Raw genomic sequence first — 57,671 nt, 5'->3', positions numbered from 1 at the left:
TTTAAGGCCTCTGCCCATAACAGGTACATATCTCCCTGGCGGGTAAGATGGAAATCACCCTCGCTCCGGTACGGCAACCTTACTGGTGGCGGAACATCAATACTGGCCGGGGCCACCTTAGCTGTACCTAACCATTTCCATATAACGGGATTGGCGCTTCCCACGCGGTTATATGATGGGGCACCACCTGCATAAGTAGCTCCGAATCCACGGTAAGCATCATCGGTGGCGGTATTGGTTATACTGACGCTGTTAGGCCAGTTTGGATTGTAAGTTTTGATCGCGATATCAGACGGAGCCACCATATACTTGCCTCCGGCGGCCGGATCATTGGAGGTAAGCATCATCAGCGTACTTGTTTCTCTTGTCGAGTAGGTAAATACACAGGTAAACATGCCCTCGTTAAACAAGGAATTTCCGAGCGTAAAGATATCGAACCAGTGGTCGCCGCCTGTAGGGCTGCTGCCATTACCCAAAAAAGTGTATTGCCCTGTATTTTGCCAGGCCTGGCAGGCTGTATTAGCTAATGCGTACTTGTTCCTCCATAAATACAACTCGGCTTGAAGCGCACACACGGTACCTTTTGTTACACGGTGCCTGGTTTGCTCATTGCTGACCCTTAACGTACCGTCGTCATTAAAAACGTTGGCAACAAAATCTGTTTTGGCAAAAGCTTCAGTCAGGTCTTTTTCACAAGAGTCTAATATCGTTTCTCGGGATGTTACCGAAAGGTAACTTACTTTGCTGATGTCATCCACTACCGTATTGGTATATGGCACGTCTCCCCAGTTCCTAACGAGGTGAAAGTAGGCAAAAGCCCGTAAATACTTCGCTTCACCAATGTATTGATTTTTGATGAAATCAGAAAAATTGTTTTGATCAGGCGGTACACGGGGTACATTTTTGATCACAAAATTCGCCCTGTTAATCAGGTCGTAATAAGGAGACCAGTTGGTGTACCTGTTGGTTGGTTTGGCACGATGCTCGGCAAGCTGCACGATATCACTATCAGCCCCGCTGCCCGGTTTTGCCCAATCGCCCTGAACCTCACCTAACACAAAGATGTAATCTACTAACGGCTGCAGGGCCTGATAAGCTCCTCTAAGCATATATTGTGCATCCCAGTAATCGGTCAAAAAGTCCTGGTCGCGGGTTACATCAGTCGGTGCTACATCCAGGAATTTTTTGCAGGATGATATGCCGGTAATCGTCAGTATCGCTGTGCAGAACAACGCGATAAATACTGACGTTTTTTTATAAAATATTTTCATGATCTTTTGATAATATATTTAAACACTATAAACCAAGTTTAACCCCCAGATAAATGATTCGGGACTGTGGCAAACTTGCATAGTCCGCGCTATATTGCACCTGGTTTATTGCACTGCCTACCTCCGGCCCATAGCCCTTATATTTAGTGAACGTATAAAGGTTTTGCCCGGTAACCTGTATCCTCACGCTTTTAAAGATGCTGCTTAGCCTTGCACTTTTAAGAGGCATATTGTACCCTAAAGTAACCGCCTTGAAGCGCAGATAAGAGCCATCTTCGATCCAGCGGCTTGAGAAACGGTTATTTCCTTCCGGGTCTCCATATTGCAAACGTGGCATGGATGACACGTCACCTTCCTGGCGCCAGCGGTTAAGTATTGAGGTTGACTGGTTATCATAATTAGACATTGATTCTAAAGCGGCACGCTGGGCGTTATATACCTGGTTGCCATAAGCGAAATCCATAAAGATGGCCAGATCAAACATTTTATAAGAAAATGTATTGTGAAATCCTCCAAAAAATTTCGGATTCGCGTTACCAATTACTTTGCGGTCGTTGGTATCAATCACACCATTATGGTCAACATCTTCAAACATTACGTCGCCTCCTTTAAAGGGTGCACTATTAGACGCGCCATTCTTTACATGAACATCTGATGTTTTAGAATAAACACCTACAGCATTATAGCCGTAATAAGCACCAACAGAATTGCCAACGGCCAGAATAGAAGCATAACCGCCGGAATAATTAACGATAGGGTTAATCTTATCAGGTAAAGACAAGATGGTGTTGCTGTTAAACGCGATATTAAATCCGGAGGTCCAGCCAAACGCACCTTTTTTAACCCGGGTAGCCAGGCTAAGCTCCAGTCCGCGGTTTCTCATGGAACCTTCACTTACTGTATAGGTTTTAAAACCGCTGATGCCCGGCAGATTAATTGCGTTTAAAAGATCGTTGGTGGTACGGTTGTAATAATTGGCTGTAAGCTCAACACCATTTTTAAAAAAGCCGATATCGATACCGCCGTCAAATTGTTGCGTTTTTTCCCAGGTAAAATTCGGGTTGCCCAAAATGCCCAGCTTTACAGCCGAATAGCCCTGATAAGGCGAAGCGACCAGGGAATTATAACCCGCATAATAACCTACATCATCATTACCTGTTATACCATAACTGGTCCTTAGTGTTAAATCAGATATCAGCTTGTTCTGAGCCAAAAATCCCTCTTTTGACAAATGCCATGAACCCGCAACTGATGGAAAATATCCCCACTGATGACCCTGCGCAAAGCGGCTGGACCCATCGGCGCGGATGTTTGCGCCAATACTGTATTTTGATTTGTAGCTGTATTGCGCACCAGCAAAAAAAGACAATAACCGCCAGGTTGGCTGCGAACTGGCCAATGAATCTAAGAAATTGGGATCGCCGGTGTTGAGTACAAACTGATCTGCAGTTGAATTGATCGCCTTCAGATACTTCGAATCCAAAGAAGTGGTTTGAAACGAGTTGCCCACATAAGCCGATATAACGCTAATGCCGGAAGCAGAGGTTTTCTCGTAATTAAGCGTATTTTCGTTAATGGCCATCAGTTCTGTACTATTGCCCTGTGCAGAATAGCGCGTTACATAGGTCACCGGGGCAAAGCCTGCCGAAGGCACGAAACGAATCTCGTTTAACCTATCGAAATCTCCGGCCAAACCAATATGCAAAAACAAGTTTGGTGAAAAGGTATATTGCGCTGTAATTTTCCCTAAAATGCGATTGGTGCTATTTTCTGTACGCATTCTGTTAATTACAGCATACGGGTTGTTACGCCCTGCATAATCGGCACTGTCGGGGTCACGCAAAGTGTTTCCGAAATTGTCATGCTGCAATGAAGTTAACGTTGGGCTTTTTAATGTAGCAAGTAACAGCGGGTTGGTATTACTGCTACTACCTTCATCTTTTAGTGTTTTATCGCTTCTTACATAGGATAAGGTATTTAGGAACGTTAATTTACGCCCCACCTTATAATCAAAATTGAACCTGGCACTAAAGCGGCTGTAATTTGTATTTGATATCACACCACCTTGATTAACATATCCGGCTAATAAAGAATATTTAGCCACGGCATCACCCCCGCGTAGTAACAGATTGAAGTCGTTCAAACTACCGCTTCGCAGCATTTGTTTTTGCCAATCCGTATTGTTGTTATAGCGCCACAGTTGGTTGGTGGGCGTTGAAAGCAACAGGTAACGCCCCATACCGCTCTGGATCTGCGCGGCAGTCTGTCCCCTGGAAGTTTCCTGTTCGATGATCATGTTGCGATATTGATCAGCATTAAGTACGGAAAGCTCTTTAGGTGCAAAAGAAACGCCCGAATTTACTGTCACGTCCAACAAGGTCTTACCACTTGTTCCGCCGTATGTATTGATAATCACTACACCATTGCTGCCCCTTATGCCATAAGGCGCGGTTGCGTAAGCATCCTTTAGCACGGTTATAGAAGCGATATCATGTGGATTGATATCAGCCAAAGGATCATTATCGGCATTAAGTGCCAGTGGAGACTGGTTGCGGATTGACCTGATAGGGATACCATCCACGATATAAAGCGGTGTTGTACCGGCGTTCAATGTAGCTACTCCCCTGATATTGACCAGGGCACCAGAACCAGGAGCACCGGAGGTGTTTACGACGTGTACTCCAGCCGACTGCGCCTGTAGCAACGCACTTATGGATTGCGCGGTCAGTTCCTTATAGCGATTATCCAGTAAAGTACTCACAACACCAATAGAGGGCTGTCTTTTAACTCCCAAATATCCAACATCAGGATTTTGTTGGTCTTGTACATCCTTTTGTAATGTTAAGGCACGTATCAGGGAATCTGTTTTTGAAAGTTTGGGAATGGGTTGCTTACTTTGTCCTAATGCAGGGCTCCATAATCCAAAGCAAGTTGCCGCTGCACAGAAAAAACAAATTGCATGGAGTCGAAATTTTATCATTTTATTTTATTTTAAAAAGGTCAAACATTGCAACAGAAATGGGACGTCTGTCCATAATGGGAGCATAACTGCCCATTTCCGTTGTTAATCACATTAAAGGCACTATTTGCCCCTGATTTCGACATCCTTACTTATATATCGGTGTAAGCACGAACGAATCCAGATTCAACTGCCCTACTATGGTAGGTATGAACTTCAGGCGGATGTCTCCACTTTGCTTGAAGGTGTAGTTTCCTACAAAAACCTTTTGTTCAAATAAATAAGGTCCGTAGGCTGTACCATAATTAAGCGGTTTGCCAATCAAGTCGTTACCACACATCAGCTGAAAAGTACCCCTACCGCCAGACTTGTAATTAGCTTCGATACGGTAAGTTCCTCTCCTTACACTCTTTACTACAGTAACCAGCGAATCCGTCAGTGCGGAGGGTACATAAAACAGATCGTTGATTGTTCCCCGTGCAGTTCCAGTACCGCTTTCCGCGTATATGCGCCAGCTACCTGATGCTGTGGTAGGTGGCAGCGATCCCGGCGGAAAATTTGCTACGCCCCACTCATAGCTGGTGGCCAGGCTGAAATAGTGCCATATCTGCGTTCTTTTAGAAGTCTTACTATCGAGGGTTGTGTCAAACACCATGTGTTTATCCAGATTATGGACAATACCGTTTCGCATCAAGATATCACTTGCCGACAATCCGATAGTCGAATTGTTGATCAGCTTAAGATCAGCGAGGTTAAAATAGATCCAGCTACTGTTATCCAGCGTCAAAATCGTATTGTCATAACGCTCTATCAGGTTCAAACCCGGGTAAGCCAGTGTGTGCGGGGTATAGGTTGCGCTAAAGGCAGAACCGCGAATGATATGGTACTGCATCAAACTCTTGAGATCGGCAATCGGCATATTATCGAAAGTAGTAATCCCTGCGGCCTTGAGCACATCGTTCGTTTCGGCAAAGAGTGTCAAAGCAACGCGGGTATTATTTTTATCATTGAGCAGCGTTAAGGTATCAAGCAGCCCGGCACGTTGTAAACCCGCCGTCAACACGCTATAAGTTGCAGGGTTTTGACTTAGGAACTGACCAACGGTTAAAGTCGGCGGGTCAAGCACGGCATCCATCTTATGTACCAAGCCATTAGAGAAAGCAATATCGGTTTGATATACTTTGGCGATCCCATTGGCGATGGAATTGTATTTATAACCTTTAGATATATCGAGCGTCAGGAAATCTCCCGCACCTGATGGCACTGCCTGCGGGCCCTGAACAAAATTCGCCGCATATAAACGTGTCGGCAGTATCAGGTAGGTTAGCACAAGCTTCATTTGGTCGGTTGAAAAGTCCGTAATAGCGGCTTTCCCTTTTCCTTTAATGTACTGTTTCCATGCGTTGTTATTCGGCGCAAAAAATGTAAACTGCCCATAGGTATCTAGCGTGGCATCCATTTTCGCTATCTGAAGGGCCTGGATAGTCAGCGTTAGTGACGTATCCTGCTTGATCTGATCCAGCATCAGTGATTGGCGTTCCTTAACCATATAGGAAAGCTCAGTGTCCCGGCATCCGAAGCAGGCAGTCACAATACAAACTATGATAACCCTGATTAGCAAGATTCCGGGGGCGGCTTTTTTATGTGATAATATTTTCATCATTTCATTCATTTAAAAAACGATTAACTTATTTATTCTATAAATAATATGGATTCTGAACAAGCAATGGATTCCGGTTAAGCTCAGTACTGAGGATAGGGAGATACCAACTTCTCGGATCGATAATTCTTGAACGGATTAACGCTCTTTCGCCCACTGTACGCCCTAAACTCACGGCAGTAATAAGCAAATCTGGGTTGTTGTCATTGGTAGCTTCCCGTACAAGGTCAAACCATCTTTTTCCTTCCATAGCCAGTTCCATAGCACGCTCCTTCAAAATATAGCTCTCTATCAGCGTACCGTCTACAGTACCGTCAATGCCAACATAGGTGGCTATACCAGCCCTTGAACGTATCTGGTTCAGCAAATTAATCGCTTCCTGTTTCTGGGGCACATCCAAATGCGAGAGTGCTTCAGCGCGTAAGAGCATGATATCAGCAAGCCGATAAATTATAAAATCTGGATCATCGGTTGGCCTTGAGATATTTGTTGTGCCGTTCACACTTAGCCCGCTATATTTCCAGAAAACGAATGAGCCGGCATTAACGTAGGTGTTGTTAAGCCCTCTCACCACATCTTGTTCTATGTTATAGTAATTTGTAAGAACAGGGTTAACGGTAAAGTTTCCGGACACGCCTCTTAAACTATTGTTTTCTGAAATTTTATAGTCAAATTGAACTTCAAAAATACTTTCTGATGTGTTTTTTTGAGCGAAAAGGCTGAACCAACTAGCGCCAGACACCAGGGAATACAAGCTATTATCCAACACTTTTTGCGAAGCATCCACAGCTTGTTGATATTTCGCTCTCCACAGGTAAACATCCGTCAGCGTGGCGTAAACCGCCCCTTTACTTGCAAAGCCCCTTGTTTGTTGAACAGAAGAATATTGCACCGGTACGACGTTAGCTGCAAACGACAGATCGGCCTCTATCTGATCTAAGACTACGGAAGAAGAAGATTTGGGCACCCTAAAAGTCACGTCATCGCTGCTTGAAGCGCTCAAAATCAAAGGGACGTCCTTGAACGCACGCACCAGATAGAAATAGCCCAGGGCCCGGAGAAAACGTGCCTGCCCAACAATGGCATCACTCTTTTGTTGTGTAAAGTTACGGTCAAGATTAACAATACCGGGCACTGATTCAATTACGATATTGGCGCGGCCAATCATCTTGTAAACCGCTGTCCAGTCTGATGCGATACTGATATTCGTTGTAGCATCGGGCGAAAACGACTCGTAGTAGGGATAATTTGTGGTACTTTGAATTGTAGCTGTCACCAAATCTCCCCGGAATTCTCCCCAGTTCAAAAATTGGGTAACACAGCCCTGAAGGGCATCGTAAACCCCAACCATGGCTGCGTTGGCATCCGTTTCATTCTGAAAAAACTGGTCTCTGGTCAAAGAGTCAGCTGGCTTTTGATCCAGAAATTTGTTACAGCCATAATTAGTTACGGATAAGGTTAGGATAACCAATGCCATAACCCGCCGGCCAATTTTTTTTATAGAATTAATTTTCATCATTATTCTTTTAAATTTTAAAACTTCACGTTAAGGCCAAACAGATAATTTTTAGTTTGAGGGGTATATCCCTGGTCTACACCCACGAAGGCGGGATTATTGCCTACATAGATCTCGGGATCTGCACCAAGGTAATTGGTTAGTGTGTACAGGTTATTGCCTGTTACGAACATATCCAGGTTAGAAAGGTGAAGTTTTCTCACAAATGCCGGCGAGAACCTGTAACTTAACGTGAGCGACTTTAACCTTGCATAAGAGCCATCCTCTACCCACCTTGTTGAGGGCAATACATTTCTTGTATCTGTACTTAAAGCCCGGGGCATATCGGTAACATCGCCCTGAGTGCGCCAGCGCCTCAGTACCGATGCCGCCTGATTATTGGTATTAGTCATGCTTTCCAGTTGTAGTCGCATACCGTCTATGATATTATTACCATACTGGTATTGGATAAAGCATCTCAAACTCCAGTTTTTATAGGTGAAAGTGTTGTTCATCCCCCCAAAAAATTTAGGGTTGGCATCACCTATCCGCACCTTATCCTGGTCGTTGATAACCCCGTCGTGGTTAAAATCTTCGTATATGGCATCTCCCCCTTTATAAACATTTCCTGTCTCGCTGCCAATATGCATCAAACGCGGGGTAGTTCCATTTAATTCGTATACAATGTTTCCGTTCTTGTCGTGTACAACGGCATCGGCGTCACGGGCATACACTCCTTTAAATACCAAACCATAATAGGTACCCAGGGCATCCCCTTCTTTGATCTGTGAGGTAAAACCGCCAAAACTATCGGATGTTGTTACGGTTCCGCCAGGCAGAGAAAGTACTTTATTAATATTGGTGGCAATATTGAAAGATGCGTTCCAGGTAAAATTTTTGGCCGCAATTGGCGTACCTGTCAGGTTGACCTCGATACCCCGGTTACGGATATTACCTAAATTTGTCAATATAGTAGCACTTTGAGCACCGGAAGGAATTGGTATACCACTGCTTGCCGGCACAGGAAGATTATACAATAAATCTTTAGTAACACGATTATACACATCAACTGTTAACCCTAACCGATCGTTAAAAAAGCCGGCGTCTAGCCCAATGTTAGTTGACTCACTTGTTTCCCATTTCAAGTGGTTGAGCTGGGGATTGGTTTGGCTCACACCGCTTAATCCGAGGTAATTTGCACCCTGGCCAAACTGGCTGATATAAGCATAGTTAGGTATGCCGCTGTTTCCGAGTTGCCCCCATGAAGCCCGCAGCTTTAGGTTGGTTATAACCTTGCTGTACTTTAAAGCTTTCAAATTAGATATCCGCCAGTAAGCACCAGTTGATGGAAAATACCCGTATTTATTGTCACCGCCAAATTTGGAAGAACCGTCCCGGCGTATGGTGAAATTCAATCCGTAGGAATCATCGTATACCATATCCAACTTTGCGAATTGTGACAAGATTGCCTCAGTAGCATTAGCTGAGTAAACGCTGTTATAGCCCCCCGAATTCCCCAATGTCTGCATCGCGAAATCGGCAGTGGCATACGCTTGCGCGCTTAGCTGATTTGATTTGAACGTATTAAAAGTATTACCCAGTAAATAGTTGGTAACCAGTTTACGCCCAAAGGTTTTGGTATAGGTTAAATAACTGTCTGAGATCATTTGCAGACGCTCAAAATCGCGGGTATCTAACCGGTTAAACTGGTTACTGTTCCAAATTACCCCAGTTGCCGCTGCGGGCTGGAAATAGGTAGCGTTTTCCCCTACAAAGTCGAGAGATGCGGTACTTACAAATTTAAGATTTTTGGCGACCTCCAGTTCTGCGCGAATATTGGGTTTAAGATTGGTACTATATGAAGCATTAATGGATGTTGCTGCAAATGCAACCGGATTGTCTTGAAAACCGTAGAAACCACCGTATGACATATAATTGGGCAATGAGCTGCCATCAACATAGCTCACATCATAAATAGGCAAGGCTGGCGAACGCACCAAAGAGTTGAAGTATAGTGTACCACCACCATTATTTGCTAAGGCATTTACCTTACTTCTGGTGAAAGCGATATTTGCAGTAAAGCGCAGTTTGTTAGACACTTTATAATCCAAATTAAAGCGACCTGTAAAACGCTTGAATCCGGTATTAATCATTGAGCCTTTTGCATCACTATAAGATGTTCCGAAAGAATAACGCGCACTTTCGCCGCCACCCTGCAGTGTCATGTTATAGTTTTGGGTTAAGCCCAGTTGCCTTAATGCGGCTGGCCAGTCTGTATTGGCCTGATAGAGCCAGTAAAACTGGTAGGTTGGGTCGTCAACTAACGGTAATAAGGTGTTTGATGAAGGGTTAATGTTACCATTGTTCTGTTCTGCTTCCAGGCGCATCACCTTATATTCGCTGGCATTGAGTACAGGTATCGGCCGCGGGCTTTGCAATAATACAAATTGTGTATTCAAAACAATACTCGTTGCACCAGGTTTTCCGCGTTTGGTGGTAATTACTATTACACCATTTGCAGCCCTGGCACCATAAATGGCGGCCGCATTGGCATCTTTCAGTATATCGATCTTCTCAATATCATTGGGGTTGATATCGGCAATCGGACTAACACGCGCATAATTGTTCCCGCCGTTGGTGTTATCAAACGGGGTAGAAATGATTGGTACACCGTCTATAATGTAAAGCGGATCGTTTCCTGCTGAGATAGAACCCTGTCCGCGAATGGTAACCGTTGCGCCACCTCCCGGATCACCCGAGTTAGATGTGATCTGTACCCCGGCAGCCTGGCCTTGCATCATCTGATCAATCGAAGTCGCAGGGAGTCCTTGCAACATCTCCGAAGTCACCGTTGATACAGCGCCAATCTTATCCCGTTCAGATACATCACCATAACCGGTTGATATCTTTTTTGCGCTTTTCGCGGTCACCTCAACTGCCATCAGTTCATTTGATTCAGCCTCTTTCAGTGCCGCGTTAATCACCGTTTTATCCCCTATGGGTAGCGTTAATGATTGAAAGCCAATGTAAGCGAACCTGATTTTGTGGCTTTTGGAGGATACCTTGATCGTATATTTGCCATCAATATTTGTAACTGCCGCAGCCACCTGACGGTCGTTTTCATTTACTTCAACAACGGTAACGCCAGGTATGGTAGCTTTGGTCTTAGCTTCCGTTACCGTTCCTGTGATTACGGCCGCAGTACTTACCTGCGCACCGGCATCCATGGAAATACTCCATAGCAGCAGTATAAGCGCTACACAGGAATATATTGTTATAGATTTATTTCTTAACATCATCAATAAGTTTTGTGATTATTGTTTAATTAGACTTATGAGCGCTATCTGTTACTGAGGTATTAATAGCTGGTTTATCTTATACACATAGCCAACATTGCTTGGCCCAACGCTGAGTACAGGAAAAATAACAGTAGCCGTATTACCTGTTGGGCTGGTTATGATGGTACCCGTACTGTCAAAAGTAAGCTGCTCTGTGCCGCTAAGGTCCGTACTGAACACAGCATTGGGAAACGTTGTTGCTGCCTGATTTGAGTTAACCACATGAACTTTGAGCAAATTGGCCAGGGTAGTAGTTGTGAGCGGCGCGCCATTTAACGTCATAGCCGTAAGGTTAAACCCTGCTGCAGCAAATGCCGCATTTGTGGGGGCAAAGTAAGTACCAGCTCTGGAGCTAACGCCGTAAGTACCTAAAAGCCCGGCTTTCTGAATTGCCAGCCAATACGTGGTGAGGTCTGGGTCACTTGTTGCCTGCCCAAAGGCACTTTTTTGAAAATCAGATATCGGGAAAGTGGTGTTGATAATATGGATCACGCCATTACTGGTCTGGATATCAGGACGAACAAACGATGCAGCAGTTAAAGCGGGTACAGTAGAACCATTAACCGATGCCAATACAGTTGGTCGCTTGATCAAAACCGCCGAAGAAACACTTTGATTGCCGATAAAATAAGATTCAAGAACTCCTTTTGCATAAACAGGCGAGAGGGCGGCTATCTTATCGGTTACTGTATTACTTATTTTAGCTAATGCCGGGGCAATCAGCGGATCGAGTACGGCATTTGACGGCATTAGTACAGTGGTAAAAACAGGATCACCACCCTGGTCGGTCGCCAGGCTATTAACCTTATATTCAAGCGCGGTATATACCGTGTTTAAAAATGGATAAGACGTGTAAAATGCGGAATCGATCAGCCCATCATGATTCTTATCAAAACTATTGAACTGATCGTATGTTCTTGCTGAACACACTTTCATCAGCCGGTAAAATGTACTGGTATTTAGTTGCGGATCTGTAAGAAACTTTTGTTCAAGGTTAGGGCTGGGTATCAGCACCTGCCCTATCCCGTGGATAACGCCGTTCTCTGCACCGATGTCTCTGAGGCTCTTGATGATCGGTACACCGTTTACCTTCAGCGTGTCATTGGCACTAATGTCCACATTTACGAATTTTTTACTCCTGGTGAGAAACAACGACTGCTGCGATGTTGTATATCTTACTTTAAAATCGTAATAATACCACATGTTATTTACAATGTGATAACTGAGGATAGAAAACAAAGTATCTATCGGCACATCGTTAACGGAAGTGTAGCCCTTTGCCTTAAAATAAACATTGAATGCACTGTCGGTAGGCGCAAACACTGTATACAAGCCGCCTTTTGATATAAAAGGGTCGATACTGGCCCTTTGCAGACCAGCCGTAAAAATTGAAAATTTGGGATTACTCTGTAATTTAGTAAAAAGATATCCTCCCTTTGTATTCGAACTGTCTTGATAATACTCGTCGAAACGGCTTTTACAACTGCTGATGGCAAAAACAACAGCAATAGCCAGCAAAACGGCTGTAATGTATCGGTTGAACATAAGTTTGTTTTGTATAGGTTTAATCATGTCTTATTTAATTAAGCGTATATGGGATTTATTGGAGCAGGAAGCCAATAAAAGTGTATTCGCGGATTTCTATGCGTGTTATTCGTCCTGCTAAATGTCAATATGACACTAAACGAAAATAACGCGCCGAAGCAAGTGTATTCATGTGCTGTCCATTTTTTTGTTGCGGATTAAAGAAGGTTAATAATTTGGTTTAACAGGTAAATGATACCTGCAGTATTGGTTCAATTCAAAAGTCGATTTTACCTAACTCTCCTTATGTCTCAATTGTCAAATAAAGTAGTCGGAATGTTTAATTAAATTAAGTGCCTTATTATCAGGCAATTGAATTATTAAAACATGTATTAATTGCATATTTGGCGTATTATTTTTAATAATGCCTTAGATATTATAGAAGTGAACCCGGGTAGCGCACCACAAACTCACTTACAGAACAAAAATGAGATGTATATTTAAACAGGTAATCTCTGGGAGATTTAATTTATTGGGAGGTGGGAAATTTGGACGGTGATAATTCCTAAAGGTTATTTATAAAATAAACTGTTAATTGTGTCCGTTGTAGATAATCTGGCACAGCTTAGCTCACCCGGGAACAGCCCCGTTTGCCTCCGGTTTTCCCGGGTGTACTTGCTGCCCTTTATATTATTAATTGCGAAGATGAGGTGGTAAAATACAGGAAATATTACTCAGCGGAAATTACAACCGGTTTTGCGTGATTGCGTTTTGAATTAAGGTATTCTGAGGGCACCATACCATATTTATTTTTAAACATCCTCGAAAAATAACTCGGTGTGCCAAACCCTGTCATGTAAGCAATCTGGGCAATATTCAATTCGCTGTTTTCCAACAGGGCGGCTGCTTTCTCCAGTTTAATACACCTGATATACTCGATCGGAGATAAGCCCGTCAGTTCGATAAGTTTATAATAAAGAGAACCTCTGCTCATTCCTACATGTTTACTGAGTTCTTCAACCGACAGATCAGAATCACTTAACTTGGACTCGATGTATTTCATAATCGAATTTAAAAGTTTCAGGTTACCCGATTCAGTAACTACTTCCTGCCCTACCAATTGGATCTGTTTAGAATAAGTGTCCTTCAGGCTTTTGTTCAGATCAAGAAGATTACCGATTTTGGTGTTCAATATCTGAAAGTTGAAGGGCTTGGTTAGGTAGTCGCTCGCGCCGGATTGCAATCCGGTAAGTTGTTCTTCTTCGCCTGTCATCGCCGTAAGCAATATCACCGGTATATGGCAGGTCCTTTTATCTTCCTTTATTTTTTTACTAAGTTCGATGCCCGACATCAGTGGCATATTGATATCACTAACCACAAGCTGAGGATGGTTGCCGAGGGTTTTCTGCCAACCTTCCTTACCGTCACCTGCCTGAATGATGTTGTAATATTGTTTGAGGTGATCTGCCAGGTATGTGCGGAACTCTTCATTGTCTTCAACAAGCAATATCGTGATTTTTTTTTCAATCAGTCTTATGCCTTCGCTTCTCTTCGGGTTACAAGGTACTGATTCCGAGGTGTTTGAAATACAAGAATCGGAAGCAGTTGATTCCTTACCATCCGTTTCAGAAATGCCGCTTTCGTCAAGCTCAGGGAAAACGGGCAGGTCAATTACAATACACGCTCCGCCCGACAGATTATTCTCAGCATGAATATGCCCACCGTGAAGATTCACAAACTCTTTCGTTATCGCCAGCCCAATCCCCGTTCCCTGGTTGAGTACAGCCTGCGTTTGATGCTGATAAAACCGGTCGAATATACGGGTGAGATCTTCCGATGGAATACCGATGCCCCTATCCATGATCCTCATAATCAGATGCGGTTCGCCTTCAATAACCTCGCTAATCTCCAAAAACATGGTAATCTGCCCTCCCTTAGGTGTAAATTTAAAGGCATTAGACAATGTATTGAAAATAATGCGCTCAAGCTTATTATGATCAAATTTGGTAGCCCATGCCTTACATTTGCTTTCTACCGAAAAATCAATTTCCTTTCTGGCCGCAACATCCTTAAAGGCGTCGGCGGTATCTTTAATAAAATATATAACATCTCCCGTTTGCAGGTGTAGATGGAGTTCTTCTTCCTCCATCTTTCGGAAGTCGAGCAACTGATTAACCATATTCAGCAACCTTCGGGCATTCCGGTTAATCATTTTAACATCCTCCTGGGCTTCGTTCGCTAGTTTTCTCTCCAGGAGCTTTTCTACCGGCGCCAAAATTAATGATATCGGCGTACGGAATTCATGGCTAAGATCTGTCAGAAATTTGATCTTTAGAAGGTCAAGTTCATGAAGCTGGTCGGCCTCACGGCGCTCCTGTTCCATTAGCTGTTTAACCTGTATTTTTTCCTGCTGTATTTCAAATTCCCGGCGGATTTTCCGAATTCCTCTTCGCCTCAGCCATAGTAAAAACGCCAAAGTAGTTAAAAAATAAAAACCATAAGCGTATCCTGTTCTCCAGAATGGCGGGGATACGATAATCCTGACCTCTGTAGGAGGCAATACCCAATGCTTGCCGTCACTACTCGCCTTAACCTGAAATATATAAGTTCCGGGATCCAGGTTAGTGTAATTAGCAGTCCGCCCATGGTGTACATAGTTCCAGTCCTTATCAAAACCAACAAGTTTGTAGGCAAACTGATTTTGTTTGGGTGCGGTATAGTTGAGGGCCACGTAGGATACGGAGAAATTTAAACCATAATGAAGGTTAATCTCTTTAGCCATCCCAATCTGCTCCTTTATTGGCGAATTTTCACCCGGCGTAACAGATTCATTACTCACATTAAGGTCTGTCAGCAAAACCTGTCCGGGGCTGCGTGTATCAGGCAAGGTAGCTGGGTTAAAAAAATTAAACCCCTCTAAACCACCAAAAAACAAGTCGCCATTGGCCGATTTCATTGTTGCTGCGGTAGTAAAAGAGCTTTGCTGAACCCCGTTTTCTGCGTTAAAGTTCCGGAAAGTTTTGGTGCTACGGTTAAAAGAGCTGATGCCCCGGTCGGTACTTACCCATATGAGTCCGGAGTTATCCTCCAGGATACCTTTAACCATTCCGTTTCCCAATCCATCTTTTTCGCTATAGGTAGTTATTTTGTGGGTTTGCTCATCTAAAAACGAAAGTCCTCCTTCTGTTGAAAGCCAAAGCAGCCCATCTTTACTAAAAAACAAATGCTCCACAACATCGTAAGGAAGCTCTTTATGCGCTCTGGTATAATGAATAACCTTACCGGTTACAGGGTTAAAAACTGCCAGCCCTGTTCCTGCCGAACCTATCCACATATCCCCTTTCGGCGACTTTGCGATCGAACTGATGAAGTCGTTCAAAGGCAAAGGTTGTTTAAACCCCGGGGGAAACGTGCTGCTGTTAAATTGCTGAAACGTCCGAAGCTTGAAGTTATAAATATTAACTCCGCCTCCTATAGTTCCGATCCATAAATTACCCCGTCCGTCTTCGGCGAGGCTGTTAACATTATCATTGTTTAGCTGTCCTTTCCCGGCGGTAAACTGCTCGTAACTACCATCACTCAAATTGATCCGGAAAAGTCCGTTACGGTAGGTCCCCGCCCATAAAAATCCGCTCTTATCAATATATAATCTAAAAACCACTATTCCCAAACCCGTCTTATCCAACTTGCTTTTGATTATAAGTGGTTTAAATAAGCCTGTTTCCCGGTTAAAAACTTCTATTCCTGCGCCGTCCGTTCCTACATAGATCTGACCGTTCGCCGACTCGGTGAAGGAAAGCACGCTGTTAGACCTTAAACCCCAGGGATCGAACGGATCACTTTGTTTAAGGTTAAAGAGCGGCAGGTTTTTATCATATTTGGCTATGCCACGACCGAACGTGCCGACCCAGTAAATGCCCGTATTGTCGATATATATACTTCTGATAGATTTGCTTTTAAGGCTAAAAAGATTCCTCGGGTCGGGCTGTAAAACCTGAAACGAGCCGGTTAAGGGGTCCAGTATGTCCAGGCCTTCTTCGGTACCTATCCAAACTTTCCCGTCCTTATCTAATTTTACAGCAAATACAGCGTTACTACTGATAGCGTTTGCCCCATCGGTGCGATGCCTGTATACTTTCAGGGTACCGTCGGGCTTTAATTGGCCCAGCCCATCCAATGTGGCCAGCCAAATATCCCCCTTCCGATCTTCGGTTATACCTTTAAAGGTACTGTTTGATAAATTAACTTGTGCATTTGGCTTCCATCCGTATTTTTTTACATAGCCTTTTTGACGATCATATAAAAACAACCCCTTATTAGTACCCACCCAGATTTGACGCCTGCTGTCCTCGAACAATGACAACACGACGAACGAATAATCCATATTATTTGGTGTATCATGGAATACCATACGCGTGGTATGCCCGTTGCTAAGGTCAATCAGACGGAGATTTCCATAAGTCCCTACCCATAATTTACCTTGATCATCCTGTAAGATTGCACGGGGAGAAACGCTACCCTGTTCCGGCCAGGAACCATCGGTTGGATAAGATACGATCCTGTCCTTGGTCCGGTCATAATAACTCAAACCACCCGCTCCCGTGCCTATCCATATTTTACCAGTCCGGTCCTCATATAACGAAAGCACCTCATTGCCGGGCATAGAGGCAGGATTATTGGGCTCATGGCGGTATATGGTAAAATTAGTACCATCGTACCGGCTTAAACCATTGCTTGTGCCAAACCACATCAAACCATACCGATCCTTAACCATCGTATAGATCGTATTAGAAGATATGCCCTCTTTGGTAGTGATGGATGTGAAATTGATAATGCCCTGAGCTGAGCTCACAACCGTTTCGCAGAAAAAAAGGCATAATAATGATACCCCTGTCCATAATCTCCTCATAATACTGGTATTTAACGAAAACACAAAATGGCTATGCCGCTAATTGGTTATAATAGGTGTCGTTTTGACAAATATAATTAAAGCAATCGGTTACACAAACAAAAAAATATTATTTTCATAAATAACATGCCCTGATTAACTTATCAAAAAAAATCATTAGTAATCGGTTGCACATTATTTAATCAATCCTTATTTCGCACTAAACCAATTCATAAAAATAGTAAATTACCGCAAGAAAACGACGCGGGAAATTAATGACCGTTAAGCCTAACCCAAGAAATTAATGACTATAATTATCTGTAAAGTTGAATTTTATTTAAGAACTCGCTTATAAATTTTCCTGCAACGTCATCTCAAAAAAAGCTCCCTACTACGCCATCTGTATTACTCACAGTTAATTCGTTGTTAAAGTTACGTGCAATATTCTATCAGATACCTACAATATTGTTTCGGATACCGCGATATTTCAAATTCACTTAATAGCTCCTCATATAGAATAAAAAATATTGCTATATCCATCCGCCTTGAATATATGTAGCATTGATTTGGACATTAGTCACATATAGTGCGCAATCAACGACGTTAATTTGAAAACCAATTATATTCTAAATCATGTTTACTACTTTATCTGCTCTGCTTACCCAGGTTTGCAGGGACTGCGTACTCTATAACAAACTAATATTGAAGAAGTTAAGGATTATTTTAACCTCTTCTCTATTTATTATCCCGAATTGCATTGCCATGTGTGCTTTTTCGCCGGAAAGTGAAGCCGGAACGCCATTTGGCATGGAGCCGAAGCTTAAAGAGTTGCCAAATTTTTTAACTCTACGGCCAGTAGGGTACAATGCTCAACCATACTGCAACAGCGGAACGCCAGGATGAGCCCCCCAATTAAGGCATTTCAATTTACTAAATATACAGCAATAAACCACATTAACCCTTATTTAACCAAATACCTTTTATGAAAAAAAAATTATTGGCCCTCTCCGGGGCGATCATGTTGCTGGCCAGTTGCGCCAAGCAGGCAGCTCAGCAACAAATTACTGATGATGTATTGAAAAGCGCCGCGACAATTGATACGAGCGCCGTACAGCAGACTATCCAAGGCTTTGGCGGAGCAAGTATCCTTGCCTGGCAGGCCGACCTAACCAGCGATCAAAGAACAAAAGCCTTTTCAACTTCAAGCGGCATCGGTTTGAGCATATTGCGCGTAATGGTACCCACCAGCAGTAGCAGTTTTGCAGCAGAAAAACCTACGATAGACGCGGCGAAGGGCTTTGGTGCCAAGGTGATAGCCACAGCCTGGAATGCGCCGCCCAGTATGATGACAGGTGTACACTTGAATACCGGCTCCTATGCTGATTTTGCCGCACACATCAGTTCGTATAATTCCGCGGTGGGTGGAGTATACGCGGTTAGTCCATTCAATGAGCCAAATTACGGTGGCTCTGGGTGGATGGAAGCCACGGCAACAGAAGTTGCCAATTTCGTGGCTGCACAGGGCAGTAACTGCGGAGCTGCTGTGATGGCTCCCGAACCTTTCAATATGGATCAAACTTATATCAATACGTATCTCAGCAACGCTACAGCGAAATCAAAAACCAGTTTTGTATGCGGCCATATTTATGGAAAAACGCCTTACAATCTGGGAGCTATAGACAAATCGGTGTGGATGACTGAACATTATACCAATTCTACCATCAGCGGAAACGACTGGGGTAACGCCATGGCTGCGGCTAAAGAGATCCATGATTGTATGAATGCTGGCTACGCCGCCTACGTGTGGTGGTATATCCGAAGGTTTTACGGCCCAATCGATGAAAGCAGTAACATCACTAAGCTTGGCTATGTAATGGCTCAATACTCACGGTATGTTAGGCCTGGCTACAGTAAAATTTCGTGCACGACAAACCCCTTAACAGGCGTATATGTAACCGCCTACAAAAACGGCACCAAGCTTGTAATCGTTATTGTGAATCAAAACAATGCGACGATAGCTCAGAGCTTTGATTTGAGCGGCGTATCTGTTACGGGTTTCAGTCGCTACTCTACCGACAGCTCTTCTAACCTGGCTTATAGCGCCGTTAGTGCTAGCGGGAGCCACTTTAGTATCAACCTGGCACCTTCGAGTGTAACTACGCTGGTTTCTAATTAAACATTACGAGTGTCCCGCTTAACCCGCGGGGCACTCTGTTAACGAAGATGGTGATGAGTATTTAGAAAACACATCACTGTAATATATCTTTCTGTAAATAAGCAAATTAAGACATCAACCCTTCAACGTTAAAAAAACCTGCCCGGGTATAATAACAGACAATATTGAAAGCATTGGCTTATTTTTTTACTAATGATCTCGCTTTTAAACATATGCAATACTAAAAAAGACAATAGCCGCACCGTATTGGATACCATAAATATACTTTTGAACAACCACTTACCAACCTTTAAACATGCTCATAATGCTTTCCACCTTGCTTTGCACGTTATTACCTGCAGGGCAAACCACTGATACAACCGGGCTGCTTACCGATAAACTGGAACATTACCGCCGAACACATATCGTAGAAAAGGTGCATCTACATACCGATAGGGCATCCTACTCAGCCGGGGACACCGTATGGTTTAAAGCCTATACGGTAGCTACCGAAAAGAATGCACCTTCCCTGCTCAGCAAATATCTTTACGTTCAGCTCCTATCTGCCGATTCCGTTATCCGTTCCATGCGCCTCAGGCTCAATACGGGCATGGCACCAGGGAATATCCCCCTGCCCGATACCCTTAGCGCCGGTTTTTACCGCATCAGGGCATATACCCAATGGATGCGCAACGCCGGGCATGCTTTTTTTTACGATAAAAAGTTTTGGATAAGTGATAAGAGCGGGCAAAGACCCATAGGTACAAAGGCAACAGGTACAAACGTTATCCGTTTTTTCCCGGAAGGGGGAAACATGGTCAGCGGCATCCCATCCGTAATCGCTTTCAAAGCTATCGGGCCCGATGGCCTGAGCAGAGAACTCTCAGGCTACGTTGCCGATGAGCAGGGTAACCAGGTCTGTACCTTCCGGTCACAGCATGCCGGAATGGGCTCCTTCAGCTTTATCCCATATAAAGGAAGTAAATATACCGCCCTAATTAGCTTCGCCGACGGGCAGCAAAACAGTACAGCCCTACCCGAAATAGCTCCTGAAGGCTACAGCCTGGCCGTGAGCTCCCGGGACACTACGAAACTGATTATACAGGTTTCAGTCAACCCTGCTTTACGTAAGCTTGGACAATTTACCCTTGTTGCAGCAGGAAACGGCCCTATCGAATATATGGGGCGGATTACTACCGATACCGCAGGCTTATTTACCGGAACACTTTCCAGGAAAGGACTGAGCAATGGTGTGATCAGGATCACCTTATTCTCTCATAACAGGCCTGTTGCCGAACGGCTCGTATTCATCAGCCCGGACATGCGCTATAACCCGGTGATCAAAACGGACAAAGCCGTTTATGCTCCCGGTGAAAAGGTTGGCTTGACGATTAGCCCTTCGGATACTGCCGCCATAGCCCGGTCGGTACTGTCTGTCGCGGTTACCAAAATCGATGAAAGCCAAGCTTGGGAAAGTGGTAATGCCTCCATATTTTCCGACCTCCTGCTTTGCTCCGACCTCAAAGGTTACATCGAAAAGCCCGATCAGTATTTTGACAGCAGCGATAAGAACCGATTGCAGAACCTGGACCTGCTAATGCTTACACAAGGATGGCGAAGGTATGCCTGGGACAGTATTGCCAATAATAATTATCAGCAAGTTCGCTATAGGCCCGAAACCGGGTCCATGATCTCAGGTACCGTTAGCCTGGCCAACGGAAAACCCGTGCCTGGGGCCAAGCTCATTGTGCTGCCAGCTAAGAGTTCAGGACTCCCTATTCAGGCAAACGCAGACAGTGCGGGACACTTCACCTTCGATCTCGCCAGCTACCCTGATACCACCTCGTTCATGGTTCAGGCCAGTGCCCCTAAAGGGCAGGTAAAAGTTTACCTGGCCATCGACAGGCCCTTCGAACCGCTTAAAAAAGAAGATAATACACCAAGCTCGCTTTTGTTAACAGCCTCCGCCAGCAATAGCCCACTCCCTCCGCCTCTAAGCAAAGGCAGGACACTCGGCGAGGTCAAGATCAACCAGCGCAGAAATAAAAAATATGTCCCCGAGCATTCCTTTAACCTCAACGGCCCTGGCAATGCCGATGTGGTCCTCTCTCAGGAAGATATCAGAACCTCAGGAGGACTTGAGAATGCTTTATTAACGAAAGTGCCATTTTACAAGCAAACGCGTAGAGGAATATCCGGAACACCGCAGTTTATTGTAGATGGCGAAATGCTTTCAGAGTTCGCTATGGAGTATGCCATACCTGCTAATACAGAAATCGAAAGCGTAGAGGTGCTTACGCCCGGGAGCGATAAAACATTTATTTATGGCCCTTATGGTCAGTTTGGAGTTGTTTTAATTAATACGGCCAGGTCAAAGGCCGGTCGTGCCGATAAAAGTTTTGTACCAGGCATTGCTTATTATCTGCCAGCTATCTATCAACCTAATGAATTTTACTCACCAGCGTATCCAAATTCCCCCATTACAACCACCCGGAAAACGGTTTACTGGACACCCCATGTTGTTACTGACATTTATGGTAAAACTGGCATATCGTTCACTGGTAATACGTCAGGTTCTTACCAGGTCTCGATAGAGGGCATATCTCTAACCGGCGCTCTACTACATACTGTTAAATTATTTACAATTCAATAAACCTATAATCTTATAGGTTTATTGAATTGTAAATAATTATGTTCACATAATTATTTACCTCAGGCAAATACCAAAGTTAAAATGAGGTGGAGTTTATACCCCATATTTATTGCTATAATACCGCGACATGCTGTTATGCAGCTTGTCCGGCTGAATCAGATTTAAGGTAACAAATAATTATTTTTATAGAACAAATATTAAATCACTAAACTTGTATTTATATAGTAGCCGATCAAATTCTGAAACAACTATTTTTCAATACTTATGCGATTGAGCTTACAAGTGCCGTATAACTATCTAATTAACAATACAAATATTCTCTTCCAACTGTTTAAGCTCCTCCAACTAAAAAGTTTATCTCACAATAACTTGAGTGTAGAGAAATTTTGCTCGAATACGAAATCATTTCGCCGCTTCTATCCCCTATTAACAATCCTCGTAAAACCTTATTATATTTACAATCGGTTGCACCACCCAACTAAGCGGATGTACCAGACTCTACCAAATTATACTTTATGAGACAACTCTTTTTAATATTGTTTGTACTAGCCACCTTAGGGCTTAGCTTTACCGCCCGAGCTGAAAACGGATATGATTTGTGGTTGAGGTATAAGCCGGTTAGCACCAACCTGAGAGGGCAATATGAGAAATATTTTAAAACGATTTGTTTTCCGGCTGCGACAGATCGTTTGAAAGCCGGCCGAGACGAACTGATACAGGGGTTCGGTGGGCTTCTTGGTATTCAGCCTTCTGCAGGCACGCCGGCTCAAAGCAGCCTCGTGGTTCTAACGCTTGACAAGATTGGCACGCTAAAAAAATTTATAACAGATGCAGAAATTCAGCAGATCGGCAATGAGGGTTTTATTATTAAAACGATCAGCGAGGCCGGACGAACCCGATTGGTTCTTACAGCCAAATCTGACCTAGGCATTTTATACGGTACCTTTCGCATCCTGCAGTTGATGCAAACGGGTAAAAGCCTGTCGGCTCTAAACATTACCGACTACCCTAAAACGATGATTCGCATACTGGACCACTGGGACAATCCCAACAGAACGGTGGAACGCGGCTATGCCGGTTTTTCCATTTGGAACTGGCACAAATTGCCGGGTTACATTGATCCGCGATATGTGGATTATGCCCGGGCAAATGCCTCTATCGGTATCAACGGCTCCGTACTCAACAATGTGAACGCAAATATCCAGATGCTTACACCGGCGTATTTAGAGAAAGTTAAAGCATTGGCTGATGCTTTTCGCCCTTATGGCATTCGTGTTTACTTATCCGTTAAATTTGATAGCCCGATTGAGCTGGGTCATTTGAAGACTGCTGACCCGCTTGACCCGGAAGTGATCAAATGGTGGAATGCAAAAACGGACGAGATTTATAGTTATATACCTGATTTTGGCGGCTTCCTGGTTAAAGCCAACTCGGAAGGGCAGCCAGGCCCACAAAGCTACGGGCGCAGCCATGCTGACGGAGCTAACATGCTGGGTAATGCGCTTGCCCCGCATCACGGAATAGTTATGTGGCGAGCTTTTGTTTATGATGACAAGGTGCCCGACGACCGGTTTAAACAAGCTTATAACGAATTTAAACCACTGGACGGGAAGTTCAACGCCAATGTTATTATTCAGATTAAGAATGGCCCGATAGATTTTCAGCCGCGCGAGCCATTCCATCCCTTGTTGGGAGCACTGCCCAACACCTCCGTAATGCTGGAGTTGCAACTTACTCAGGAATATTTGGGTTTTTCAACACATTTGGTTTACGAAGCTCCTTTGTTTAAGGAGTGCCTGGAATCTGATACTTATACACATGGCCAAAACAGCACAGTTGGGCGCATTATAGAAGGGAAATACAACCCTGCATTACTAACCGGCATGGCCGGTGTTGCTAACATAGGTACCGATATTAATTGGTGCGGGCACCCTTTTGCCCAGGCCAATTGGTATGCCTTTGGCAGGCTGGCCTGGAATCCGCATAATGATGCGGCATCTATCGCCGACGACTGGTTACGTATGACATTCAATAACGAAGCCGCCTTTATCAACCCCATGAAGCGCGAGATGCTTCATTCCCGTGAAAATACGGTTAATTACATGACCCCGCTTGGGCTGCACCATATTATGGGCGCAAGCGGTCATTATGGACCGGGGCCATGGACAGATAACCTGGGCCGTGCAGATTGGACGGCTGTTTATTATCACAAAGCCGACACCGCAGGCATTGGCTTTGACCGTACCGAAACCGGCAGCAATGCCCTCAACCAATACGCCCCCCAAGTACAACGCTATTTTGGGGATCTGAAAACCTGCCCTGATGAATATCTCCTTTGGTTCCACCATCTTGGATGGCAATACAGCATGAGGTCCGGTAAAACCTTATGGGAAGAAATGGTCCATCATTATTATACCGGGGTGGATTCCGTAACTAAAATGCAGCAGGTGTGGAAGTCCCTCAGCCCCTATGTAGACCCCACCCGGTTTAAGGAAGTTGAACAACTGATGGCCGTGCAACATGAAGAAGCGGTTAGGTGGCGAAACTCCTGTGTATTATATTTCCAAACCTTTTCGCGCAAGCCTATACCGGCGGGCTATGAGGTGCCAGAACATGACCTTAGCTATTACCGCAACCTGCACTTTCCAAATATACCCGGACAAGGCGTTAATTAATACCGAAAACTTAAACAATATATTTTATAAAAGTTTGTATTAAAACCCGGCAGCCTGTTGCACTTAAATTTATAGGCTACTAAAAAACAGCATGTGGATTTGTAATTCCCCCCCCAATAGTATCTGTTGGGTGCATAACAAATCCGCGTTAAAATTTACAGTCTGCCGGGTTTACGCCATAATCAGGTGGTCAATATCAGCTAATTCTCCGAGTTGACACAGGTTTTCAATCGATCATCAAAATACTGATAAGGAGGGCCTATATATCTACTTCCCGGTTGTGAATTTATAAAGAACCACACCATGTGCAGGGACGTGGAGCTGTAGGCTATCCTTACGGCTGTCAATTGAGGCAATATCCTTTTGACGCCAAAGGTCGCGAACTCTTAAACGCCCTTTTAAACCGGTGATATTAAAATCCCGGTAACTGATATCTGCCTTTTCGATACCTAAGTTACAAAAGCCAACGGCACGGCTACCGTCTTCCAGTTCTTTAACATATATCCTTAGCTCACCAATAGTTTTAACACACGTTGCCTGCTTACCCAGCGGGTCCTGATCGATGGCGATCACTTCGTCGTTGGTAAGCAAATTTAAGGTAAAGTCATCCAGCTTTTCCATATCACACCCAATTAGCAAGGGGGCCGAAAAAAGGCACCAGAGGCTAAAGTGCAGATATTGTTCATCCGGCCTGAGTTTGCTCGGGTGCGGGTTACCCCAACCCACTGTGCCTACAACCAGCATATCCGGATCATTCCAGTTGCCCGGTTTGGCATCCGTGGCTGCCTTATCCTGCATAAGTACAATGTTTTTTACGCTTGTCCAGGTATCTGTAATATCATTAGTTGTTCTCCATAAGCTTCCACCCACAGAATCTCCCCATTTCCACACATCAGACATGCCGTATTGGCATAGGCTAAATACAATGTCGCGGGGCTGCTGTTTGAGTGCATCGCCCATAACCCTAAAAGGCTTAACTGCTGTTGGAAGTTGGTTCCCTCCCTTGTAAGACAGGGAAGATACCTTGTACGGGTCGTTTCCGGGCATTCCATCTATCACTCCTCCATAACTACACCAATCATATTTAAGATAATCAAATCCCCATTCCGCATACATTTTTGCGTCCTGCTTTTCATAACCGTAACTGCCTACACAGCCGCCGCAGGTCCATGGCCCCGGGCTGGAATATAAGCCTGCTTTTAAGCCAAGCCCATGCACATAGTTAGCCAGGCCCTTCATATCGCCGAAGCGCGAGTTAGGAACAATGTTACCTTCGTCATCCCGCAACTTGCCCCTTATCGATTGATCTTTCGAGTCACGGTTATTCTGCCAGAAGTCGTCAATATTGATATAAGTCCACCCATGATCCACCAGTCCGCTCTTAATCATAGCCTCAGCAGCTTTCTTCACCTTGTCGGCCGAAACCTGATCAGCAAAACAGTTCCAACTATTCCAGCCCATGGGAGGTGTAAGCGCAATGCGGTCGCCGCACACAATACGCAACTTCTTATTTGCCGTACCTTTTGCATTCACGGCCCTTAAGGTAACAGCAAATGTACCTGCCCTATCAAGCTTACCTGTTATGATGCCGGTTTTCATATCTATTGTTAGTCCCGCCGGTAAGTCAGCAGCGTAAAATTTCATAGGCTTTTCGCCGGTTGCGGCTACCAGATACTGAAATGGTGAACCCGGGCGGACGCCAAAAACAGCGGCGCTGTTAATCTTAGGTAACAATGATGGTTTAGGCGTAAGAATGTAGGGTATACCCGGCACCGGATTCATTGTAGCAAAGGTAGTTACACCTGCCGCTTCAAATTTTGCATTTGCCCAATCGGCATGATCGTAGTAGTTACCGTTACCACCATCGGTTACCACCAGTTCAAGTTTCTCAATTCCAGCGAGGGATACCTGGCAGGTTTTGGCGGGGTCGCCCAAATGCATAATCCCGCTTGACCAAATATTTTTATTATCACCCAGCAATACAAACTCAACCGCGGGTTCATGACCTTTTACTTCGTCATCGATGCCTACTTTTGCAGTAAAGGATGTAGCTTTACCGTTCAACAGAATAATTAAAGAACTTTCGGCGTGTGTTCCGAAACCGCGTTCAAAGTTGGCTCCGGCAATCGTCATGGTTTTGCCATCAATAGACTGATTTTTCTTTGGTACACCATAGCCCTGCGTAGCTACGCTGAGATCCAATTGGTCTAGCCATACCTCATGAGCCTGTTGGGCAAACGTCTGGCCTGCAAAAACAATCAAGAAGATAGCGATGGCGGATAATTTGGTAGTATTCATTAGTTTAGCAATTTCTTCGACAATGAGCTTTATAGTATACTCTCACATCGACGCAGCAAAGTAAAAAGATTTTTGTCCAAAGGTAAACATTTAAACATTTGTTGTAGGATTCTGGCAGAAATTGACATTTTGATTTTCCCGACAGAATACCTTTGCAATGATGCCATTTGCCATATACCGGGTCGCGGCTTTTAAGCAAAGAACATTAATGACCAACCAATTTAATGATAAACCATGAAAAACATAAAAAAAGTAAGCTTCGTACTATTGGTTTCCGCACTGGTATCTTTAACAAAAGCACATTCCCAAAACCCCGTTATTCAAACCATATACACGGCTGATCCGGCACCTATGGTGTATAAGGATACCGTATTTCTTTACACAGGCCATGACGAAGACAAATCGACGTGGTTTGTTATGAAAGACTGGCATATATTTTCTACCACTGATATGTTGAACTGGACAGATCGCGGTAGCCCTTTGTCCGTAAGCACTTTTAAATGGGCAGAAAAAGATGCTTGGGCCGGCCAGTGTATTTACCGGAACGGAAAATTTTACTGGTACGTACCTGTGAACGCCAAGGGACTGGGCATGTCGATAGGTGTAGCTGTGTCTGACTCTCCTACCGGGCCTTTCGTAGATGCGTTGGGCAAACCCCTGGTATCAGGAGGTTGGGGTTATATTGATCCGACTGTTTTCATCGATGATGATGGGCAGGCTTATTTATACTGGGGTAATCCTAACCTCTATTATGTACGGTTAAATAACGATATGCTATCCTATGACGAACATCTCGGTATTGTAAAGGTGCCTTTAACAGATGAGGGTTTTAAATTAAGGGTTATTAATGCCAAACACACTTTCGCCTGGGCGAAATCAATTGATGGACTTGCTGCACATACAGTCAAAAATCCGGCTGATAACAAATATTACTGGTATGTAAGCGCCATTGAAAAGAATACCGGCAAAAAAGTGATAGGTGTTGCCGTGGGCAGCCAGGCAACAGGCCCTTTTACAGATGTACTTGGTAAACCATTTATTACCGAACATTGCGGAGAGGGGAACATTAATCCTACCGTTATTACAGACAATGAAAAACAACCCTATTTAACCTGGGGTAACCAGGAACTGTGGCAGGCAAAGTTAAATATAGACATGGTCTCGTATGATCAAAATACCGGCATCATTCCGGTTCCTGCCGAGAAAAAAGACTGGTTTGTTTCTAAAATCAAGGGCACAGTTAACAGCACCGAAAAGCGATTCACTACTTACGAAGAGGGGCCTTGGGTATACAAACGTAAAAACCTTTATTACCTGTTCTATCCCGCCGGCGGCGTGCCCGAGCATCTCGCTTATTCAACGAGCAAGAGCCTACAGAAACCCGATTGGAAATATGGAGATACGGTAATGAGCGTGATTAGAAAAGGTGGTGCTTTTACAAACCATCCCGGCGTAATAGATTACAAGGGTAAGACCTATCTTTTTTATCATAATGGTGCTTTACCCGGTGGCGGTGGATTTGACCGGTCGGTTTGTATTGATGAATTAAATTTTGATGCAAATGGTTCCGTTAAGCGCATTGCGCCAACGTCGGGCCTATCGCAGGGCGTAGGCACTATCAACCCATTTAACCGGGTTGAGGCTGAAACCATTTCCTGGGAGCAGGGCGTTCGCACGGCTACGCTTAAAGATACTGGCATTATCGTTACATCAATCAACCCGGGAGATTATATCAAGGTGCAGCAAGTTAACTTTAAAAAACCAACCAGTACCTTTTCAGCGAATATTAAGCCTATTTCCGGGGGACAGATAGAAATCCATCTGGATAGTGCAGATGGGGAATTAATGGGTATTTGCGAAGTTCAAAAAAATATTGGAGAAGGAAGGTGGAATACCGTAACCTGCAAGGTTACGCCGGTAACTGGTATACATAACCTTTACTTTGTTTTTAAAGGCAAGGGCGAAAAATTATTCGATTTTGACTGGTGGCTGTTTAAGTAAGATTGACAGCTTACCTAAGCAAGTAACAATAAACCCGTTAATTTCCTTTAATATTTTTTCTTTTTCCGAAAACTGGTAATAGCTTCTCCATGAGCTGCCCACTGATGAATAACGAACCCACCGATTCTTTTAAGATTTCGGGGGCGGCGTTTTATTTTAACATTTTTAATAGCTCCAGTAATTCTGCTTTAGTACAACTATTACCAGCGGAAAGTGTCAATAAATAGCTTATTCTTTCCTTAGTCATTTATTTAATCATCTGAGGGAAAAAGTAATTAAATTAGTTTCTACTGAACTCCATGATAACGACCGTTGTTTAGTCGACACTGCAAAAAAATTAAAATCTGTTTATTAGGGCAATGGCAGATATTATGTTTTAGGTACTTTAATTAACCAGTGTGATATATTTTTTATTTTTATGTATAAATTTCACCTCATACTATAAAGCATTGAAATCAAAGTTTAATTACAACTTGTTGCCAATGAGCGTTTTAAAACCTTTTTTAAATTATTGCGTTATAAGGAAACAGAATAATTAATGTTGGCTCTGATTAATTTATACTTATGAAACAGCAACTGCCCGAATATCTATTATGTGAAGACCCTACCGCGGAAGGGGGGAATTTATTTATCTATCACGTTTTAACACGATCGTTGGTACACGTTATCCATACCGATGCAATGCCCGCTGACGAAACAAAGTATAATAATCGTAAGCATTTTGATTATACTTTTAAAAACAACCTGGGCCGGGAAGAAAAAATAATGTTTGTTGCCGAGGTGGTTGACTCGGGGACGGGCATAGCGCAATCGGTTTTAGAGCAGTGTGCACATTGGTATGCCTGCTACCTGGGTTGGGAAGAAGAATGTGACGATGTTACAACTACTACTATATAATTTAGAACCTTAACTGAGCAGGTTTTCTATTTATTTCTTGATTCTTGCTTCTCGTCTCTTGCTTCCTTACTCTTGCTGTCTGCCTCCGGCTTGCCAGCCACACAAATCACAAACTCGCCTTTTACGGTATGGGTTTCAAAATAAGTTTTCACTTCGGTAACGGTTCCGCGCACGGTTTCTTCAAACATTTTTGTGAGCTCGCGCGATACCGATACCGGCCTGTCCTCGCCAAAATAAACCATCATCTCTTCCAGTGTTTTGAGCAACCGATGTGGCGATTCGTAAAATATGATGGTACGTTCCTCGGTAGCTAAAAATTTATAACGTGTTTGGCGGCCTTTTTTAACGGGCAAAAATCCCTCAAAAACAAACCTATCTGTAGGGAAGCCTGAGTTTACCAGGGCAGGTACAAAAGCCGTTGCACCGGGCAGGCACTCAATTGCTAGGTCGTTTTTAACAACCTCGCGTACCAAAAAAAAACCAGGGTCGCTAATAGCCGGGGTTCCTGCATCAGATATAAGGGCGATATTCTTGCCTTCCTTTAAAAATCTGATGATCTCGTTGGTAGCCTGCCGCTCGTTGTGCTGATGGTGGGCATACACTTTCTGACTAATTTCGAAATGTTTTAACAACGGTGCCGATGTACGGGTATCCTCCGCCAGTATCAGGTCCACCTCTTTTAAAATCCGCAGTGCCCGCAGTGTAATATCTTCAAGGTTACCTATGGGTGTGGGTACTAAGTATAGTTTGCCTGCTTGGTTCATAGTTAATGGTTAATAGGTCATAGTTTTTAGCATTATGATTCCTTTTTTTGCCATGAACCATGAACTATAAACTATGAACTATTCTATCTTTGTCAAAAAATAAAACAATGCTGCAAGTTAGTTATATCCGCGAAAACAGAGACTATGTATTGGAACGTTTAGCGGTAAAAAATTTTAAACAACCAGAACTGGTTGACGAGGTGATAAAACTGGATGAGCAACGCCGCCAGACGCAAAACGCGCTTGATAATATTTCGGCGCAGGCCAACGCCGCCGCCAAGCAAATTGGCGAGTTGATGCGTAACGGAAAAAAAGAAGAAGCCGAAGCTGTTAAAGCAAACTCGAACACCTGGAAAGAAGAAGCTAAAAAATTAAGCGAGCAATTATCATCCGTTGAGGCAGAACTGCAACAAAAAATTGTGGTATTGCCTAACTTGCCCCATACCTCTGTGCCCAAAGGTTTAACACCAGAAGAAAATGAGGTGGTATTGGAGAATGGCGAAAAACCGCAGTTACCCGCCAACGCCCTGCCGCATTGGGAACTGGCCGCAAAATATAATTTAATTGATTTTGAGTTAGGCGTTAAAATAACCGGTGCAGGTTTCCCCGTATATAAGGGCAAAGGTGCCAAATTGCAACGCGCTTTGATAACTTTCTTTTTAGATGAAGCCGAAAAAGCAGGCTACGACGAACGCATGTTACCCCTGCTGGTAAACGAAGCATCGGGCTTTGGCACCGGGCAACTTCCCGATAAAGAGGGCCAAATGTACTATGTGGGTATTGATAATTTATACCTGATACCTACTGCCGAAGTACCCGTTACTAACCTTTATAGGGATGTAATATTAAAGGCCGACGAGCTGCCAGTAAGAAATTGTGCTTATACACCTTGCTTTAGGCGTGAAGCAGGTTCATACGGTGCGCATGTACGCGGACTTAACCGTTTACATCAGTTTGATAAGGTAGAAATTATGCAGGTTGTTCACCCGGATGATTCTTATATAGTTTTAGAACAAATGAGTACACATGTTCAAAGCTTGTTACAAAAGCTTGGCCTACCTTACCGTGTATTGCGCCTTTGTGGTGGGGATATTGGGTTTTCCCAAACGCTCACATATGATATGGAAACCTGGAGCGCAGCACAACAACGCTGGTTGGAAGTTTCTTCAGTATCTAATTATGAAACTTTTCAAAGCAACCGCTTAAAACTTCGTTTCCGCAATGCCGAAGGAAAAACACAACTGGCTCATACCTTAAATGGCAGCGCTTTGGCTTTGCCGCGTATTGTAGCCACTTTATTAGAAAATTATCAAACAGAAAATGGTATTAAAATACCCGAAGTATTGGTGCCATACACCAAATTTGAGTGGATAGATTAAACCCGAATGCCAATGATACGGCTAGGGCAATGTTTTGGGTAAACCTTTTACCCGCAGCCATTGCCCTTGCCATAATTGGGATGTTCTTTTTTGATAAGCCGGATAATGATTGGCTAACTATAGGGGCCTTTGTATTTTTATGCACGGGCTTGGCTGCACAAGTTATTTACTTTTTACAATTCAATTTTAAAAAGCATGCAAATAACCGCAACCTATGGCTTTACTCTGTAATTTACAATGCACTTTGTATAATAGCTTGGATAGCCGAAATAATAACGGTCCCTTTCACAGGGATTTCTATCTTAATACTTTATCCAATTGCCTTTTTCTATTTAAGCTATTCTGCTTATCAACAATTAAAACCGGGTAATCAATCGTTGTAAAATCTCTTCCGGCTTAATCTTTTTACTTCCCGTCAGCAACGCCTTTTGCTATTGACCGAAAATGTGCTAAATTTATACAGCCAATGCCTGTAATATTTTAGTGATTAAGTAATTACGCTTGCCATAATATTGCATTAACAGTAGCTTAGATTTTAATTATTACCGCCATGCCTAAATATAATGTTAACATTAACAATAAACTGCTTGCTGTTGATGCCGATGCAGATACGCCGCTATTGTGGGTTTTGCGCGACCACTTAAATTTAGTGGGTACTAAATTTGGCTGCGGTATTGCGCAGTGTGGTGCCTGTACCGTTCATTTAGATGGTGCAGCCATACGCTCGTGTTCCTTCCCGATAGCTGCTGTTGGTACATACAAAATAACTACTATTGAGGGTTTGAGCGTTAATGGCGATCATCCCCTGCAACAAGCTTGGGAAGAAATAGATGTAGCCCAATGTGGTTACTGCCAATCGGGACAAATTATGGCTGCGGCAGCTTTGCTTAAACGCACCCCTCACCCCACCGATGCCGACATTGATGCATCAATGACCAATATATGTCGCTGCGGTACACATTACCGCATCCGCAAAGCCATTCACCTTGCAGCAACAAAAGGAGCACAAAAATGATAGCAGAACCAGTTTCGAGGCGTAATTTTTTACGCGTTACAACCATTGCCGGTGGCGGCCTGATGATAGGGTTTAACCTAATTAGCGAAGCCGAAACACCACATCATTTAGCCGACGATGTGCTTTTTGCACCCAACGCCTATATCAGTATCAACTCAAAAGGTTTGGTTACACTCATGTCGCCCAATCCCGAAATTGGCCAGGGTGTTAAAACCGCCTTACCCATGATACTGGCCGAAGAATTAAACGTAAAGTGGGACGCCGTATATGTAGAAATGGCTCCGCTGGATAAAAAATATGGTAACCAAACCGCGGGTGGCAGCGGCGCAATTCGCAGCAGGTTTATGCCCATCCGGCAGGCAGGTGCAACAGCCAGGGTGATGCTCATCACAGCGGCTGCTTCAGAATGGAACGTTCCGGAAACGGAATGCTATGCCGATGATGGTTTTGTAATTCACAAACCCAGCGGAAAAAAATTAGGTTACGGTGAATTAGCCGCCAAGGCTTCCACTTTACCCGTACCTACCGACGTAAAGCTGAAAGACCCTAAGGATTTTAAAATAATTGGCACCCGAGTAGGTAATATTGACAATAAAAAAATAGTAACCGGCCAACCTTTATACGGTATGGATACCCGCCGGGAAGGTATGCTTTTCGCGATGGTATCTCGCCCGCCGGCGTTTGGTAAAACGTTAGATTCGTTTGATGATACCGAAACCCGCAAGGTAGCCGGCGTAAAAAACGTGGTTAAGGCCGGCGGCGTAGTCGCTGTTTTGGCTACTTCAACATGGGCAGCAAAAAAAGGGCGAGACAAACTTAAAGTTGTTTGGAAAGATACCGGCAAACTGGAAAGTACAGCCGACCATGATATTGCTTTTAAGGATATGATAACCCAAAAAAGCGAAACACCATCCCGCAACGACGGCGATGTTGAAAAAGCTTTTGGCGAAGGTGGGAAAATTATAGAGGCAGTTTACGAGTGCCCAGCATTATCGCACGCGCCAATGGAGCCCATCAATTTTTTTGCCGATGTAAAAGATGGTAAGGCCGAACTTTATGGCCCAACACAAGTACCGGCAAACATGCGCCAGGCTGTGGCAAAAGCACTAAATATTCCGGAAGACAATGTTAGCCTGGGTATGCCAAGGCAAGGTGGGGGCTTTGGCCGAAAATTACGACCAGATAACGGTGTGGAAGCGGCCTTAATATCGGCATCAGCCCAATGCCCGGTACAAATGTTTTGGACGCGCGAAGATGATATTCAGGGCGATTTTTATCGCCCACCGGCTATGTATAAGTATCGCGCCGTAATTGGTGCCGATAATACCATAAGCGCCTGGCATGTTAATTCGGTTGCGTTAAATGGCGGCGCATCAGTGCCTAACGGTTTCCCGGCAGCGGCTATCCCGCATTTTAGGCACGATAATCATAAACTTGATACCAACATAGCCATGGGCCCATGGCGTGCACCAACAAGTAACGTTGCCGCCTTTGCCGACGAAACTTTTTTAGACGAACTGGCTCACGAAATGAAAAAAGACCCTATTGCTTTGCGACTGGAACTTTTAGAAAAAGCCAAAACAGCACCCGTTGGGCAGGTGAGATACGATATAGATAAATTTAAAAGTGTAATAAACTTAGTTGCCCAAATGAGCAATTGGGGCAAAAACACTAAACCAAACGTTTATTACGGTTTTGCTTCCTATTTCTCGTTTAACACTTATGCTGCCCATGTTGCCGAGCTTACCAAAACGCCTTCGGGCCTGCGGGTAACTAAAGTATTCTCGGCTATTAATTGTGGCCGCGTGGTTAATTTGAGCGGTGCCGAAAACCAGGTACAGGGTGCTATTATTGATGGCTTGAGCCACGCCCTGTTCAGCAAAATCACATTCGAGCAAGGAGCCGTAGTGCAAAAAAACTTTCATACTTATAAATTTTTACGGATGAAGGATTCGCCTTTAGAAGTTATCGTAAAGTTTGTTCCTTCGGATGATGCACCAACCGGATTAGGCGAACCGGGTTTACCGCCAATTGCCCCAGCGGTAGGCAATGCTATTTTTGCGGCTACTGGCAAACGTTACCGAAAGTTACCTTTTGAATTAGCGTAGGTGGATTAAAACAGTAAATAGATTGATAAAAAGTAAAATTGGGTATCGGAGAACCCATTTACATCAAAAAATTCTACGATACCCAACCTACAAAATATATTAAAGTGGCTGTTTGCATACTTATTATACGGTCTCTTTTACAGCACCAGTTGGGCAAAAAGGCGATTAAGTGTTTGTTGCGCATCCACACACAAGCCGGGGTGTACTTTGGATGCCTGCACAACGGTGCTACGTGTAGCGGTTAACCAACGGAAACGTGATGCTATATCCAAAGTGGCAATTGGGCCGCCTTCTTTGGTTCCGTTGCATATCCTTTCAAACGCACAAAGGTTTTGCTCTAATTCAACCAGGTCTAATTGAGGCGAAAAAGCAGCTATTCTGTTAGCATCTATCAAAATCGTGGCTTGCAAAAATTTTAGCCTGGGGCAATATAATATTACTCCCACGTTTAAAAACTCCTCCCGTTCGGCCCTTGGCACAACGCGGATAACAGCGTACTCAAATACGTGATTCTCTGGCATGTTGCGCTTCGTTTACAAATATTTGCGATACGGCTATCCTGCTAATTAAAAATTGGGCATATACCTGGCGCATTTCCGCGGCGGTTTCGGTTTGGTCTTCGCGTATAAGCCACTCGTCGGGGATCAATCCAACTATTTCATTAATCAATTCCGGGGTCAGTATGGCCTTAAATTCCAGGTCAACTGTTTCCAGTTCGCTTGCGCGGGACAACAATACATGATCTTTAACCTGAACAAACGGGCGTTTAGACTGCTCTTCCCAATTATCCCACGAATGATGAAAGTATAATGCAGCTCCGTGATCTATCGACCATAATTCCTTGTGCCAAATAAGCATATTGGTATTACGTGGTGTGCGGTCAACATTGGTCAGTAAGCAATCCAGCCACACAATTTGGGATGCTAATTTAGCATCAACCATGGTTACAGTGGGGTCAAATGTGATAGCTCCGGCCAAATAATGTAATGCCAGGTTAAGGCCTACGCTTGCTTTGAGTAAATCTTGTATCTCTTCGTCGGGTTCTGTACGGCCAAAGGCAGCATCCAGATTGGCAAAAACCAACTCCGGTATCTTTAAACCGCATGCGCGAGCAATTTCGCCGCCTATTAATTCGGCTATCAAGGCCTTTACGCCTTGCCCGGCCCCACGAAATTTAAGTACATATAAAAATTCATCGTCGGCCTCGGCAATAGCAGGTAGTGAACCACCTTCGCGCAGGGGTGTTACGTACCTGATAACGTTAACGGTTCGGAGTTTCGGAACGGTGTAGTTCATAATGATTGTTCCAAATTTAAGATATAATTTGGAATGGTATTGCAGTTTGTTGTAGATAGCCTCGTCCTACAACAAAAAACCCCATCAACTATCGTTGACAGGGTTAATTAAGATTGGGCACCGACCTACTCTCCCACGTTTTACCGCAGTACCATCGGCTCTGGCGGGCTTGACTTCTCTGTTCGGAATGGGAAGAGGTAGACACCGCCGATATAGGCACCTGAATATTGCTAGTTCATTGGTTCACTTGTTCATTAGCGGATTCGTATCTGCTAACGTTGGTTTACCGAACTGATATTTTAATTTGTTAAGGTTGATAAGCTTATGATTCTTCTTGGACTAATGACCAACGAACAACTTAACTAATGAACCATTAAACAATGACATATTATTGAAAGAAGTAATTGATTTAAGAGAAAACAACAGCTTTGTGTTTCGGTTCATTAGTCATTTGTTCATTTGTAATCTGCTCTTATTGCTAAGACCAATCAACTAATGACCAATGAACTAATGAACCATAAATACCTGCTATGAGAAAGCTTCGGGTTATTAGTATTACTTGGCTATGATGTCACCACCTTTACACCTGTAACCTATCAACGTAGTAGTCTCCTACGACCCTCAATGGAAGTCTCATCTTGTGGCTAGTTTCGCACTTAGATGCTTTCAGCGCTTATCTATTCCCAACGTAGCTACTCTGCAGTACAGCTGGCGCCATAACAGATTCACTAGAGGTTAGTCCAACCCGGTCCTCTCGTACTAAGGTCAGCCCCACTCAAACTTCCAACGCCCACAACAGATAGGGACCGAACTGTCTCGCGACGTTCTGAACCCAGCTCGCGTGCCACTTTAATGAGCGAACAGCTCAACCCTTGGGACCTTCTCCAGCCCCAGGATGTGACGAGCCGACATCGAGGTGCCAAACCTCCCCGTCGATATGAGCTCTTGGGGGAGATCAGCCTGTTATCCCCAGCGTACCTTTTATCCTTTGAGCGATGGCCCTTCCATGCAGAACCACCGGATCACTATATCCGTCTTTCGACCCTGCTCGGCTTGTCTGCCTCACAGTCAAGCAAGCTTATGCTATTGCACTCCGCATACGGTTACCAAGCGTATTGAGCTTACCTTTGAAAGCCTCCGTTACCTTTTTGGAGGCGACCACCCCAGTCAAACTACCCGCCAAACAATGTTCTCCACATTGCAGAGTTAGACACCAAATACAGAAAGGGTGGTATTTCAACGTTGACTAACTGACTCCTAGCGAAGCCAGATCACAGTCTCCCACCTATCCTACACATCCTGTACCCGATGTCAATGTTAAGCTATAGTGAAGGTGCATGGGGTCTTTCCGTCCCGTTGCGGGTAACCGGCGTCTTCACCGATACCACAATTTCACCGAGCTCATGGCTGAGACAGCGCCCAGATCGTTACACCATTCGTGCAGGTCGGAACTTACCCGACAAGGAATTTCGCTACCTTAGGACCGTTATAGTTACGGCCGCCGTTTACTGGGGCTTCGATTCAATGCTTCGCCTTGCGACTAACATCCCCTCTTAACCTTCCAGCACCGGGCAGGTGTCAGGCCTTATACGTCATCTTTCGATTTTGCAAAGCCATGTGTTTTTGTTAAACAGTCGCCTGGGCCTTTTCACTGCGGCTGACATTACTGCCAGCGCCCCTTCTCCCGAAGTTACAGGGCCATTTTGCCGAGTTCCTTAGCCATGATTCACTCGAGCACCTTAGGATTCTCTCCTCGACTACCTGTGTCGGTTTACGGTACGGGTTTTTATAACCTGAAGCTTAGCGGGTTTTCTTGGAAGTCTGATTACCTGAACTATCCCATCCCCCGAAGGTTCCGAGTACTATCTGCTTTAAGCAAGAGTCACGGACTTACCTGTGTCTCCTATACCTACGGCATTTAACGAACTATTCCGTCAGTTCGCGTCAGTGTCACTACTCCGTCACCGCATCGCAGTTATAAAAAGTACTGGAATATTAACCAGTTGTCCATCGGCTACGCCCTTCGGCTTCACCTTAGGCCCCGACTAACCCTGATCCGATTAGCGTTGATCAGGAAACCTTAGTCTTTCGGTGGGCGGGTTTCTCTCCCGCCTTATCGTTACTTATGCCTACATTTGCTTTTCTACAATCTCCACAGTAACTTACGTATCTGCTTCGCTGACAGTAGAATGCTCCCCTACCAGATGCATTGCTGCAAATCCATAGCTTCGGTATACCACTTGATGCCCGTTTATTATCCATGCCCGATCGCTCGACTAGTGAGCTGTTACGCACTCTTTAAATGAATGGCTGCTTCCAAGCCAACATCCTAGCTGTCTGTGCAATCGGACCTCGTTAGTTCAACTTAGTGGTAATTTAGGGACCTTAGCTGATGGTCTGGGTTCTTTCCCTCTCGGCCCTGGACCTTAGCACCCAGAGCCTCACTCCAGCGTATATTATATAGCATTCGGAGTTTATCTGGATTTGGTAGGATTTGACTCCCCCGCACCCAATTAGTAGCTCTACCTCTATATAACTCAACCGCCAGGCTGTTCCTAAAAACATTTCGGGGAGTACGAGCTATTTCCCAGTTTGATTAGCCTTTCACCCCTACCCACAGATCATCCGGAAACTTTTCAACGTTTATCGGTTCGGTCCTCCAGTACCTGTTACGGCACCTTCAACCTGTCCATGGGTAGATCACAAGGTTTCGCGTCTACCCCCTCTGACTGCACGCCCTATTCAGACTCGCTTTCGCTTCGGCTGCGTGACTTAATCACTTAACCTTGCCAGAGAGGAGTAACTCGTAGGCTCATTATGCAAAAGGCACGCCGTCACGGAACAAGTCCGCTCCGACCGCTTGTAAGTACACGGTTTCAGGTTCTATTTCACTCCCCTGTTCGGGGTTCTTTTCACCTTTCCCTCACGGTACTGGTTCACTATCGGTCTCTCAGGAGTATTTAGCCTTACCGGATGGTGCCGGCAGATTCCCACAAGGCGTCTCCGACCTCGCGGTACTCAGGATACCACTATCCTATTATTACTTACTCTTACGCAGCTCTCATGCTCTATGGCCAGGTTTCCCACCCTGTTCAGATTCATTTTAATATTCATGTTGTGGTCCTACAACCCCGGTTATGCCGTAACATAACCGGTTTGGGCTTCTTCCCTTTCGCTCGCCACTACTCAGGAAATCACTATTGTTTTCTCTTCCTCCGCTTACTTAGATGTTTCAGTTCAGCGGGTTTGCGTATTTATACGACCGTTCTTCAAACGGCCAGGTTTCCCCATTCGGAAATCCGCGGATTAATTCATATTTGCCAATCCCCGCGGCTTATCGCAGCTTATCACGTCCTTCATCGCCTCTGAGAGCCAAGGCATCCCCCGTGTACCCTTTCTTACTTTCTTCTACTTATACGCCTTTTGCTCGTATAGTATGCTTTTTGATTGTTGTTCGTTTATCGGTTCACTTGTTCATCAGCTCATTGGTATTACTACCTTTTTACCTTTGATTCCGTAAACTTCTAAAGCCAAACAACGTCTCTACTGTTGTTTTCTCTTTTTTCAATTACTTCTTCCAATATGTCAAAGAACGTTTTGCTTCGCAGAAGCAAGAGTTAAGAGCCACGAACCAAGACTTTTTGTCTTGCTTCCTGATTCTTGCATCTTGACTCTTTCAAGCAGCGTGGAGAATAACGGATTCGAACCGTTGACCCCCTGCGTGCAAGGCAGGTGCTCTAGCCAGCTGAGCTAATCCCCCTTAAGGCAAGTTTCTTTATCAGTTGCAGTGCTTAGCGGCAGTGGCAGTGTTATTACTGCTACTTTTTACTGCTACTGCAACTCAAAAGTGTAGTCCGGAGCAGATTTGAACTGCTGACCCCTACATTATCAGTGTAGTGCTCTAACCAAACTGAGCTACCGGACTATTTTTAGTCGCAGTTTACAGTTGCAGTGGGCAGGGTTTGCCTGTGCTGCTGCTACTGCTACTGCCACTTAGTCCTGTACCTTACATTTAAGTTACAGCCACCAATTGGCTTGTCTTTTGGGTGTTTCTTATAGTAACAGCACCAAGTAATTAGTAACAAGTAGCAAGACATCTTTCAATATCTCCGCAATACTTGATACCTGATACTCGATACCAGATACTAAATGTTTTTTTATAAAAAGAAAATAAATAATGAATGCAGCGTGCGCTATAAAGTAGCGAGGAGCGATTATCTGCTCCAGAAAGGAGGTATTCCAGCCGCACCTTCCGGTACGGCTACCTTGTTACGACTTAGCCCCAGTTACCGACTTTACCCTAGGACGCTCCTTGCGGTTACGCACTTCAGGTACTTCCAGCTTCCATGGCTTGACGGGCGGTGTGTACAAGGCCCGGGAACGTATTCACCGCATCATTGCTGATATGCGATTACTAGCGAATCCAACTTCACGGGGTCGAGTTGCAGACCCCGATCCGAACTGTGAATGGCTTTAAGAGATTTGCATCCTGTTGCCAGGTAGCTGCCCTCTGTACCATCCATTGTAGCACGTGTGTAGCCCCGGACGTAAGGGCCATGATGACTTGACGTCGTCCCCTCCTTCCTCTCTACTTGCGTAGGCAGTCTGTTTAGAGTCCCCACCTTAACGTGCTGGCAACTAAACATAGGGGTTGCGCTCGTTGCGGGACTTAACCCAACACCTCACGGCACGAGCTGACGACAGCCATGCAGCACCTAGTTTCGTGCTCCGAAGAGCTGATCCGTCTCTGAATCATTCACTAACTTTCAAGCCCGGGTAAGGTTCCTCGCGTATCATCGAATTAAACCACATGCTCCTCCGCTTGTGCGGGCCCCCGTCAATTCCTTTGAGTTTCACCCTTGCGGGCGTACTCCCCAGGTGGAACACTTAACGCTTTCGCTTAGACGCTAACTGTATATCGCTAACATCGAGTGTTCATCGTTTAGGGCGTGGACTACCAGGGTATCTAATCCTGTTTGATCCCCACGCTTTCGTGCCTCAGCGTCAATTAAACCATAGTAAGCTGCCTTCGCAATTGGTGTTCTGTGACATATCTATGCATTTCACCGCTACTTGTCACATTCCGCCTACCTCTAGTCCATTCAAGCCAATCAGTATCAAAGGCACTGCGATAGTTAAGCTACCGTCTTTCACCCCTGACTTAATTGGCCGCCTACGCACCCTTTAAACCCAATAAATCCGGATAACGCTTGGATCCTCCGTATTACCGCGGCTGCTGGCACGGAGTTAGCCGATCCTTATTCTCAGAGTACATTCAGCTTCGTATACATACGAAGGTTTATTCCCCTGCAAAAGCAGTTTACAACCCGTAGGGCCGTCTTCCTGCACGCGGCATGGCTGGTTCAGGCTTCCGCCCATTGACCAATATTCCTTACTGCTGCCTCCCGTAGGAGTCTGGTCCGTGTCTCAGTACCAGTGTGGGGGGTCATCCTCTCAGATCCCCTAGACATCGTCGCCTTGGTGGGCCGTTACCCCGCCAACTAGCTAATGTCCCGCATGCCCATCTTATCCCTATAAATATTTGATTACATCTCAATGCTGAGTCGTAATGTTATGCGGTCTTAATCTCTCTTTCGAGAGGCTATCCCCCTGGATAAGGTAGGTTACATACGTGTTACGCACCCGTGCGCCACTCTCATCAGGAGCAAGCTCCCAAATCCCGTCCGACTTGCATGTATTAGGCCTGCCGCTAGCGTTCATCCTGAGCCAGGATCAAACTCTCCATTGTAAATTTTAAGTTTTAATCGTGACCCTACTTTATTATTTGTAGAATCTCTGTATTATATATCTTTATACAGATAATCTCTCGCTATCCTTTTTGTCGCTTTGTAGTATCCTTTCGAATTCTACTCCGCTACATTCATTATTACTTCCTCTTAAAGAACTTTCTCGGCTCCGCTTCCCGCTTCGCCTTTTATATTTATAACCCCGTAAGGCTTAAATCTTCTGCTTTATTTAATCCCGGAAATCGCTTCCGGTATCTTCTTTTTTTACCATCCGAAACCTTCGTTTCTTTTGGGACTGCAAAGGTAAGAACCTTTTTGTTATTTCAAAGAAAATAAATTTTTATTTTTTTTCTCCTTTTCACAATCACTCGGCCTTTTTATCACCTCGTTTGCGGGTTGCAAAGGTAAGAATCTTTTTCATCTTTATCAAATGTTTTTTTTGATAAAAAATTTGTCTCCGTTTTTAACCTCTCTACATCTCTTCTGTAGCAACCGCTAAACTATTCTTTGTTAAACCTACACAGCATAAACTGCTTTAATTTAACTCCTTGCCTGCTTTTTTAAGAACTTTCCGCTATTTCGTTTGCGGGTTGCAAAGGTACTTACTTTTCTCAAACATGCAACCTATTTTGTCCTTATTTCTACTATTTAAACCAATCCATTCATTATCAATACTATTCATTTTTAAATTAATACACATCTACCATGCTCCCTGCCAACTAATTGCTGGGAAACTAATAAAATGCATGACTTGTACACGTATTTCGGCCTGATAATGGGCTATTAAGTTCATAGGCCACTCTTGTATACTATATATACTGTATACCAAAGCTGGGCTATTGTGTAATTATGTAGCTATACCTATATAATGGGCTTTACGTTTAGTAGCTACCGGCTTATGTTGAGCATACTCTATATAGGTATACCCGCCTGTTTGATATACAGTATATATAGTGTACACCAAAGCTGGCTTGTGTGTAATTAATGCATATTTTTGTTGGGATGCTTTTAAGAGCACAGATTAATGTTGTTGCACTAATAGAGGTAAGTTTAACAACCTATATTATAGTATAACGCAAGACCGAGGGAAAGCCAGTTATAATAATGGCAGCAAGATGAACAAATAGCTGTGCTACATAAATCTCGGTGCTGCCTACAAATTGCAGTTTTTATGCCTTAGCGTTAAAAAATGTTAAATGCTAGTTTTGGCGAATTTTATGTAAAAAAACCCTTTTATATTGCACCGAAATAAATAATTGACTGATTTACATTATTGATATATCTTTGCAGGATGTTTAAAAAACAAAAAGCCCTTATTGGCAGCCTATTAATTGTGCTATTTATTGCTGTTGCAGGTTGCAAAAGCAAGTTTGAAAGACTTAAAGCCAGTAACGACAACGCTAAAAAATACCAGGAAGGTATTAAATACTACCATAAAAAAGATTTTGGCAAGGCGCTGGAATTGTTTGATGACCTGGTACAACGCTATCGCGGACAAAGTGACGCCGAAGAATTGTACTATTACTATGCGTATACCAATTACTATTTGAAAGATTTTACATCGGCCAGGTACCACTTTAAGGTTTTTGCCGATAGCTATCCTAATAGCAGCCGTACCGAGGAGTGCCGCTACATGTCGGCCTATTGCTACTATCTCGATTCGCCAAATTTTTCGCTCGATCAGGAAAATACGCAAAAGGCTATTGATGCCATGCAGTTATTTATCAATTTATACCCGAAGAGCGAACGCGTAGCCGAAGCAAGCAAACTGATACAAAATTTAAGGGATAAGCTTGAAACAAAATCATACAATAACTCCAAGCTTTATTTAACTATCGGCGATTATCAATCGGCGGTTATTGCATTCGGCAACTCGCTGCGCGATTATCCGGATACCAAATATGCCGAAGAAATGGAATATTTAACCGTTAAGGCACAATATTTGTATGCTAAAAACAGTTTTGAAGTAAAACAGGAAGATCGCTACAATACCGCTATTACTTATAGCCAGCAGTTTACCGAGAAATTTCCAACCAGCAAGTATTTAAAAGATGCTGAACAATTAAAAAAACAAAGCGAGCAGGGCATTATTGCCACAAGGCGCTATTTAGCCGAGGCGGCTACTAACGAACGTTTGTACAAAAAGATACAAGCCGAAAAGTACAAATTATCGCCACAGGCACAACAAGATACTACTACAAAAAAGAAGTAATAAAGTAAAATCCCAATAGAAATGACAAACGTTACCAACAAGCCAACTGTGGCAAGCAGCACCATAACCCGCGATTTGCGTGAACTGGATGTGCAAACTGATAATATTTACGAATCGATCGTAATTATGGCCAAAAGAGCTAACCAGATATCAAACAACGTTAAGGAAGAGTTACACCAAAAACTTTCGGAATTTGCTTCATCTAACGACAACCTGGAAGAGATTTTTGAAAACCGCGAGCAGATTGAAATATCTAAACACTACGAAAGATTGCCTAAAGCATCATTAGTAGCCGTTCAGGAGTTTTTAGAGAACAAGGTTTACTACCGTAACCCTGCTAAAGAGCAACAATAAACCTTATAATTAAGGTTTGTTAACCCAAAAACCCGGCTGCTTTGTAACAAGCTACCGGGTTTTTTGTTAATTACATAAGTACCATTTGGCATACGGGGCAAACAAATGAGCCGCCAACTGCTTGTGATTTTGAAATAATAACCAGACGCCTCCGGTTATTACGGCAGGTTTTTTATACTTTTGAAGTGTGCGCTTACTTATAAAATACAAAATTCCTTTTTTTTTATTGCTGGCGGTAATATGCGGCACTTTGCTGGTTAACTCATGCAAAAAAGATAACAGCGACACCGTTGCCTATTTTTTAACCAACGGAACATGGCAATTAGCGGCAGTACAAACACAAACCTTTGTTGGCGATACGCTTAAAAGAACCGATACCCTAAATACTAATTGCGGCCTTAACCAACTTTTTAAGTTTAACAACAACAACTCCTGCACATACAGCAATTACCATTGTATTACCCAAAGTTCGGCAGGCACATGGCAATTAGCCTCTAACGATTTGATATTACAAACCACGCTGGCCGCACAGGATACTGCCAAAGGTGTTGTAGTTACAAAGCCTGCATCGGTGTTTACAAACGCTCAAATCATCAATTTGGGGCAGTATTCTTTTGTTTTACAAACCGGCGATACCAGCCCTTATTATACATCAAAAACAAGACGGGTAATTACGCGTTATGCCTTTGTACATTGTACAACTTGCAGTAATTAATAATATTAACAAAAATGCATATCTTAGAAATATCCATTTTTATATTTAACAAGTATATCTAAACACCAAACTACTTGAAAAAACGTATCGCTATTTTTGCTTCCGGCTCTGGTTCAAATGCTCAAAAAATTATGGAGCATTTTAAAAACAACTCCGTTGCCGAAGTGGTGCTTATTTTAACCAATAACCCCGAAGCTTACGTTTTGCAGCGTGCCGATAACTTTGAAATCCCGTCGCATCTTTTTGATAAACAAGAGTTTTACCATAGTGATGATGTTATACGCCTGCTAAAAAACCTACAAATTGACCTTATTGTACTGGCCGGCTTTTTATGGCTCATACCACAATCGTTACTACAGGCATTTCCCAATAAAATAATTAATATCCACCCGTCATTACTGCCAAAATACGGCGGTAAGGGCATGTATGGCGATAGGGTTCATAAAGCTATATTGGCTGCAAAGGAAGAAGAATCGGGCATTACCATTCATTTTGTGAACGAGCATTTTGACGAAGGGGAGATGATACACCAATCCAAGTTTAAAATAGAACCCGACGACGACCTGGAAATGATAAAATTTAAGGGACAACAATTGGAGCACACTCATTTTGCCAAGGTTATAGAAAACCTGCTCAAAAAAATGAAGTCGTAATACAAGCTACCACGTTTTTATATTCATGAAACGAATTGGACTTACAGACGGTATGAATTTGCCACCCGTTAATACAATTTGACCTAACAATTACTTGTTCACTTCACCAATACTAAATCAACTTGTTCGAGGGTGCTTTGCCTGGTTTTGGCATTTAAAAAAGCAGGTTTTAGGCGTGTTATCCAATACCTTTCAAAAGTTTTAACAGGACTTATTTGCCAGCCTTTTGTTTTTAAAAATGCTATATTGTTAGGGTATGCATACATTAAAAAGGGTTTAGCCGGCAAGGTACCGGTTCCGTTTTCGTCAACGGTGTAAAGTGGCTGGTTAAGGTAAAACTCCAACGGGTAGCCATAATCATTTACATGGATGCATTGTACAACAGGCAATTTTTCCGGATTATTTTGATTAATCCACACAGCAGCCTCACTGCCCGATTGATATTTTAGCAGAGCCGGATAAAATACCAGGTTTAAATACAGGTTAACTATAAAAGCGGCAAGCAAGGTACATATGGCAACTTTTTGGTACCCCAGCAGCGTAAGCCGCATGGGCAGTACAATTAGCAAAACAACCAGGCCAAGCAGCACAAAGCCTACCAACCAGTTAACAAAATTTGAGCGGAAAAAGTATTGCAAAACCACAACCAATGCTAATAGCAGTGCAACAATTACCGTTTGTACTACCTTAATAGCTTTTATGCTGCTGGCTTGTACCACACCTAATAAATATTGGGCTGTTATAATTGCATAAAATGGGAAAATGATATTGGTGTAAAACGGAAGCTGAAACTTTGATGCCGAAAACACCAAAAAGGTAAGCAAAAAACCGCTGATACAGTACCATTCGGCACCCTGCACATTTTTTGCATTACGCTTAAAAAACTGAAAAACTGCTGCGAATAACAGTAATGACCAGGGTAAAAAGGCCCACAACGTGGTATGGATAAAAAAGGTGATATCGCCATGGCCCTTTATGGGGCCGGTATTAAAAAAGCGGCCAAACTGACTATCCCAAAAAAAGAATCGGATGCCCGATACATTATGATGACCAAAAACCACTTTTTCGGGATGCAAATCAAATTGTTCGCGCAAGCAATATAATTCGGGCAGGATGAAAATTAATATGAGTGCTGCCGCCAACAACCATTTCCAGCTAAACAGCTGTTTCCATTGTTGCTTAATGATGAGTTCTCCGGCAATTGCCCCACAAATTGGAATGAGGGCAAACATGCCCTTTGTCATCAAAGCGCAGGCTGCAAACAGTGCGCCTATAACCAGGTGCAGTAAGCCATTGTTTATGTTTGCCTTATAAAAGTGATATACCGAAGCAATAATTAGCCCCGTTAAATACGGTTCGGCACGTACATCCTGGTTTGATATTACAATATGCTGGGCAGTTAACAATATTAATACCGCCCATAAAGCTACTTCGCTGTTATATAAATTTTGGGCAAGTAAATAGGTGTAACGCGCACCCATCATCAAAAACAAAATGGCCGGCAGTTTATAAGCCCAGGTTGTAAAACCGAAACATTTAAATGACAAAGCAGCCATCCAGAACGGAAAATGCGGCTTATCAAGCCAGTCTCGGCCTTCGGCAAATAAGTCGATGTAATTATTGCGCATTACCATACTTTTGGCAATACCGGCATACAAAGCACCGTCGGGCGCAATGATGGGAACAAACAGTCCGCTAAAGTTTAATAAAACCGCCAATCCAACAAAAGCGTATAACCATTTATTAGTATTGGCCGTATTAGTTTTATCCATGTGATGTAAAGCGCTAATTTTAGCAATGGTAAAGATAACCACATTTTGCTTACGCTGCTAAAGCACCGCCAATAATCAAATTAACGATTTTGAAATATCTTGATTTATTAATTGTAAAAAGTTTTACATTCATATCGTACTATTACCTTAAAAAATTGCTGTTAAGTTTACTTTTATGCCCGACTTTAGAAAATTGTACTTTAATAATGATTCATCGGTAGCAAAGGGGCCTTTTTACATTAAGTACGGGGTGCCGCTATTGCTTACCGTATTAGTAACCATTATTAAAATAGAGTTTATTAACTATGTAGGGTATCAAACACCTTTTTTGCTATATTTTGGCATTGTAATTATTGCCTCCCGGTATTTTGGTAGGGGCCCGGCAATTGGGGTTACGCTACTATCGGGCGTGTTGGCTAATGTATTTTTTATTGTTCCGTATAACGCCTTCAGCCCTAACCCCGAAGCTATTGCTCAGCTTTTACTATTTGTAATAGAATGCGGTTTATTAATAGTGTTAAGCAACGCCTTAACAAAGGCCTTTACACTTAATAGCGAAAAAGACCTCCGCTTTAGAGCTCTGGTTGAACAAAGCTCCGAAGGCATCATCACCATTAATGCCGGAGGCCACATTACCTACTGCAGCCCATCGGTACAAAAAATTATAGGTTATACCGACGAAGAATTTATCAACCTACCCTCGTGGCAACTACTTCACCCTAACGAAGCCTTGGAAATAAAGGAGCAATTTTATCGCTTTGCGGCACACCCGGGTAAGCATATTACGATGCAACACCGAATGAAACACAAAAACGGCCACTGGATATGGATTGAAAGTAAAATGACAAACCTATTGGGCGAGCGTCCTATCAACGCGATTATTGCTAATTTTACAGATATAAACAGCCGTATTACAGACGATAAAATTCGCGAAGATTTTATCAGCATCGCGTCTCACGAACTTAAAACGCCCTTAACCAGCTTAAAGGCCTACACCCAGGTGCTACAAAGCCGCTTTAAGGATGGCACCGACCAAACATCGTTGAGCATTATTAATAAAATTGAAATGCAGGTAAGCAAGGTTATACAAATGGTTACCAACCTGCTGGATGTTACCAGCCTGCAGCAAAAAAAGTTGGTGCTCAACGTCAGGCCGTTTGAATTTAACATGCTTGTTACCGAAATTGTTGATTCATTACAGCAAACCACTAAAAAACATGTAATAAGCACTAACCTTAATGACAATGCCAGTGTTTTGGGCGATAGGGAACGCATAAGCCAGGTTATAATCAATTTAATATCAAACGCTATAAAGTATTCGCCCGATGCCGACGAGATCAATGTATCATCTCAAGTTGAAGGCGATAAAATTAAAGTGATGGTACATGATAAAGGCATTGGAATTCCGCAAAAAGAAATCGATAAAATTTTTGCAAGGTTTTATCGCGCTGACGGAGAATCGCGAAAAAATTTCCAGGGACTTGGTTTAGGATTGTTTATTTGTGCGCAGATAATTGAACTGCACAACGGCAAAATAGGTGTTGAAAGCACTGAGAACCAGGGCTCAACTTTTTGGTTTAGCTTACCCTTAAAAAGCCAATAGGGTGCGGTTAGGAGTATTCATAAAACAAAAAAGCACCCGCTTTAGGCGGATGCTCAACGATTTTTATGATGATATGTAATTAAACAACTTTCACATTTACCGCATTCAGGCCTTTTTTGCCTTTTTCTACTTCGTATTCTACCGAATCATTTTCACGGATCGGGTCGATTAAACCTGTAGAATGAACAAAAATTTCGCTATCGCCATTGCTTGGTACGATGAATCCAAAACCTTTTGTTCCATTGAAGAATTTTACTGTTCCACTTTGCATTGTATTGTATTTTTAATGTTTTAATAAGTGCGCAAGCTAACACTATTAATTGACATTCACTAATTTATAAATTTGCGCGTGAGTAAAACAATTTAAAACTGGTATACAACTGCGTTAATATTCATGCCGGCACCAACCGATGCAAACACAACTTTATCACCTTTATTAATTTGATGACCAGGCATTTTCGCTTTCAAAACAAGATCTAATAACGTAGGTACGGTTGCTACAGAGCTGTTTCCAAGCTTTGATATAGTCATGGGCATAATGCCATAAATATCGTTGCACTCCATATCATATAATTTAAACACACGCTGTAAAATAGCATGGTCCATTTTATCATTAGCCTGGTGAATAAGCACTTTTTTTATTTCCGCAAGGTGTACCCCTGCTTTTTCTAAAGCCATTTTCACTACCAGTGGTACGTTGCTTAAAGCAAATTCGTACAGTTTACGCCCGTTCATGGTTAAAAACAAATCGTTTTTTTCGCCGCCGCAATCGTAAACAGGGTTATGCATGGTTAGCAGCATAGCATGTTCTATGGAGTGTGTTTGGGTTTTGTGTGCCAATATTCCTTCGGCTGCACCGCTTGCTGCTTCAAGTATTACGGCTCCGCCCCCATCGCTGTAAAGCATAGTGTCGCGGTCGTGCGGGTCAACCACGCGTGATAGTGTTTCGGCACCAATTACAAGGCAACGTTTGGCATCGCCCGAACGGATAAAATATTCGGCCTGTATAACGCCTTGTAACCAACCGGGGCAACCAAAAGGCAAATCGTAAGCTACACAATCAGGATTTCTAATTCCCAGCAAATGCTTAATTCGCGAGCCTAACGACGGTACCATATCGCTGCGGTTGCTGCCGTGGGCCACATCGCCAAAGTTGTGGGCAACAATAATGTAATCCAATGTTTCGGCATCAATGCCCGAACTATCAAGCGCATCCTTAGCGGCCAGATAACCAAGCGTTGATGCTTTTTGATCGGGCAGTGCATAGCGGCGCTCTTCAATGCCAGCTATCTCCCTAAACTTTTCTATAACTGTTGCATTGTCCTTAACAATCGGGGTTCCGTCTTTCTCTAAAAAACGGCTATTCAAAAAATCGGCATTCGTAATTACAACTTCAGGAATATAACTTCCGGTTGCGGCTATTACGGTTTTAATGGTATTATTCATGTATTAATACAACAAATTTAATTATCAGGAATGGCGTTTTTGAATAACAAGTAACCAGATTTATAAGGTTAAAACTAATTGGCTTAAATAAAACACGCACATCATTAATTAAATAAACGTAAGCATAAAATATGGTATTTTAAAGAATAAATGAATAATTTAACATTAAAACCAGAATGGTATACGGTATTATAAAGCCAAAAAAAAGGCCTAAACGCGCCTTTTGGGGCCATAAACCAAGTATGCTAACAAGCCTGCCAGGGGCGCAAAAACAATAACCGCCGACCAAAATATTTTTACCGGCATAAAAATATCGTTACGCCTTGCCAAGCTAACCAGGGCAATAACCAATACCGCCACCCATACTAAAACCGCAACAAAAAATATATTAAGCAGCACAGACGAAAAACTGGTTTCCATTACTAATGTTTAACTTTTATACAGCTATTACCATGCCATAATTAGGCATAAAACAATACCCACCGATGCCAATCATTTAATTTTGTATTAATTTATAATTTAACGATAACCTAATGGTTACATCATTGCGCATTGGCAAAATTGCATTATCATTTTAATTACAAAGTAACTTGGCAACAAATGCGTAATTTAACGCCCTTAAATATTTATGTTACAGCGTACACTATCCAAATCATTTAAACACCACCCTGTACAGTCAACTATGTATGCCGTATATATTGGGTTTTGGTTGTTTTTGTGCTATTTAAAATACTATTACTTTGTTTTGGGCGACGGAGAAACCATACAGGCTATTGTATTTTATTGGTTTATGGTGGTGTGTATACCATACCTTACAGTAAACATTATTTTATCGTACCAAATACAAAAGCAAAACAGGTTTTATAAGCGCATGGCCACACTTATATTTATACCCATGGGCCTTGTTTTATTAGTTTTGGTTCAACACGCCATTATAGAATATTATAACATGGGCGTTTAACATTATTGATGACCATGTAACCACCCGGTTACAAAAACAAACCTTCAATTATTTTAATAAAACTTTTGTTGCTCCGTAGCCAAATTTTTCTTTACGGGCATCCATAAAAGTTTGCACCTGGGGGTGCTTGCCAACAATTTTGTGTAACTCGTTTTTAAGGGTGCCGTTGCCAACGCCATGTATAAATGTAATGGATGGTTGTTTGTGTACAATAGCAGCATCAAGCGCCTTGCGGAAAGCCGTTAGCTGGATATTCAACATTTCGGCATTACTTAAAAACTGGTAATCGTCGCGCAGTTTTTCAATATGCAGGTCTATTTCGTGTACGGGTTTTTCAATCTCGTGTTTTTCTTCGGCGGGTTTAAAAAAGCTTTCCTTTAGTTTTTCGGCATTAATAACCAGTTCGGCTTCGTCTAAACGTATCAGCCAGGCCTGTTGTTTAATTAATGGTACAACCTTTTTGGTGCCCGAAAAATCTTTAGCCTTAAAGGTTTCTTTAATTATTAAGGGTTTACTTAATGCTATATTTTGCGTGGTGTAAAAAACTATCTGGAAATTAAATACCGGCCAAAGCTGAATATCCTGCAAAGGTGCCGAATATATTTTAACAGCCGCTTTTGGTGCAATAATGCCAGCGTATTCGCCTTTAAATTTATGTAGTTTCTCGGTAGTTAATGCGGCCAATAATTGGAACGAAGTTTCGTTAACCAGATAAAAATGTACTACCGAAGCTATGCGCTGGTCGGTGGCAACGGCCAGGTAAACGCCGCGCGTTTCAAACAACGAACTATCAACCCTTACCTCGTCAAAAGCCTGGCTCTCAACCGCGGTTGATTTATGGCCGTGCACAGTAGTTACTTTACTGGCTAAAACGGGTATCTCAAAATCATCCTCCCCGGTTACACCAATCATATTATCATCAATAATGGTGGTGATGTAACCTTCCATCTTCTCGTCAACAAACCGCACAAAATCGCCTAACTTAAATTTCATAATAGTATAAATTCAGGCGGCAAATTTACCTATAATTATTGGGAAGCTTGTTTTGCTTGCGCGATACTATTTGTTATCGTCATTAAACTTATTAATTGCCTTGTAGTAGTCTTTCTTTTTAAAGGCCTTCATGGCTTTGGGGTTGTCCTTAATAACTGTCAACAACGACGCCGAATCAACTTTTTGAATTGGCCCGTCGCCTACCTGAAAGGCGCGCAAGTACATGTTATTTAACTGCAACACTTCGGAGAGGTGTGAGTAAATGTTTATTTTACCCTTAGCAACCTTAAATAGCCAACAACTATCGGTCGAGATACCGTTTACATCAAATTTGTCAAGAAAGTTCACTTCCTCGCGGCTTATCTTTAAAGTTTGATCTGCATATATCCTTTTTTCTCTTTTCGGATCCGATCTTTTCAGGCTTTTATCCTTGTAGGCTAAATAACTTTTATGTGTTGTAGTGTCAACATATATTTTTGAAGTAATAATCATCACCGAATTATCCTTCATGGTAACTTTGTAGTCGTACTTGTTATTTGCCAGGTAGTCCATTCCATAATTCCAACGCATATTCATCATTCGCTGCATAGACATTTGTTGAAATTGCATAGCTTGAGCAGACATCATGCGGTTAAAATCGGGCCGGTAAGCAACGGGCACCTGTGCTTGAGCCAAAATCACTCGCGAAGTGATGAACAGGCTTAATAAAAATACAAAGTAAATTTTTTTCATTATGATAAGTTTAAGTAACGAATGTAGTTTTTGGATGTTAACTATTTGTTATCGCCGTTAAATTTTTCAATTGCTTTTAAATAATCCTTTTTTAAAAAGGGTTTCATCGCTTTTGGGTTGTCGGCAATCATTTGCTCAAGCAAGCGGGCATCAAAGTTTTTTATGGGGCCGTCGCCGGTTTGCAACGCCGTCAGGCTAAACGGCCCGGCACTTTCCGAAAGAAAAGAGTAGGCGTTTATCTTCCCACTTACAATTTTAAACAGCCAGCAACTATCGGTAGCCATCCCGGTAACGGCATCGCCCCGGTTTATTTTTTGGGTTTGATTGCAATATATTTTTTGCTTGCTTTCGGCGTCAAGCAGGTATGTTTTGTTGTTGACGCTATCTACATATATTTTAGATCGTATTGCCCGCACCGAATTATCCTTCATGGTTACTACAAAATTAAACTTGCTGTTTTTTAGGTTTTGCAAGCGGTATATCCAGTTAGCATTTTCCATCTCTTTATCTGCCGATTCCTTCGACTGCATTTTGCTGTAATCGCCTATATAAGTTGCGCCCACACCTGGCTGCGCGTAAACTTTGCCTACAGCCAGCACCAGTAAACCCAAGGTAATAAAACCAAATATTTTTTGCATGCTAATAAAATTGCTATTGCAAGGTAATATATTAGCCGCGAAATAGCGGTGATATTTATGGTAAAAACAGAAGCAACAGCATTAACAACCCAGTTAAATAACCAGGGCTTTATTATTATTAATGATGTTTACACCTATGGCCATGTTGAAGCTTTGCTTAATATAATTGATAATACTCCGCCAAATAAGGATACGTTCCGTAAAACAGCGGATTTGTTTGCCATAAGGCAATTTTTCAAAGCGGTACCCAAGGCCTTGCCGTTAATTTTTAATGACAAACTAAAAGCGATTATAAGCCAGCTATTTGGCGAAGGCTATTTTGTTACCAAGGCTATTTACTTTGATAAACCGCCTCAATCAAACTGGTTTGTGGCTTATCATCAGGATTTAACAATTTCGGTAGATCGCAAAGCCGAAATAGCCGGATTTAGCGCCTGGACAGTAAAGCAAAACCAGTTTGCGGTACAACCGCCATTGGCAATACTGCAAAATAACTTTACCATAAGAATACACCTTGACGATACCGACGAACACAATGGTGCCTTAAAAGTAGTTAAAGGCTCAAACCTTAAAGGCATTTATCGACCCGACGCTATTGATTGGGCCGCCGAAAGCGAAGAAATTTGCCAGGTAAACAAAGGCGGCGTTATGGTAATGAGCCCCTTGTTGTTACATGCCTCAAACAGGAGTACCAATAGTGAGCCAAGGCGTGTTATTCATATTGAGTTTAGTAACAGCGAACTGCCGCCACCAATTAATTGGGCCGAAAAATACAACTATCATGAAAACCATTAACATACTTGCCATATCGGGCAGTTTGAGGAAAATTGCTGATTTGCTAACGGTATAAACTTTTATCTTTGTTTATGCCCAATAGCCAACCGCCCGCAATAGGCAAATACATTGATCCTTTAGTTGACTTTGCCTTTAAAAAAATATTTGGTAGCGAGCCAAACAAAGATTTACTGATTGCCTTTTTAAACGAGGTATTTAGGGGGCGCAAACATATTGTTGATTTAGTATACAATAAAAATGAACACCCCGGCGATTTAAAAGACGAAGGTGCAGCCATATTTGACTTGCTTTGCACAGGAGATGGTGGTGAACATTTTTTAATTGAAGTACAAAGGGCAAAACAAGGGTATTTTAAAGAAAGGACTTTGTTTTATACATCGCGCCTTATTAGCAACCAAGCACCAAAGGGTAAACGGAGTGCCTGGGGCTATAACATATCCGAAGTATATTTGATTGCCCTGCTAGAAGACTTTACCCTTAACGAGGGCCGCACAAATACTTACCTACAGGATATTTGCCTGTGTAACAGAGATACAGGCGAAATATTTTACGACAAACTGGGTTATACTTATATTGAATTAATTAACTTTGTGAAAGCAGATACCGAACTGGAAACCGATTTAGACAGGTGGCTTTATGTAATTAAAAACATGAAGCGGATGGACAAAATCCCTACTTATCTTCGGAAACCAGTATTTGAAAAATTATTTAGTATTGCTGAATATACAAACCTGACAAAGGAAGAAAAGACGATGTACGATAGCAGTTTAAAATATAAATGGGATAACAAGAATGTGTTGGACTATGCCGTGAAGGAAGCCGATGCAAAAGCCCGTGAAGAAGAACGCTTGAAAGCATTAGAAGAAAAAAAGAATATTGCCCGTGAAATGAAAAAAGACGGATTGCCTGTGTCACAAATTTCGAAGTTCACTAAACTATCTGTTGAAGAAATAGAGAACCTTTAAGCATTTCAATATATTGCTGCCCATCTCCTGGTTAATTGTTTGCTGATGTGTAAAGACGAAAACTCCATTACATATTTTTTACCTTTGCAACATGCCAACTCAACAAGCCAACAACCCGCTGCATGGTAAAACCCTCGAAACAATTTTAACCCACCTGGTTGAATACCATGGTTGGGAACGTTTGGGTAAGGTTATCAACATCAATTGTTTTAATAACGACCCTAGCATAAAATCGAGCCTCAAATTTTTACGAAAAACAGATTGGGCCCGTAAAAAGGTGGAAGAGCTATATTTACAAATGCCTCAAAAATAACCTACCTCGTTATAGTTACCTCCCCTGATAAAGTACCACGCCCGTGCTTTGGGTTTATCTGTTTGTCATTTGTATAATTACAGTTGATATATTGGCGGGCAAAGCAAAGTTTGTTGCAGCCACTTAAACCGGTAAAACTAAGTGAGCCCGGTTGAATAACTCCGTATGGCCAAGCCATAGGTATAACTATATAGTAATGCACCAGCATTTAGGCTGTACCAGTGCCAAATGTAATGTTAACGATTGGGGCGCCTACACTTTGCGCGTAGGCTTTGCCACCACACAGTATAAACAGCAAAACAACACACCCAATAATAGTATAGTTTTCATACTTAAAATATTTAGGTAATTGTATATACATGTAAAAAAGTGGGTGTTAAACGTAATAATTAATTAACAATACAAATTACGTAACGCAAGATGAAATTAAAATGAAGGAAAGCCAACGGCCAATAACCCGAATAACTTATTCTGCCAATTTGACAAATAAACCGCTTTGGAACGGCCCTTGTTAATAGCCTAACAGTACAAAAATTTAAATTAAAAAACACAAATAGTTATGCAAGAAAAAGGAACGATCTCGATACATACCGAGAATATTTTCCCGATCATTAAAAAGTTTTTATACTCCGACCATGAGATTTTCCTGCGCGAGTTAGTTTCAAACGCTGTTGATGCCACCCAAAAAATAAAACGCCTGGCATCGTTAGGCCAATACAACGGTACACTTGGCGAGTTGCAGGTTGAAGTTGCTTTTGATGAAGCGGCAAAAACAATTACCATATCCGACAATGGTTTGGGTATGACTGCCGACGAGATTAAGAAATACATTAACCAGATTGCCTTCTCGGGAGCAACCGAGTTTATGGAGAAGTTTAAGGATGCCAAAGATGCTAACGAGATTATTGGCCGCTTTGGACTTGGCTTTTACTCTGCCTTTATGGTTGCCGATCAGGTTGAGATACAAACCCTTTCATACCAGGACGGTGCTGAACCGGCCCGCTGGATATGCGACGGCAGCACCGAATTTGAAATTAGCGAAGGCAACCGCACCACCCGCGGCACCGACATTATATTACACATTAACGCCGATGGTGAAGAGTTTTTAGACCGGGGACGCATACAAACCATACTTGATAAGTATTGCAAATTTTTGCCTGTACGTATTAAATTTGGCACCAATACCGACAGGGAACCCGATGGCGAAGATGCTGAAGGCAAAGCAAAATATATTGAGGTTGAAACTGATAACATCATCAACAACACCAGCCCCATCTGGACCAAGGCTCCTGCCGACCTGAAGGATGAAGATTACCTTGATTTTTACAAAGAGTTATATCCTTTCTCGGAAGACCCGCTATTTTGGATACACCTTAATGTTGATTATCCGTTTAAC

The 57,671-nt window shown here is 43.0% G+C and carries 37 protein-coding genes, 2 tRNA genes and 3 rRNA genes (2 of these 42 only partly in view); 19 read left to right on the top strand and 23 right to left on the bottom strand.

Annotated elements, in window-relative coordinates; all coding sequences use genetic code 11:
* The 7 genes from BDD43_RS09420 to BDD43_RS09390 form a co-directional block, all read right to left on the bottom strand.
* Positions 1-1,271 carry the 5' portion of a RagB/SusD family nutrient uptake outer membrane protein gene (locus BDD43_RS09420; protein WP_121197443.1) on the bottom strand. Its footprint begins 352 nt before the window's first position, so the window shows 1,271 of its 1,623 coding nt (coding positions 1-1,271); its start codon is at positions 1,269-1,271; the stop codon falls past the left edge of the window.
* A 25-nt stretch (positions 1,272-1,296) separates the two neighbouring features.
* Positions 1,297-4,251, bottom strand: a complete 2,955-nt coding sequence (locus BDD43_RS09415; protein ID WP_121197442.1) for a SusC/RagA family TonB-linked outer membrane protein — start codon at positions 4,249-4,251, stop codon at positions 1,297-1,299.
* A 127-nt stretch (positions 4,252-4,378) separates the two neighbouring features.
* Entirely contained in the window at positions 4,379-5,779 is a 1,401-nt protein-coding gene (locus BDD43_RS09410; protein ID WP_162847014.1) for a fasciclin domain-containing protein, read from the bottom strand.
* Positions 5,780-5,927: 148 nt separating this feature from the next.
* The gene (locus BDD43_RS09405) at positions 5,928-7,409 is read right to left on the bottom strand and encodes a RagB/SusD family nutrient uptake outer membrane protein (protein ID WP_121197440.1); all 1,482 of its coding nucleotides are present in this window, start codon (positions 7,407-7,409) and stop codon (positions 5,928-5,930) included.
* A gap of 14 nt (positions 7,410-7,423) precedes the next feature.
* A complete protein-coding gene (locus tag BDD43_RS09400) occupies positions 7,424-10,684 on the bottom strand; it encodes a SusC/RagA family TonB-linked outer membrane protein (protein WP_121197439.1) in 3,261 nt (1,086 codons plus the stop codon).
* 48 nt (positions 10,685-10,732) lie between these two features.
* The gene (locus tag BDD43_RS09395; protein WP_162847013.1) at positions 10,733-12,268 is read right to left on the bottom strand and encodes a fasciclin domain-containing protein; all 1,536 of its coding nucleotides are present in this window, start codon (positions 12,266-12,268) and stop codon (positions 10,733-10,735) included.
* 709 nt (positions 12,269-12,977) lie between these two features.
* The gene (locus BDD43_RS09390) at positions 12,978-17,099 is read right to left on the bottom strand and encodes a hybrid sensor histidine kinase/response regulator transcription factor (RefSeq protein WP_162847012.1); all 4,122 of its coding nucleotides are present in this window, start codon (positions 17,097-17,099) and stop codon (positions 12,978-12,980) included.
* A 1,018-nt stretch (positions 17,100-18,117) separates the two neighbouring features.
* Between BDD43_RS09390 and BDD43_RS09385 the strand changes: the two genes are divergently transcribed.
* From BDD43_RS09385 to BDD43_RS09375, 3 genes are all read left to right on the top strand, one after another.
* Positions 18,118-19,311, top strand: coding sequence for a glycoside hydrolase (locus BDD43_RS09385; RefSeq protein ID WP_121197436.1), 1,194 nt, complete (start codon positions 18,118-18,120; stop codon positions 19,309-19,311).
* A 295-nt stretch (positions 19,312-19,606) separates the two neighbouring features.
* The gene (locus BDD43_RS09380) at positions 19,607-21,943 is read left to right on the top strand and encodes a hypothetical protein (RefSeq protein ID WP_147425598.1); all 2,337 of its coding nucleotides are present in this window, start codon (positions 19,607-19,609) and stop codon (positions 21,941-21,943) included.
* Positions 21,944-22,458: 515 nt separating this feature from the next.
* Entirely contained in the window at positions 22,459-24,618 is a 2,160-nt protein-coding gene (locus BDD43_RS09375; protein WP_121197434.1) for an alpha-glucuronidase family glycosyl hydrolase, read from the top strand.
* A gap of 267 nt (positions 24,619-24,885) precedes the next feature.
* Here BDD43_RS09375 and BDD43_RS09370 read toward each other — a convergent pair whose 3' ends face one another.
* Complete coding sequence (locus BDD43_RS09370; RefSeq protein WP_121197433.1) at positions 24,886-26,916, bottom strand: NPCBM/NEW2 domain-containing protein; 2,031 nt, start codon at positions 26,914-26,916, stop codon at positions 24,886-24,888.
* A gap of 234 nt (positions 26,917-27,150) precedes the next feature.
* Here BDD43_RS09370 and BDD43_RS09365 point away from each other — a divergent pair, with 234 nt between their 5' ends.
* Entirely contained in the window at positions 27,151-28,917 is a 1,767-nt protein-coding gene (locus BDD43_RS09365) for a family 43 glycosylhydrolase (protein WP_121197432.1), read from the top strand.
* 564 nt (positions 28,918-29,481) lie between these two features.
* The gene (locus BDD43_RS09360) at positions 29,482-29,814 is read left to right on the top strand and encodes a hypothetical protein (protein WP_121197431.1); all 333 of its coding nucleotides are present in this window, start codon (positions 29,482-29,484) and stop codon (positions 29,812-29,814) included.
* Between the two features lie 26 nt (positions 29,815-29,840).
* Here BDD43_RS09360 and rsmI read toward each other — a convergent pair whose 3' ends face one another.
* Positions 29,841-30,578 (bottom strand): 16S rRNA (cytidine(1402)-2'-O)-methyltransferase, encoded by a 738-nt coding sequence (gene rsmI, locus BDD43_RS09355; protein WP_121197430.1) that lies wholly within the window; start codon positions 30,576-30,578, stop codon positions 29,841-29,843.
* A 107-nt stretch (positions 30,579-30,685) separates the two neighbouring features.
* Between rsmI and serS the strand changes: the two genes are divergently transcribed.
* The 3 genes from serS to BDD43_RS09335 all read left to right on the top strand — a co-directional run bounded on the left by serS (position 30,686) and on the right by BDD43_RS09335 (position 35,080).
* Entirely contained in the window at positions 30,686-31,957 is a 1,272-nt protein-coding gene (serS, locus tag BDD43_RS09350; RefSeq protein WP_121197429.1) for a serine--tRNA ligase, read from the top strand.
* Positions 31,958-32,507: 550 nt separating this feature from the next.
* Positions 32,508-32,972: a (2Fe-2S)-binding protein gene (locus BDD43_RS09340; RefSeq protein ID WP_121197427.1), complete on the top strand. Its 465-nt coding sequence runs from the start codon at positions 32,508-32,510 to the stop codon at positions 32,970-32,972.
* A complete protein-coding gene (locus BDD43_RS09335) occupies positions 32,969-35,080 on the top strand; it encodes a xanthine dehydrogenase family protein molybdopterin-binding subunit (RefSeq protein WP_121197426.1) in 2,112 nt (703 codons plus the stop codon). The genes BDD43_RS09340 and BDD43_RS09335 overlap by 4 nt, the downstream gene beginning before the upstream one ends.
* Before the next feature lie 137 nt (positions 35,081-35,217).
* Here BDD43_RS09335 and BDD43_RS09330 read toward each other — a convergent pair whose 3' ends face one another.
* The 7 genes from BDD43_RS09330 to BDD43_RS09300 all read right to left on the bottom strand — a co-directional run bounded on the left by BDD43_RS09330 (position 35,218) and on the right by BDD43_RS09300 (position 42,125).
* The gene (locus BDD43_RS09330; protein WP_121197425.1) at positions 35,218-35,601 is read right to left on the bottom strand and encodes a DUF3037 domain-containing protein; all 384 of its coding nucleotides are present in this window, start codon (positions 35,599-35,601) and stop codon (positions 35,218-35,220) included.
* Complete coding sequence (locus BDD43_RS09325) at positions 35,579-36,376, bottom strand: HipA family kinase (RefSeq protein WP_121197424.1); 798 nt, start codon at positions 36,374-36,376, stop codon at positions 35,579-35,581. Before BDD43_RS09325 ends, BDD43_RS09330 begins: the two co-directional genes overlap by 23 nt.
* A gap of 112 nt (positions 36,377-36,488) precedes the next feature.
* Positions 36,489-36,600 (bottom strand): 5S ribosomal RNA (rrf, locus tag BDD43_RS09320).
* Positions 36,601-36,906: 306 nt separating this feature from the next.
* Positions 36,907-39,784 (bottom strand): 23S ribosomal RNA (locus BDD43_RS09315).
* A 278-nt stretch (positions 39,785-40,062) separates the two neighbouring features.
* Positions 40,063-40,136: transfer RNA gene (locus BDD43_RS09310), tRNA-Ala, on the bottom strand.
* 90 nt (positions 40,137-40,226) lie between these two features.
* A tRNA-Ile gene (locus BDD43_RS09305) sits at positions 40,227-40,301 on the bottom strand.
* 302 nt (positions 40,302-40,603) lie between these two features.
* A 16S ribosomal RNA gene (locus tag BDD43_RS09300) occupies positions 40,604-42,125 on the bottom strand.
* Together the 16S, 23S and 5S rRNA genes with 2 tRNA genes alongside form the textbook arrangement of a ribosomal RNA operon.
* A gap of 1,289 nt (positions 42,126-43,414) precedes the next feature.
* On the opposite strand from BDD43_RS09300, the gene BDD43_RS09295 reads away from it, so the two are divergent.
* The 4 genes from BDD43_RS09295 (at position 43,415) to purN (ending at position 46,057) form a co-directional block, all read left to right on the top strand.
* Positions 43,415-44,335: an outer membrane protein assembly factor BamD gene (locus BDD43_RS09295; protein WP_121197423.1), complete on the top strand. Its 921-nt coding sequence runs from the start codon at positions 43,415-43,417 to the stop codon at positions 44,333-44,335.
* Between the two features lie 21 nt (positions 44,336-44,356).
* Positions 44,357-44,689, top strand: coding sequence for a DNA-directed RNA polymerase subunit omega (locus tag BDD43_RS09290; protein WP_121197422.1), 333 nt, complete (start codon positions 44,357-44,359; stop codon positions 44,687-44,689).
* Between the two features lie 187 nt (positions 44,690-44,876).
* Positions 44,877-45,404, top strand: a complete 528-nt coding sequence (locus BDD43_RS09280; protein WP_147425597.1) for a lipocalin family protein — start codon at positions 44,877-44,879, stop codon at positions 45,402-45,404.
* 74 nt (positions 45,405-45,478) lie between these two features.
* Positions 45,479-46,057 (top strand): phosphoribosylglycinamide formyltransferase, encoded by a 579-nt coding sequence (gene purN / locus BDD43_RS09275; RefSeq protein ID WP_121197419.1) that lies wholly within the window; start codon positions 45,479-45,481, stop codon positions 46,055-46,057.
* Positions 46,058-46,155: 98 nt separating this feature from the next.
* Here purN and BDD43_RS09270 read toward each other — a convergent pair whose 3' ends face one another.
* Positions 46,156-47,829 carry an ArnT family glycosyltransferase gene (locus tag BDD43_RS09270; protein WP_121197418.1) on the bottom strand — a complete coding sequence of 558 codons (1,674 nt, stop codon included), beginning with the start codon at positions 47,827-47,829 and terminating at the stop codon, positions 46,156-46,158.
* A gap of 175 nt (positions 47,830-48,004) precedes the next feature.
* On the opposite strand from BDD43_RS09270, the gene BDD43_RS09265 reads away from it, so the two are divergent.
* The gene (locus BDD43_RS09265; RefSeq protein WP_121197417.1) at positions 48,005-49,432 is read left to right on the top strand and encodes an ATP-binding protein; all 1,428 of its coding nucleotides are present in this window, start codon (positions 48,005-48,007) and stop codon (positions 49,430-49,432) included.
* Positions 49,433-49,511: 79 nt separating this feature from the next.
* Here the strand turns inward: BDD43_RS09265 and BDD43_RS09260 are convergent, their stop codons facing one another.
* The 3 genes from BDD43_RS09260 to BDD43_RS09250 all read right to left on the bottom strand — a co-directional run bounded on the left by BDD43_RS09260 (position 49,512) and on the right by BDD43_RS09250 (position 51,298).
* Positions 49,512-49,703, bottom strand: a complete 192-nt coding sequence (locus BDD43_RS09260; protein WP_121197416.1) for a cold-shock protein — start codon at positions 49,701-49,703, stop codon at positions 49,512-49,514.
* A gap of 92 nt (positions 49,704-49,795) precedes the next feature.
* Positions 49,796-50,878, bottom strand: coding sequence for a 3-oxoacyl-ACP synthase III family protein (locus BDD43_RS09255; RefSeq protein WP_121197415.1), 1,083 nt, complete (start codon positions 50,876-50,878; stop codon positions 49,796-49,798).
* A 210-nt stretch (positions 50,879-51,088) separates the two neighbouring features.
* Positions 51,089-51,298: a PLDc N-terminal domain-containing protein gene (locus BDD43_RS09250; RefSeq protein ID WP_121197414.1), complete on the bottom strand. Its 210-nt coding sequence runs from the start codon at positions 51,296-51,298 to the stop codon at positions 51,089-51,091.
* 208 nt (positions 51,299-51,506) lie between these two features.
* On the opposite strand from BDD43_RS09250, the gene BDD43_RS09245 reads away from it, so the two are divergent.
* Positions 51,507-51,839 (top strand): hypothetical protein, encoded by a 333-nt coding sequence (locus tag BDD43_RS09245; protein WP_147425596.1) that lies wholly within the window; start codon positions 51,507-51,509, stop codon positions 51,837-51,839.
* Between the two features lie 48 nt (positions 51,840-51,887).
* Here the strand turns inward: BDD43_RS09245 and BDD43_RS09240 are convergent, their stop codons facing one another.
* The 3 genes from BDD43_RS09240 to BDD43_RS09230 form a co-directional block, all read right to left on the bottom strand.
* Positions 51,888-52,832, bottom strand: coding sequence for a Smr/MutS family protein (locus BDD43_RS09240; protein WP_121197412.1), 945 nt, complete (start codon positions 52,830-52,832; stop codon positions 51,888-51,890).
* Positions 52,833-52,898: 66 nt separating this feature from the next.
* A complete protein-coding gene (locus tag BDD43_RS09235; protein WP_121197411.1) occupies positions 52,899-53,564 on the bottom strand; it encodes a hypothetical protein in 666 nt (221 codons plus the stop codon).
* A 41-nt stretch (positions 53,565-53,605) separates the two neighbouring features.
* Positions 53,606-54,202 carry a hypothetical protein gene (locus BDD43_RS09230; RefSeq protein ID WP_121197410.1) on the bottom strand — a complete coding sequence of 199 codons (597 nt, stop codon included), beginning with the start codon at positions 54,200-54,202 and terminating at the stop codon, positions 53,606-53,608.
* A gap of 57 nt (positions 54,203-54,259) precedes the next feature.
* Between BDD43_RS09230 and BDD43_RS09225 the strand changes: the two genes are divergently transcribed.
* The 5 genes from BDD43_RS09225 to htpG form a co-directional block, all read left to right on the top strand.
* A complete protein-coding gene (locus BDD43_RS09225; protein WP_121197409.1) occupies positions 54,260-54,997 on the top strand; it encodes a phytanoyl-CoA dioxygenase family protein in 738 nt (245 codons plus the stop codon).
* A gap of 71 nt (positions 54,998-55,068) precedes the next feature.
* Complete coding sequence (locus tag BDD43_RS09220) at positions 55,069-55,962, top strand: Rpn family recombination-promoting nuclease/putative transposase (RefSeq protein ID WP_121197408.1); 894 nt, start codon at positions 55,069-55,071, stop codon at positions 55,960-55,962.
* A 91-nt stretch (positions 55,963-56,053) separates the two neighbouring features.
* Entirely contained in the window at positions 56,054-56,275 is a 222-nt protein-coding gene (locus tag BDD43_RS09215) for a VF530 family protein (RefSeq protein ID WP_121197407.1), read from the top strand.
* Between the two features lie 196 nt (positions 56,276-56,471).
* Entirely contained in the window at positions 56,472-56,624 is a 153-nt protein-coding gene (locus BDD43_RS29960) for a hypothetical protein (protein ID WP_162847011.1), read from the top strand.
* Between the two features lie 210 nt (positions 56,625-56,834).
* Positions 56,835-57,671, top strand: the 5' end (the start) of a protein-coding gene (htpG, locus tag BDD43_RS09205) for a molecular chaperone HtpG (protein WP_121197405.1). Its footprint extends 1,047 nt past the window's final position; the window shows 837 of its 1,884 coding nt (coding positions 1-837); its start codon is at positions 56,835-56,837; the stop codon falls past the right edge of the window.

The sequence above is a fragment of the Mucilaginibacter gracilis genome (assembly GCF_003633615.1).
Lineage (GTDB): Bacteria > Bacteroidota > Bacteroidia > Sphingobacteriales > Sphingobacteriaceae > Mucilaginibacter > Mucilaginibacter gracilis.
This window is presented reverse-complemented; position numbering and strand designations above follow the sequence as displayed.

Excerpts from the sequence above, each read along its gene's own strand:
- BDD43_RS09415 (WP_121197442.1), bottom strand. The coding sequence starts at position 4,251 with ATGATAAAATTTCGACTCCATGCAATTTGTTTTTTCTGTGCAGCGGCA.
- BDD43_RS09410 (WP_162847014.1), bottom strand. The coding sequence starts at position 5,779 with ATGGTTAAGGAACGCCAATCACTGATGCTGGATCAGATCAAGCAGGAT.
- BDD43_RS09405 (WP_121197440.1), bottom strand. The coding sequence starts at position 7,409 with ATGATGAAAATTAATTCTATAAAAAAAATTGGCCGGCGGGTTATGGCA.
- BDD43_RS09400 (WP_121197439.1), bottom strand. The coding sequence starts at position 10,684 with ATGATGTTAAGAAATAAATCTATAACAATATATTCCTGTGTAGCGCTT.
- BDD43_RS09395 (WP_162847013.1), bottom strand. The coding sequence starts at position 12,268 with ATGTTCAACCGATACATTACAGCCGTTTTGCTGGCTATTGCTGTTGTT.
- BDD43_RS09385 (WP_121197436.1), top strand. The coding sequence starts at position 18,118 with ATGAAAAAAAAATTATTGGCCCTCTCCGGGGCGATCATGTTGCTGGCC.
- BDD43_RS09380 (WP_147425598.1), top strand. The coding sequence starts at position 19,607 with ATGCTCATAATGCTTTCCACCTTGCTTTGCACGTTATTACCTGCAGGG.
- BDD43_RS09375 (WP_121197434.1), top strand. The coding sequence starts at position 22,459 with ATGAGACAACTCTTTTTAATATTGTTTGTACTAGCCACCTTAGGGCTT.
- BDD43_RS09370 (WP_121197433.1), bottom strand. The coding sequence starts at position 26,916 with ATGAATACTACCAAATTATCCGCCATCGCTATCTTCTTGATTGTTTTT.
- BDD43_RS09365 (WP_121197432.1), top strand. The coding sequence starts at position 27,151 with ATGAAAAACATAAAAAAAGTAAGCTTCGTACTATTGGTTTCCGCACTG.
- BDD43_RS09360 (WP_121197431.1), top strand. The coding sequence starts at position 29,482 with ATGAAACAGCAACTGCCCGAATATCTATTATGTGAAGACCCTACCGCG.
- rsmI (WP_121197430.1), bottom strand. The coding sequence starts at position 30,578 with ATGAACCAAGCAGGCAAACTATACTTAGTACCCACACCCATAGGTAAC.
- serS (WP_121197429.1), top strand. The coding sequence starts at position 30,686 with ATGCTGCAAGTTAGTTATATCCGCGAAAACAGAGACTATGTATTGGAA.
- BDD43_RS09340 (WP_121197427.1), top strand. The coding sequence starts at position 32,508 with ATGCCTAAATATAATGTTAACATTAACAATAAACTGCTTGCTGTTGAT.
- BDD43_RS09335 (WP_121197426.1), top strand. The coding sequence starts at position 32,969 with ATGATAGCAGAACCAGTTTCGAGGCGTAATTTTTTACGCGTTACAACC.
- BDD43_RS09330 (WP_121197425.1), bottom strand. The coding sequence starts at position 35,601 with ATGCCAGAGAATCACGTATTTGAGTACGCTGTTATCCGCGTTGTGCCA.
- BDD43_RS09325 (WP_121197424.1), bottom strand. The coding sequence starts at position 36,376 with ATGAACTACACCGTTCCGAAACTCCGAACCGTTAACGTTATCAGGTAC.
- BDD43_RS09295 (WP_121197423.1), top strand. The coding sequence starts at position 43,415 with ATGTTTAAAAAACAAAAAGCCCTTATTGGCAGCCTATTAATTGTGCTA.
- BDD43_RS09290 (WP_121197422.1), top strand. The coding sequence starts at position 44,357 with ATGACAAACGTTACCAACAAGCCAACTGTGGCAAGCAGCACCATAACC.
- BDD43_RS09270 (WP_121197418.1), bottom strand. The coding sequence starts at position 47,829 with ATGGATAAAACTAATACGGCCAATACTAATAAATGGTTATACGCTTTT.
- BDD43_RS09265 (WP_121197417.1), top strand. The coding sequence starts at position 48,005 with ATGCCCGACTTTAGAAAATTGTACTTTAATAATGATTCATCGGTAGCA.
- BDD43_RS09260 (WP_121197416.1), bottom strand. The coding sequence starts at position 49,703 with ATGCAAAGTGGAACAGTAAAATTCTTCAATGGAACAAAAGGTTTTGGA.
- BDD43_RS09255 (WP_121197415.1), bottom strand. The coding sequence starts at position 50,878 with ATGAATAATACCATTAAAACCGTAATAGCCGCAACCGGAAGTTATATT.
- BDD43_RS09250 (WP_121197414.1), bottom strand. The coding sequence starts at position 51,298 with ATGGAAACCAGTTTTTCGTCTGTGCTGCTTAATATATTTTTTGTTGCG.
- BDD43_RS09245 (WP_147425596.1), top strand. The coding sequence starts at position 51,507 with ATGTTACAGCGTACACTATCCAAATCATTTAAACACCACCCTGTACAG.
- BDD43_RS09240 (WP_121197412.1), bottom strand. The coding sequence starts at position 52,832 with ATGAAATTTAAGTTAGGCGATTTTGTGCGGTTTGTTGACGAGAAGATG.
- BDD43_RS09235 (WP_121197411.1), bottom strand. The coding sequence starts at position 53,564 with ATGAAAAAAATTTACTTTGTATTTTTATTAAGCCTGTTCATCACTTCG.
- BDD43_RS09230 (WP_121197410.1), bottom strand. The coding sequence starts at position 54,202 with ATGCAAAAAATATTTGGTTTTATTACCTTGGGTTTACTGGTGCTGGCT.
- BDD43_RS09225 (WP_121197409.1), top strand. The coding sequence starts at position 54,260 with ATGGTAAAAACAGAAGCAACAGCATTAACAACCCAGTTAAATAACCAG.
- BDD43_RS09220 (WP_121197408.1), top strand. The coding sequence starts at position 55,069 with ATGCCCAATAGCCAACCGCCCGCAATAGGCAAATACATTGATCCTTTA.
- BDD43_RS09215 (WP_121197407.1), top strand. The coding sequence starts at position 56,054 with ATGCCAACTCAACAAGCCAACAACCCGCTGCATGGTAAAACCCTCGAA.
- BDD43_RS29960 (WP_162847011.1), top strand. The coding sequence starts at position 56,472 with ATGCACCAGCATTTAGGCTGTACCAGTGCCAAATGTAATGTTAACGAT.